Source organism: Mucilaginibacter sabulilitoris, from assembly GCF_034262375.1.
GTDB classification, from domain to species: Bacteria; Bacteroidota; Bacteroidia; order Sphingobacteriales; family Sphingobacteriaceae; genus Mucilaginibacter; species Mucilaginibacter sabulilitoris.
On the sequence record NZ_CP139558.1, the window covers coordinates 6,339,723 to 6,397,393 of the forward strand.

The following is a 57,671-nucleotide window of genomic DNA, read 5'->3' on the forward strand; positions in this document are numbered from 1 at the left end:
GGTATTGATAAAGTTGGGTGCCGGTGAGCAGAAAAGCCCCTACGCCATATACCTCGGTACTGCTTTCGGTAACCGCATCAGGACTGGCGCCTATGCGCTGTACATAACCCAGCATCCCATCGGGGTGAACAGAGGTTGCCAATGCAGCCCATGCTTTTTTTACAACTGGCCAATAAGTTTTACCATCAAGCATGCCATGATTAAGTCCCCATAGTAAGGCATAACAATAAAAGCCGGTACCGCTGGTTTCTTTAACGGGATAGCTCTCCGGATCGAGCAATGAGGCATGCCAGCTGCCATCTGGTTGCTGCAGCGAGGCTATTTTGGAAGCCATGTCCTGGTATAGTTGTTCAAATTTCTTTTTTTTGGGATGATTGGCGGGCATGTTTTCCATCACCCTTACCAGGCCTGCAAGTACCCATCCGTTACCCCTTGCCCAGAATACTTTTTTGCCGTTCTTTTCTTTCTTGTCCAAATAGCTTCCATCCCTGAAATATAAATGCTCTGTAGGGTCATATAAATAATCGGTGGTTTTCCACCAGAGTTTGACAGCCATATCAAGGTATTTGGTATCTCCTGTAGCCGTGCTTAAATAACTCAGCGCGGTTGGCCCCATAAAAAGGGCATCGCACCAGGCCCATTCCCTTGAGGCAATATGATTTTTCCACTCCAATGATTCATCATGCGGCTTGCTCACAATGCTATCAGCCAGTGCGATGAATGGCGTTATCATTTTTTTGTCTTTATACCTATTATACAACAGGGAATAGGTTTGACCAATGCAATAATCATCGGCCATAAAACGGTCGCGGCCAGTGTTCCAGCTCAAATCGTTGCCAATATTGACAAGCGCGGTTAAATATTTTTCATTGTTTTTGACAGCACCCAAGGCATAAATACCGGTATAACAAGCGGCGTTTGTCCAATCAACCTTAGGATGTTTAAAACCATTCGTGTTCCACTCATTCAGTTGCCAATCGGCAACCTTGTGCATAATATCCAATATGTACTTTTTTTTCAATAACGAATCCTGTTTAACTGGTTTAGAAGTTGCCCGGGCCGGATTGACGTTAACACAGGAAATTAAACATAACAAGGCGAACAATTGCAAACAAAACTGCTTTGATTTTACCATAGACATCTTTTTTTATTTAGGTAAGGAGCTTAAAGATAGTATATTTTGTATTAATAGACTTTATAGTCGGGCGATATTATCCTTACCCCGCCTTCGCCCGCAATTATGGCTTTTGATGCCATTCTGTAGAACAAGGAGTGCTCTACAATGCCCGGAATCATTTTTACCTGTATGTTTAACTGCTGCCAATCCGGCACGCTTGAAAACTGCATATCGGCAAGCAGGTTGCCGTTTTCAGAAGTCACGGCGCCGTCTTTCTGGTTGCTCATACGCAGTTTTAAAACGGCATCAGGCCAGGCAGATGTAAGCCTGTCAAGTACTATTTGTAATGCCTGCGGCAAAATCTCCACCACCAGGGGATAGGTTGCATCCAGCGCGGGCGTAAATTTAGCGTCATCGCCCATTAATATAAACTCAGCGGCCATTGATGCCAGTATTTTTTCGGAAGTGTGGATGCCACCACCACTTTTAAGGGCGGTTAACCCGCTGTCAAACTGATCGCATCCGTCAAAATAAATATCGAGGTATTTTACCATCGACGCGGCTTTTACATTTAAGCCATGCTGCAACAGGTAAGCATTTGTTTTAAAAGACGATGACACCAAAATAACAGAGCCGGCAAGGGCTTCATCCTGCCTGATCATATCAACCAGATGAAAAACCGTTGTTCCGGCTCCCAGACCAATTGTTTGGCCTGTTTTAATAAGTTTAAAAGCGACTTTTGCAGCCTCCAGCTTGTAATCGGCCATGAGTGTTTTTTTATTGAGCAAGATAGCTTATATCCCGTCAATAAAAAAAGCATTGATACTTGCTACATCAGAAAGATAGGTGGCCATTGATATAATTTTGCCATCATTTATCTCGCACACAATCGCTACCTGCTCGTCCAGTATCAAATTATCCCTGGTAGCTGTATTATGAAGCGAAAGCGTCACACCATGCAATCCATAGAGGATATCCTTTAATTGAAATTTAACTCCAAAGTGTTTTAATCCCTGGGCGCGGCGTATAATAGCATCGGCCCCTTCGGCAAGGCCCGAAAGAATACTTGTACCAGGCAATTTCCAGACTGCATCCGGCGCTATAATTGCGCGCATGGTATCCCATTCATTATCCCTTAATGCCGTGAGAAATGTGGTAGCGAGGTACAGTTTCTCCTCATCTGTTGGGAGATTGTTATTTTGATTTGATGTTTTCATGATAAGATTTTAGATATTAACGGATCTATATTTAACGGGGCAGACACATTTGCCGATAAGAAATACCTGATCTTTATATACGAGGCATCATTATAAGCAACATGCACCGCCTGCTGCTCATCCTGCCAGGCGATAACCTTTAGCGGCAAATCGAGCGCTGCCACCGGATTTTCGCTCATTACCGGTCCGCCGGCTTTAGGATTGCCAAACAATAAAAACTCTAAAGGGGGTATAACTTGGCCAACCTTTTGCAGCTCCTGCTGCTGGTTTATTCGGGCATATATGGTTACATCATGTTCTTCTAAAGCGGTCTGTATACGATCTATTGTTTCTTTTACAGAATATCGGCTTTGGCGAACGGTAACTCCATTGGGATTAGTCATGGTGATAGTTTTAAATGGTAAAACAGAATAGAAGCACGCTGTAACAGTCTGCTTGATAAACGCCCGCCTATTGTTATCATAGGAGACGTTCGGATTGTTACGCTGCTTCTTACTCATAACGCTGTGTATCAATTTTATAGGTATTTTAAAAAATACAAATACCTGATTATCAAGTGTTCATTAATGTTCCAGCTTCCGAACACTTATAGCATTAATTTATTGGCTCAGCCGCGGGAAAGTCAACCGGAATATTGGTTAAGGCAAATACATAATTGGTGAATACCCTTACTGTAACCAGGCCTATCAGTTCCATTACGGCAGCTTCATCATACCCGGCGGCAAAAAAGTTTTCGAGCGCAGCTTCATCAGCATGTCCCTTATTTACAGTTATTGATTTGGCCAATTGTATTAAAGCCCGCAGCTTAGGATCGGGCACATTGGCTCTTCTTATGGCTAAAGTATCTTCTTTGCTGAAACCGTTTTTGATGGCTGCTAAAGTATGCCCCGCAAGACAGTAAGCACAACCATTTACTTCTGATACCACTAAGGCAATAGCCTCCCGTTCTTTAGGTGAAAATACGCCTTTACTTAAGGTAGCGTCAAAATCCAGGAATCCTTTCAGCGCATTTGCAGAGTAGCCAATAGTGGCATACAGGTTGGGAACTTTACCCAATCGTTTCTGCATTTGGTCAAATATAACTTGCGCGTCGGCGCTCACCTGTTCTTTAACAGGCACTTGTATTGTTTTCATGATTAATTTATATGGTATGGTTTATTATTTTGTTTTTTGACGGTTCAGGTAAATTCTTGCTGTTTCGCTCATAGTAATAATGGCTCCGCCGAGAATAACAAGGTCTTTAATTACCAGTCTTCCTCTGCCAGACAGGTATGGGAAGCCCCATTGGCTGTCTGTTAGGTGCGGCACCCAACTTTCGGGTGTGGTGATCAGGAATGATAGTGTACCAAGGGTAACTATGCCTATAAGTAAACTGGCTATCATGCTGGGCAGCGGCGCTACTCTATATAAGGCTACGAACACGGCAAGTGTCATGAGGAATATTCCCAGCCCTTTTGAAAATCCATAAGTGTTATTGTCTGTATGCCACTGGTGATTGGAATCGATAAGTTCACCCTCTTTATTCATGTGCTTCTTATAATCGTTAGGATGCTGATAAAAGAACGACATGAACGGACTGTTGGCCACAAATGGTACTATGCCATCGGCTTCATAAGTAAAAAATTTAAGTCCCCCTATCCATAGAAAAACTACTACTATAGCAAAGCGGATAACCTTCTTTCCAAATTGGTCGAGATTGGCAATACTGTTTATGATTGAAGCTTTCATTGATGTAATTGTTTTGTTGGTCAAAATTACATCTATCAGCTACCTCTGGACATGGACGAAAAAGGCTATCACTTGGACAAATCTGCCACGATAGATATGCCGGTTTTATCGCGAAAGGTTTGGGGCGAAACTTTGGTTACTTTTTTAAAAAAACGACTGAAATAAAATTCATCTTCAAACTTTAACGCATACGCAATTTCCTTAATGCTTTGCCGGGTTAAATGGAGTTGTTTTTTGGCTTCGAGAATTATCCGCTCCTGTATAAGCTGTGACGGTGTTTTTTTGAAATACCGGCTACAGCGTTTAGTAAAATTATTGGGCGACATGGACAACAACTGCGCATATTCACTGGGTTTATGCAGGGTAAGGTAATGCTGATCCAAAAGCTGCCTGAAACGCTCCATTTGTTCATCCTTCTCTCTTGACTCAGTGTGATTATCAATCAATTTAATCTTTATACTGCTTGATTTGGCCAGGAAAAGTTGCAGATATGAACGGAGTACAATTTCAGAGGGCAAACCCTGTTTAAATTCTTCATCAATATCATTCAGCAGGTTTTCAAATACGCGGATATCTTTATCGGCCAGCGTTATGCAAGGCTGTATGTAAATGTTATTAAAAAGTAACCCATTACAAGCTACTTCGGTTCTGTGATATTCTATACAATAAAAATCGCCATGAAACTGTAGTATCGTTACCGGAGTTGGCTTGCTTTGTTCAATATAGATAACTTGTAAAGGGGTAGAAAACAATATAACCGGCCCTTTAAAATTAAAAGTCCCAAAATCGGCGTGATATATGCCCTCGCCGTCAGGTATAAACAAAATGGTATATTCTGAAAACTGAGCAGGGGTGCTTAACAGATCAGTATCTGTTTTTTTTAATCCGAGCAAATATTCTCTGGCTCTTGTAAATACTTCTTTCATTGGCTATTTATGGCGTTCAAAAATAATTATTATCCTGAACAGCTGGACTACTAAAATATTTCAAAAAAACAAAGCCGGGGGTATTACATCCGCCGGCTTTTTTAACTCCCATATATGTTATTTATCCTGCTTAAACATAGTTAGTTCCAAAAGATGGAAATAGTTTGTTTCTCCCCAGGTTTCCAGTACCTTAAACCTGATGTAGCGTACTTTAGGCACATCTGCCGGGAAGGTGAAAGGTTCACCAGCGGCAGCAAAGTCTGCATCCTCCTGACTGTTTTGCCCTACCGGCAGGCCAGAGGGTTTAACCGAAGTAAAACTGGCCAGTTTTACCCAGTTACTATAATCGCCGTTTGGATTGGGGTTATTACTGCCCCATATTTCAAATCTTTTAGGATTGCCATAATTATACAGGCCCGAGGTACGTTGCCATATCTGCATTTTACTCAAAAACGCCTCCTGTCCCATATCAAATGTAAACCAGATTGGGAAATCCTGCCCCGGTGTATGAAAGCCCGGTTCGTTAGTGCTCTTATCCCACAAATAATAGGTTTGCCAGTCGTAGGCTGATGGAACGTCAGTAGGAAGGTTAAACGCTTTAAACAACGACTTATCCATTTCTATGACATTGTATATAGTAGGAAAATCGGCATAACTACTTACATTAAAAATATCAGCGGCATTTTTAACCGGGATTAGTTGTAACTTATCGTGTTATTAGGAGACGGCCCATATTATCGGGATATGCTTTTATGATAATATGCCGCTTTTAGTTATAAATTCAGATGCTATACGCCCATTGCTGGCTTAATTCTAAATTGAACAAGCAATAAAATCCCCCTTAAAGTCTTTTTTATTTTTTTCGACTTTTGACAATAACAGCCTATTGCATAAGCATATAGGAATAATAAATCACAGCATCAAGGATAAAATTGATATATTTTATCCCTCAGGTTAGTAGTCAAGTTTTTTACATACGTGCTTGGTTTGGTTAATAATTGGTTATATAAATGTAAGTGACCGAAGCTTATTTAAAAATGGATAAACTTTCAAAAAAGATGGACAATTTTATGAATTCACAACCAGCGAGCAGTTTTATCCATCAAGTGAGCTGTTAGCTGATAAGTCATGGTAAAAAATTGCGAATTAACCAGTTAACTTCGCTTAAACCCGATTAATAACTTTAGCAAATGCTGAAACGAGTTGGCATAACAATGCCAATAGATGAACATTTAACCGGATACGAGAAATACAAAATCAAGCTGATTAGTATGCCTGACCAGGCTCTGTGCTGAATTTATAGATGATGGTTTCCTGATAAGTATCTCCCGGCTCCAATACTGTTGTAGGAAAGTTAGCATGATTAGGACTATCCGGGTAATACTGGCATTCGAGGCATAGCCCATCAAAAGGGCCATAAGGTATTGAATGATGCCCGGGATGTTCACTTTGAAGATAATCTGCCGTATAAACTATCACAGCCGGGTAAGAGGTAAATACTTCCAGCTTCCGTCCTGATTTTTTTTCATACAATTCGGCTGCAGGCCTACGAAGAGCTCTGTCGCGGGTATTAAGCAGATAACAACTATTTAAACCACTAACACCACCCTCGTTTATAGTCATTCTGTTTCTGATAGCAGTACTGATAAAAGCCATATCATCAACCGGTTTAATAACACCGGTAGGAACATGTTCGGCATCACTTTCCAATATTTCATCCGCATTTACGGTAAGCAAATGATCAAATATCTTATCATCGCCGCCTGACAAATTGAAATAGGAATGATTAGTAAAATTCGCTACCGTTTTTTTATCTGTCGATGCCTGGTAATTAATGATCAGTTCATTCAAGTCTGTCCATTGATAATGCACAGAGAGATCAAGATTGCCAGGGTAACCACCACTACCATCTTTACTATGAATGCTGAAAACCAAGCCATCGGCGTTGATCTGATAATTGAAAACAAGGGAATTAAAGCCATTATTTCCACCATGATTGGCATTTCGGCCCTCATTGTTTTCAAGGTAGTAAGCAATGTTATCGAGCTCGAACTTAGCTTCGCCTATCCTGTTTGCAAAACGGCCAATTGTTGAACCAATATAACAGCTATCATCCACATAAGCCTGTAACGATGAAAAGCCCAGTACCGCATTGCCTAAAGCATTGTGGGCATCCGGAACCATAACAGAAACAAGTGTTGCCCCATAATTACTTAATTCTACATAAGCCCCATCAGCATTTTCAATTTTAAAAAGATACACGGGTTCGCCGGCATGTTCGCCCCAGAGATACTGCGTTATTTTGATGGCACGTTGGCTCATGTTTATAATAAAATAGTTTTTAATTAATCGATTGCTATTTCACAATCGGATTATTGTAAGGGTTCAATTGTTAAATCAGGAATATCATTAACAATACTTATTCCTGGATCTAATATTCATTGAATATGCAAGACAGACGACTGTCCGGAGATGCAGGATATTTCAAACCCGTCTGCTGATCAAATCAGCAGACCGGGTTGTACTAACAGATTAAACCAATTAATAATCAGTTACGTTTAAAGCTTGCTTTGCCATACTAAGGTGTATTATAGCGCCGACATGTGTTGTATCAAGTGATAATACTTTATTAAACATCTTTTGCGCTTCATCAAACTCATGCAGGCCCAATAAACCTAAACCTTGCAAAAAGCTGGTGTGGATATTGTTTCTTAGGTTCAGATCGTCGTCAAAAATGAGCAGGTTGGGCAGTGATACCGCGAAGTAATCGATTTTCACCTCATCGTTTTCATGCTGTACGCCGTAGTCAATCAATTTGCGGAATATCTTTTCGGCATGTTGCGTATCACCCAGTTTTTTCCAGGCGAGTCCCTGGTAAAAGATCTTATCAGGCTGTTGATCATTATAAAACACTGCCGCCGAAGGTTCATCCAATCCAACAGTTGCCTGTTCAAAATATTTTTTGGCTAATTCCCGTTGACTGGATAATTCATAGGCGCGCGCCAGCCAGTAATCAATATCATTTTCCTGTGTTCCGTACAATTTACCTTCGCCTAAATTATGCGGATAGGTTTTAGCGGCATTTAAATTATCAATAGCATTTTCATACAAACCGTCTTTAATATGTTTTTTGGCCAGCTGCACAAGGCTCAATATATATTGTCCGGAAGCTTTGCCCTCGCCCCCTTCCCACGGATGGAATTGGCGATTGGTGAGCAAATTCAAGGCTTTTTCATAATCGCCTAAAAGGTTGTAAAGCGTTACCCTTTCCAAGTAAACATCGTCACGCTGATTGGCGGTTTCGAGGTTATCTTCAATAAATTTCAAACGTTGCTCCGGAGCTTTATTCAGTCTTTTATAAAGCTGATCAAGCTCCATTAAAACACGGGCATCGGTTTTATCAAGTTCAAAGGCTTTTTCAAAATATTCCAGTGCTTTCTGCTCGTTGTTTTGCTTGTTGAAGTAAGCAATAGCCAGGTTCCTGAAAACTGTTGGGAAGGTTTTATCAAGCGCCGCAGATTTTTCCCACCAGCTTACTGCATCTTGATATTGGCGTTTATCATAAAACAGGTTACCCAAATAATAAGACGCTTTAGCATCTGTTGGGTTAAGTTCGGCAGCCAGTTGCAATATAACAATCTCGTCTAAACGGTTGGGGAAACACAGATATGGATCGGCAGCAGCGGCGTTTGTAAACCATTCGGCAGCCTCGGCCTTTCTTCCGCTGCGGTGACTTAGCCATCCAAGCGTGTAATATACAATTGGATTTGAATCTGCAGGCTTTACTACCAATTGCAACAATTGCGAAGCTTCATCATTTAAACCAGCAGCTGCATAATCTAAAGCATATTCAATAAAGTTCTGGTCATCATTTCTTGAAAGCGTTAAAAGCCTGTTTAAACTTTCCTCAACTTTTTCAGGGTCATTAACTATCCGGTAGGCCAGTACTTTTTCAAACATAGCTCCAAGGTTAAAACCATCTCTTTCCAGCGCAACATTAATTACATGTAATGCTTTATCCATTTGATTAAGCTTTCGGTAAGCGGCTGCTTTAATTACATAAGCCTTACTGTTATTGGCATTCCTGTCAATGGACTGGGTGATATGATCAAGTACCAACATATAGTGACCGCGTGCCATATCAATCTGCGCTACACAGAAAAACCCTGTATCTTTCCAGGCATTGCTCCAAGTTGATTTATAGAAAACCGTATAAGCTTCATCCACGCGAGCAAGATACTTTAGGCATAAGCCCAGGTTATAATAAGGTTCGCTGTCATAAGGGTTGGGGTTACGCTGGATACTGGTTTCTACCGCTTGCCTTAAATAAGGTTCGGCTTTGGCAAACTGCCCCTTACGGATATACCACTTACCTAAAGCGTTGTTGTTGCGGATATCTGTAGGCTCCCGGCGCAATGCTTCTTCATAATAAGGTATCGGGCTATAAGTAGCATGACGATATTGCTCCAAATGCTGAGCGGTTAAAAACAGTTGCTCCACGCTTTCTACATCGGCAGGCTCAAGAGCCGGTTTTGCCGGCAAAGGCATCTCATTCTTTTTGTTTTTGGCAGGCTCGTAACGTAATACTTCCTGGTTATTATTGTTGGTGATTACCAGTAGCAACTCATTCTCGCTCAGATCGGCATTTACCACCAGCTCTTTTATAAATAGATTTTCAGGGAGTATATCGGCGGTTTCATTAAATAAGATTTGGCCTTTATAACTCAGGCCGATATTCAGTCCGGTTTGTACTGAGGTCACTTGTATTTTCACCGTTACCTTACCGCCATCTTTGCCTAACGCCAGTAAAATATCCTTGGTGGCATTTTTCACCATACCTAACTCGCGGTATGGTAAGAAGTATTGGGTAAAGGTTTTTTCTTCGTACGGCATCAGCCAGCTAAAATCGGGCTGGTTATCGGTAAATACGCCGGTCATCAGCTCTATATAAGGGCCGTCCTCATCGGTAAGGTTCCTGTCCCAGGCTTGTCCAAAATCGCTGTGGCCCCAGGTCCACTGTTTTTTGCCGGGCGATACATGATGATTAGCCACATGTAATAAACCGCCCTGGCTATCATGCTCATATCCGCCTACAAAATCATAGTCGGAATTAATGGCCATGTATGATGTAGGTACCGGGATATTTTTATACATGGATATATCGGTACCCGGCGAATAATCAACCTTGTAATAGGTACCTGTAGCAATCGGAAAGTCAGATACATCACGCTTGCCATGATCAAACACTGCATTTACATCAGGCGGAAATACTGACTGGTAATAATCATTAACTTTTACAGCCGGATTTGCCCACCACAAAAAGGTTTGAGGCAGGGCCGAGCGGTTAAACAATTTGGCTTTAATTTCAATATAAGCGGTGTCTGGATGAAGCGTAAAACCGGCCATACCCTTAGTATGGAACATGCGCTCTACCTCGTTAACCCAAACGGTCTTGCTGCCATCGGCATGTTCTTCCAGCGTATAGTCAATAGGATCAAACGTACTTGGGCGATGGTGCTGCGGCCAGTTAAACTCAATACCGCCGGAAATCCACGGACCGGTTAAGCCTACCAAAGCGGGTTTGATAACCTGGTTATAATATATAAAGTGCCTTTGTTTGATCTTGTCGTACGCCATCTGGATACGGCCGCCAAGCTCAGGCAGTATCATCACTTTCAGGTATTTATTCTCCAGGAACAAGCCCGTGTATTCTTTGTCTTCTTTTTCGTCGGCAATTTTTTCAATCACCGGATTTGGATAAACCACACCGCTGCTCCCCTGGTAAACACGCTTTTCAAAAAACATGGGGTTTTTATCGGGTTTACCAACACTGTATGTAGGGATAACTACTTTTTCTTCCCAAACGGATACATTAGATTGATTCATAATATATGAGTTCTTATTCTTATGATTAATGTCTGATTAAATTTTCTTCGAGTTCTTCAAGGGTTTTTCCTTTAGTTTCTTTAACGCGGGCTTTTACAAACAGGAAACCCAGGAAACAAATGCCCGCATACAGATAAAAAGGGCCATAAGTACCTAAACTTTTTGCCAGTATAGGAAAGGTAAAAACCAGTATAAAATAAGCGCCCCAAAGCGACACAATAGCCACTGATGACGCTACACCCCTGATCTTATTAGGAAATATCTCCGAAATAAGCACCCAGGTAACCGGGGCCAGCGAAATGGCATATGTACTAATGGCCAGCAACACAAATATGGATACCAGCCCGGCAGGGAAATGGTTTTGCAAAGCCACCGCCAGTACAATATATAATACCGATAAACCCAGCGAGCCAACCAGCATCAGCGGGCGGCGGCCCAATTTATCAACCTGCCACATGGCCAGCAGGGTAAACACAAGGTTCACCACGCCAATAGAAACGGTTTCGAACAACTGGCGGTCAAGGTTAGCTCCTACCGACTCAAATATGGTAGATGTGTAGTTGAACACTACGTTGATACCGCAAAACTGCTGGAATACCGCCAATGTTATACCGACGATTACCGCCGGGCGAACCGACTTTTCGAACACCATTTTGTATGATTGTTTCGCGGTATTACCTGCAAGTGATTTTTCAATAGCTTTCATGGTGGTATCCACAAACTCTAATGACCCAATTTTATTGAGCACCTGTTGGGCTCTTTCCTCCTGTCCTGATTTCATAAGCCACCTCGGGCTTTCGGGCAGCCAAATCACACCTATCAGGAACACTGCCGATGGTACCGCGCCCAAACCAAACATCCAGCGCCAGGCATCGCTGCCGGCATCTGCCAAAAAATAGTTAACCAGGTTAGTTATCAATATACCTATAACTACGGTAAGCTGGTTAATGGCCACATTACGCCCCCTTACTTCGGCGGGCGATACTTCCGCAATGTACATAGGGCAAAGCATAGAGGCCATCCCCACACCAATACCCGCCGCAAAGCGCAGTACTATAAAGTAGGTTAACGTTTGTGAGAAAGCTATGCCGATGGACGACACTGCGAAGATAAGGGCGGCTACCATAAGTCCAGGCTTGCGACCATACCTATCGGCCAGATTACCTGCTATAAGGCAACCCACAATGCAGCCAAGTGCCAGCGAGCCGGTTAAAAACCCTTCCCAAACAGGATCAAGCGCAAATTGCGTACGTAAAAAGGGTAATGCCCCCGATATTACGGCAAAATCGAACCCGAAGAGATACCCTCCAAGTGCCGAAATAAAAGAGATACCGATGATATACCGGCTGTTAAAGGCTTTTGAACTACTCATTTTTCAGGATATGTTTTATTGGTTTAAGCATAATATCGTTATTTAATCAGGATTATTCATTTACAGGTACCAATTTTATCATTAACGCGTCGACCGGGTTTGCATTTAGTTTAAAGTCGGGCTCATCTTTAGTAAGTTCACCAACAACGGCATCGGTGAGCATATCTTTAAACTGGTATTTTTTATGCAAATCCAGGTGCAGCGTAGCACGGGTAAACTGTTGTTCAAAATGGTGCTGTTTATCAAAGTTAAATAGCGCCAGCAGTGCATTGTTGCCGGTTGCGGTATTGTTACCCGGCAGGTAAAATGACATTTGTTGATCAAATGTTTCTCCATCGGCGGCCTTCAGTGGTATAAACGCTTTGGGGTTACTGAAAAACGCAGCCACTTGTTTGTTATTTAAAAACTCCTGTGCACGGGTTGCCGCTATCGGGTGCCTGAAATCTGAGCCATCGCCCAGTATACTGCCCATCACCATCATGGCGTAAATTCGCACCTTTATCTCCTGCTCATTCAGGTCGGGGTTTTTCTGAAAGCTTTTCATAATACTTACATCCAGGTTAGTGTACGGGAACAGCGTACCCTGAACCCAGCCCATGTGTGATCCGGTTGCCAGTGAAGCCTCTGTACTGCCCCAATGCGGAAAGCCCTGTTGGTCATCGCGCAGGTGAGAATACACATCAGTTGATATAAAACGGGTATGCGCGTATTGATGCGGGAACATGGGCGATATGGCCTGTGTGATAAAAATATCCTTTCCCATAATAGAATCAACCAAGTGACGAAGTGTTTTCATGCCATAATCGTAAGCCTGCATACCCGTACGAATGTTTTTATTATAACGGGTTGTACTTTCCAATGCGCCCCCGGTAAGAAAATCAATCTTCAGAAATTTGGCATTAATGGCCTTTGCCTTTTTCAATTGCTGGATAATATACAAACGGATAGCCGGGTGCGTAGCATCCATAGCATAAGCGCCCCATTTACCATCTTTATACATGATGGGTTTGCCGTCATTATCGTGCAGCAATACATCTTTTAAAGGATAATTTGAGCCGGGTATTTTTTTATTATTGATATCGTCCTTCCAGCTCCACATGGCAAATGGGATAAAGTAAAAGCCCATTTGCTGATTATTTTTAGCAAAGTATTTACCCAGATTGGCCAATACCTCGGTAGAGTAAATACCCTGATCATAAGAGTCGATACTCATTACCGGTTTGGAGTAGCCGCTGAAGTTATTAAGTGTATGCAAAAAGTCGGATGTTTTTTCAACTGCAGGCGGCATCATTACACCCTCGTAACCCAATACGCCCTCTACGCCGAAGCTGTTCCAATAAACCGGGGCGTAACCATTCCATGTTTGTTTACCGTTAATGGCCGAATTAGCATTTCCATACTGAACAAATGCTTCATGCAAATCAGCCATCGCACATAAAAATATGGTTGGTGAACTTACCGACTGCCCAATCATAGTTCCATGAGCCACCAGGTCGTGCGTGCCATCGTTACCGCCATAGGCCGGTTTTAGCTTAGGATCATCGGGTGTGGAGGCGCCGCCAAATACTTTCAGTGAATCTACATAACCTAACTCGGTACCTGTTTGATAGGCCAGCCCTGTTTTCCAGAAATCGTGTTTAACGCTGCCGATCACCAGGCCCGAGTTTTTAAGCATATCGTACACCGCGGTAAATTCATATGTTATACCTGTGCTTTTTGCATCTCCGGTTTTTGGCCAGCTTCTTTCTACCGTAGGCGTCCAGTCGTCGTTATCAAAAGGCACATCCAGTATACGTGGCTCTGTACCGGGAATAAACAACCGACTTTTATACTTTGGCAAAACAGCTATGGGGCTTATATCGCGGGTTTCCAAAGCTGCACTTTGCCCATCTTTATTTTTCGCCGTTAAACTAATAAGCGTATAAGGCAGGCTTTCATAATTGGTAAAACGCTGCTCCAGCACAAACGGATGCTTATTGTCGTTATGAGTGATGATAAACGTTCGGCCTTTGCCTATGTTATCCTGAACTTCCTTGGTAGTATACTTATGTTCTGTAAAATCAGCGGTTGAAACTATGCCCAATTTTACATCATTAATATAGCCTACCGTGTTAGTGATCAGGATGCCGTTGGGGAAGGTATAATTAACCATACCTGTATGCACATTAAGGGATATGGTAACATGCGAAGTAGTTATCTCAGCCTTACTAACTGTTGTGAATATTTTTTGAGCAAAGGCGTATTGGCCAAGCAATACTAAAGCGATAACCGCAAACGGGCGAATTAATATTTTCATCATCATAGTTTATACCGGGATACCCTTATCGGTAAAAAGCTGGCAAACCTGCAGGACCAGGATATATGTGCCTAAATACTGATAAAATGTACAATTGGTTATGATGTAAATGTCACGGATTAAATGAGATTAAAAAATAGTTAATGTTACGATAATGATGGATTTTATTATGACAATGCAAATTGGTTCCTTGCAAGCGATATTTGATATACCTTAATGAATTTATTACTCTCCGGGGCAGATAAACAGATATATACCATATCTATAAAATCTCGAACCAGATTATTAAAATGAAATATTTTATGATGATTTCTGCACTTTTTTATTAATGTTTGTAAATAGCGATAGTTCATTCCCACTATCCATTATATCCCTGCAAAAAATGGCAAAAAATACAACTTTAAGGCGGAGAGAAGGTTTTGACGGGCAGAAACTTATTGTATTGCCAAAAAAGATCATCACCAACTTTCTAAGTAAGGACCCGGTTACCAAACAGATATATATAACCGATATTGGTTATTATCCTAAAGCCCAGCATCACTATGCTGAACGACCAAATGGCATAAACCAAAACATCATTATTTATTGTACCGAGGGATATGGTTGGCTGGAGATCAACAAAAAGAAGGTGGAAGTTTCACCATCGCAATTTATAGCAATACCGGCTAATACGCCCCACAAATACGCGGCAAATATGGATAAGCCGTGGACTATTTACTGGATACATTTTAAAGGTGAAACAGCTACATTTATTATTGACCTGATCCTGAAAAACTCTGAAAATTATAAACCTTATCTATCTTATAATGAAGACCGGATAAAGCTTTTTGAAGATATATGTTATAATCTGGAAAAAGGGTACAGCGGAGATACGCTGCGTTATGTAAACATGATCTTCTCTCATTTTTTATCATCATTGATATATGAGGATAAATTCAATCATCTGGAGGATAATATTGAGAATGACGTTGTTGAAAAAACAATCAATTTTATGCAGGATAACATTAATAAAGTGCTCCGGCTTGATGACCTGTCGGGTTTCGCGAAGCTATCAACCTCACATTTCTCCGCTATTTTCAGAACAAAAACAGGTTACGCTCCTATAGAATATTTTAATCAGCTTAAAGTTCAAAAAGCTTGTCAGTATATTTCGTTTACAACCATGTCTATCAAAAATATAGCTATTAGTTTGGGCATTGAAGACCAATATTATTTTTCGAGGATGTTTACCAAGCTAATGGGGAGTTCGCCTAATGAATACAGGAAAAAGATAAGGGCCGATGGTAAAGGATAAAATACGTTTGGATTTTTACAACAGATTTTAGCTTAAAAAGCGGGCTTAAATTTATTATCCATTGCCATGTTGAATAACCTGCCTATAAACGACCTGATTTTGTTCAACAAACTTTGTGATTTTGCAGGCTGATCCTGGAGTATATCATCAACTTCTGGGTTATCCGGAGGCTCATCTATAGATTGCATTTCTTCCAAAATACTCTCACGTATATCGGGGTCACGGTTCACAATCTCATCAAGCTCGGTAAGTTCATTAAACGTAGCCTTCCCACTTTTCTGACGCTTTATTAATATATCAAACCTGTCCTGGTTAAATGTGCGCCGTTCCAGCTGTTTATGATATTTCATGATAACCTCCTGCTTGTTAGCTATGCAACAAAGCAAATGCCATCATTTTATTTAATTGGTTATCAATAAATTACAAAAGATAAAATACCATATCTGTTCAGTTTCGATACATACAAATGTTCGTTTTCGGCCGGTGTTTCAGGAAAACAAACATGTGCATATATAGCTATGTAGTAAGTATGCAAATTTGTTATTAATTTTAAACCGCGGGTTTGTTCCCCACTACACACCCCTGCCAAATGAAAGAAACAGAAAAAAAACTGGTCTTTGATACTTTATTGAAACAATACCTCCATTTTGGGCTGCCAACAGATGAGATTGATGAAAAAACTGATTTCACCATCCATAACTTAAAGGATATCCATCTTGAACTCCCTTTCAAATCGCCGGTATTCAGGCCCAATTTCTTCTCCTTTGTTTTTGTGAAAGACGGCCGCGGCAGATATACTACAGACGACCTGAATTTTGATACCGTACCGGGCACTATCTACTTTACCAATCCGGGCCATTATAAATCGCATGAGTGGTTTGATGTACAGGAAGTGTATCTGATTACGCTAAGCGAATCCTTTTTGAAAGAAAATGTACATCCGAATATTTTTGACGAATTCCCCTTTCTGCTCGCCGAAACGGTGCACCCGCGGGTTTTAACGCCCGAGGCGTTCGCCGAATTTGAACAACTATACCTGCAAATAAATAAGGAGTATATTTCACGCTCGCCCTACCGTAACCGTTTAATAGGTAATTTATTTGTAGTGCTTTTATTAAAAATAAAGGAGTATTTCTGGAAAGACTATAACCCCATATATGAAGGTAACCGGAGCTCACAAATTGTTAAAATATTTAAGAGAACGCTGGAGCAGCATTACCGAGATCTGAGGGCCGGCAAAGTACACCAGGTTTTTAGGTTGCAGGACTATGCCGATGGCCAAAACCTGCACCCTAACTATTTAAGCAATGTAATTAAAACTAAAACAGGCAAATCTATCAGCACCTGGATAGCTGAAAAAACCATTGCCGAAGCCAAGTCAATGCTGCAAAACTCTTCTGTCTCTATTAAAGAAATAGCCTTTCTGCTGGGTTTTTCAGAAGCCAATCACTTCAGCAATTACTTTAAAAAATACACCGATACCTCCCCTGTTTTATACCGGAAGCAGCATGGTACCATCACATCTTAGATATTTGTATGTAATGCTTTAATATCTGTACTTTTTGGGTTGCGTTAAACCTGACCTTTGTTATATCAAAACAAACAAAGAAAAAAAGATCATGAAAACGCTATCAGAAAAAGTAATCTTAGTAACCGGCGCCTCAAAAGGTATAGGTGCAGCAGTAGCTCATAAATTAGCCAGCGAAGGCGCTAAAGTAATTGTGAACTATGCAGGTGGTACAGACGCCGCAGAACAAACAGTAAACGATATTAAACAAAATGGTGGTGATGCCATTGCCATACAAGCCGATGTAAGTAAATCAGACGAAGTAAAAGCCATGTTTGACGCGGCTATTGCCCACTATGGCCGAATTGATGTACTGGTAAATAATGCCGGTATCATGATCACCAAATTATTAAAGGATACTACCGACGAGGATTTTACCCGCCAGTTTGACATCAACGTTCGCGGCACTTTCAATACATTACGTGAGGCCGCTACCAAACTGGCCTATAATGGCTCGGTTATTAACTTCTCTACCTCTAACAACCGCATCATGCTGCCTACTTATTCTACTTATGCGGCAACAAAATCAGCAGTTGAGCAATTAACCCGTGTATTTGCCAAAGAAGTTGGTGCGAGGGGTATCAATGTAAACTCGGTATCTCCCGGCCCTACCAATACCGAATTGTTCACCAAAGGCAAACCTCAGGAAGTGATCGATCGCCTGGCATCATTATCAGCCTTTAACCGCATTGGCGAACCCGGAGATATTGCCAAGGTGGTAGCATTCCTGGCTAGCGACGATGCCAAATGGATCAACGCGCAAAACATAGGTATCAATGGCGCAATGGCTTAATTGCCAGAGCCGGGAAAAAAGATTCAAGAAACAAGAAAAACAATCAATTCATTTTATCACAACATTTTAAATCTTAGAAACCATGAACTCATTAAAAAATAAAGTAGCCTTAATTACAGGATCAGCAAGAGGCTTAGGCAAAGCAATAGCAGAACGTTATGCAGCGCTTGGTGCCGATATAGTTATCAATTATTCACGCGACAAGGCATCTGCCGATGAAGTAGTGAGCAATATTAAAGCCATGGGTGTACATGTAATTGCCATACAGGCAGATGTAAGCAAGGTAGCCGATATTGAAAAGCTGTTTACAGAAGCAAAAAAAGAGTTTGGCAAAATAGATATAGTGGTAGCCAACGCCGGTATTGAAATGGTAGAAACACCTGTTGTTGACTTTACCGAAGAACAGTTTGACCGCTTGTTCTCCATCAACACCAAAGGCACCTATTTCACTATGCAGCAAGCGGCCAAGCAGATAGAAGACAATGGCCGTATCATTTACATCGCTTCTTCAACAACCTCATTCCCTGTAACTGGAATGGCTGTTTACGGCGGTAGCAAAACCACGCCACGTTATCTGGTTGATATTCTTTCTAAAGAGATCGGATATCGCGGTGTAACCGTAAACTCTATCATACCTTTTGCTGTTGATCACTCAGGTATTTTTGCCGAAGAGGGCTCATACCCACGTTTAAGAAAACAATTATTAGACAGCTGTCCGATGGGCAGGCTGGCCGAGGTGGAGGATGTAGCCAATGTGGCCGAGTTTTTCGCCAGCGACCTTTCATCATTTGTAAACGGGCAACACCTGCTGGTAAATGGCGGTGCAACAAATTAATAAACAACTTTAATTAAACTGCTACCAGGCTAATGCTCATTAGCCTGGTAGCAGTTTGTAATATCGAAAGCCATGTTAGTTAAAATCATCAATTCCCTGCTCATTTTGTATGTAGTATTTATGGGCTTTAAACAAGGCTGGGCTATGGTTACCAGTGCTCCTCAAATGCTTGATATGTTTGGGAAATGGCACTTCAGCAATAAGGGTTTATTTTTATTTGCAGCTATTACCATGCTTAGCGCATTGCTTATTTTGTTTCCTCAAACCTTTGTTATTGGTAATATACTTATGGCCGCAACCATTTTAATTATCATTTGCCTTCAGCTATCAGAAAAAAATTTAAAAGGCGCGGCTATTGAAGTCCCATTTCTTTTAATGAACCTGTTAATTATATACCTGGGTTATTCCCTGCAAAACCCAACAAAATGAAAACATTAAATCATTACCTTGTTTATGCCTCACTTATAACATTGGCAACGCACAGCCAGGCGGTGAGCGCCCCTATACAAATCACAAAAACTACAAACATCATGAATACCGAAACATTGACAAACCCGGTGGTAAAAAAAGCCATTGATGCTTTACAGGCCGGTGATAAGAAAGCATGGTTTGCTTTATTTACCGAAAATGCTGAGCTTTTTGACGATGACCATAAAATGGAATTTAAAAGCTTTTTTGAAAAAGCGCTGGGACACGAACGGTTTACCGGCATTGATAAAGTAGAGAACAATGGTTTATCGGTTTATGGTAGATTTCACAGCGATCAATGGGGAAATTTTAAAACCTATTTTAAATTTCAGCTTAATGCCGAAGGTAAAATCACTCGCCTGGATATTGGGCAAGCCAGTTATTGATATGGTAAAAACCAAAAAGCCTTGTATAGTGTACAAGGGCTTTTTTGGTTTTTACGTTGCCCGGTTGTTTATAATGGATTAATCTCCCTTACTTCAACATTACCGCCAAATGCTAAAATAGGGCATCCCTTTGCCAGCTCAGTAGCTTCCTCTAATGAGTTGGCTTTAACAAGGGTATATCCACCTATCAATTCTTTAATTTCGGAGTATGGTCCATCGGTAATCACATCGTTGGGCCTCACAACCTTACCCTCCGCTTTCAGACGGTTTCCCCGATCTCCCAGTTTGTTTTGAGCAGCTATGCTACCTACCCAATCCATCCATTTTTGAGTAGCGGCCTGTAACTCCTCAGGTGTAGGTACTGGCAATGCGGAATAATCGTTTCTGAATACAAATAAGAAGTCTTTCATTTTCTGTTAATTTAAGTGTTTAAAACCAAATGACGATCATTAAACATTAAACTGGACAATTGGCTTGAAATATTTTTACAGACGGTTAAAACCCTGTATTAAACCCATAATTTTACCAATATATCATCAACCAAAAATATGAATCAAATAATTATTAGAGAAGCAGAATTACGTGATTTAGACACTCTGCACCAGTTTAAACAAGCTTTAGTTGATGCCGAGCGCCCGTTTGACGGTACTTTAAAAGCCGGGCCGCTTTACTATTATGATATAGCCGAATTAATTAAGGTAGATAATGTTGGGATATTTGTTGCGGAAACCGGTGCCGAAATAATAGGCTGTGGTTATGCCCGCATTGATGACTCGAAACATTACTTAAAGCATAAACAGCATGTACATCTTGGTTTTATGTATGTGGTGCCACATCACCGGGGTAAAGGCATAAATAAATTGATTATTGAAAAACTCAAACAATGGGCTCACCAGCATGATATTGCTGAGATAAGGCTGGAAGTTTATGCTGCCAATACTGCGGCGCTTAAAGCTTATGAGAAGGTAGGCTTCGCAGGGCACATGCTCACCATGCGCATGAGCCTTAATGATGAGGGTAAGGATTAACCGTTATCCTTCCTTAATTTTCTCACGATGTTCTATTCCCCATTTTATCATGGCCATAATCATTGGGCCAAAGGTTTTGCAATAGTCGGTTGATTCATACTCTACCAAAACCGGCGGCCCCGGAGATACCGTACGGGTGATGAGCTTATTCATTTCCATTTCCTTTAGTTCTCTTGATAGCATACGGGTAGTTATCCCGGGTATGCTGCGTTCAATTTCCCTGAAACGTTTATTGCCATTGCATATAGCGTTAATGATAGGTAGCTTCCACTTACCGCCAATTACATAAATAGTGTCCTGCAAGGCCCGAACTTCGCGGGCCTGGTTCCGTTTGCCATCACTTCCGAAGAGAATGCTCATGTCTTCTGCCGTGGGAAATTCCGCACTTGATGATGTTGTCGCTGCCATATTGTTACTGGTATACTCTGTGATACTGGTTACAAAATTATATCATTCACAGGATATATTTGCATCGACAAATAAAAAATAAGAACATGAATAATTTTAAGAATAAAATAGCAGTAATTACCGGTGGCAATAGTGGCATTGGTTATGCAACCGCCCGGCATTTAAAAGAAAATGGCGCCACCGTAATCATCACCGGTCGCAGAAAAGAAGCCATAGAAAAGGCAGTCGCCGATTTGGGTGTAACCGGCTTTGTCGCCGATCAGTCAGACCTAAAGGCAACAGAAAAACTGGCGGCATGGGTAAAGGAAAATTATGGCGAGGTAGATATCCTTTTTGTAAACGCAGGGATTACTACACAGTCAACCATCGAAACAGCGTCAGAACAGCATTTTGATGATATTATGAATATTAATTTCAAAGGCGCTTATTTTACGCTAAGCAAATTTATCCCAATTTTAAGGGATGCCGCATCGGTTGTTTTTCTTTCATCCATTGTCGCAACCATAAACCATCCTGGTTCTTCGGTATATTCGGCCAGTAAAGCGGCGTTAAATTCGGTTATGAAAACGGCAGCACTTGAGTTGGCACCACGCAAGATAAGGGTAAACGCAATAAGCCCCGGCCCTACCGAAACAGAAATAATGAGCAAGGCCGGTATTGATGAAGCTACCTGGAATACCATAAAAGGAAATCTTATTAATAAAATTCCCCTAAACCGCATGGGCACCCCCGCCGACGTAGCCAGTATGGTAGCTTACCTTAGCGATGATGCGGCACAATTTATTACCGGATCAGAAATTATCATGGATGGTGGTATGGTCATAGTCTAAGTAACATTTTACGATATTAAAAAGCGGGGTGGTCATACGATCGTCCCGCTTTTTATTTACTGGTATATTTCCACGATTTACTTGCTCCCGAAAAATAAGTTTAAATTGTGTGTAACGATTTTCAAAAGCAGATACTTATTGTGTATAAAGAGAAGTAAAAAGTGAATAATAAAGAAACCCGTTTTCTGGAATTAATTGAACAAAACAAAGGTATTCTCTTTAAAATATGCCGCGTTTACCAGGATGACCCTGCCGACCGGGATGACCTGATGCAGGAAATGATACTCCAGTTATGGCGGGTTTTTGATTCGTTCAGGGGCGAAAGTAAGATAACTTCCTGGATGTACAAGGTAGCGCTAAATACGGCCATCACTTTTTTTAAAAAACAAAAACGGCGGCCCGATAATGAGCCGTTACCCGAAAACTTTGAGCAATTACAGGACCACAGCGCTGAAAACAATACAGAGCAGCAATTGGCCCTGTTTTACAAAGCATTAAAACAACTCAATAAAGTTGAAAAGGCGCTTATATTTCTATACATGGAAAATCAATCGTCTGAAGAAATTGCTGCAAGCCTGGGGATAACTGCCATAAATGTACGGGTAAGGTTAAACCGCGTAAAAAATAAATTGAAAGAACTAATTAAAAATACAGATCATGAATATTGATGAATTAAAGGATGCCTGGAATAACGACGATCAGCATAAAAATGATCAGCATCTGCCAGCGACTAATATAACTTCGGGAAAAACATCATCGGCTACCGGAAAGCTCCGCCGAAACATGAGAAATGAGTTTATAGCAACACTAATTTCTTACGCTGTAATATTAGGAGCCTTGTTTGGATGGCATCACCCGGGTTATTTGTTCAACATGACTTATATATTACTCCTGATACTTATCGTGTTAAACGTTTATTATTTTTTCAAATTTTATCTTTTCTATAAGTCTATGAATGGCTATGATCTAAACCTCAAAAACAGCGTTCGTAAAGTAGCCTATGAACTGGAGTTGAATATAGAAATATACAAAGCCTATAACTTTTGTATTGCACCGATAGCCGTACTTGTAGCCATAGGGTTACTGTGCGGCAATCAAACTGCGGCATCTATTCAGCAACATTTGGCCGGCGGTATTATTTCAACAAAGCTATTGCTGATCATGTTTGCCAACATCCTTATTTCATTTATAGTAGTGTATGCTTGTATTAGCTGGCATGTGCGGTCACAATACGGCAAATATTTAGCCGAGCTTAAAATGATCATGAACGATCTGGAGAATGATGACTAAAGCTTTAATTTTATATGATAATAAAGTAATAAACATCTATACTTACACCTTATGCAAATACATCAGCAAACACTTCAACTTAAGGAAAGAAAACGTGGTTTTCATCTCATTACCTCCGAAGTGGTACAGGCTCTGCCCCAGATAGCACATATCAAAACCGGGATAATGCAGGTTTTTATACAGCATACTTCGGCATCGCTAACTATTAATGAAAATGCCGATCCTACCGTTAGACGCGACTTTGAGATGTATTTTAGCAAGGTTGTACCCGAAAACGACCCCGACTATTTGCATGATGATGAAGGGCCCGATGATATGCCTGCCCATTTAAAAGCAGCTATGCTGGGCAGCTCGGTAATGATCCCCATTCGTAGTGGCCGGTTGGCACTTGGTACATGGCAGGGCATTTATTTATGTGAACACCGCAATTACGGCGGTTCCAGAAATTTGATAATCACGGCCTGGGGCGATTGATCTGAACCTGAAATTAATCTGCGCCCCTAACTCGTATTTTTATTTACTATTGCCTCAACTCTGCAGGTTTTATTTCGTATAACGATATAAGATTATACCTCTGATTTTTTCAACAAACAATCAGTTAATATAAATATCGGTTAATGAAAAAACGCTTTGTCTTTTTTATAATATTGCTATTCGCCGCTTCCGTGGGTTACAGTCAGTTAAAGGTTGTCAATAAAATTAAAAAAGATCTTCCCCGTATTACCGATAGCATTAAATATGTTGATGCCCTGAACCGTTTAGGGATGCTAATGTATGAAAACAATATCGACAGTGCTTTTTATTACGCTGTCAGGGCCAGAGCTATTGCCGAAAGATTAAACTACCGCCAAGGCAATGCCGACGCGTTAAATGTGCTTGGAATAGTTTATGACCTGAAGGGCAACCTGCAGCTATCGCTCAGGTATTATAATGACGCTTACAACCATTATCTGCAAATTCATGATTCATCAAATGTGGTTCAGGCGCTTATGAATATAGGGCTTGTTTTTAACGAAAATAAGGAAGACGACAAGGCCATTGAATTTTTAAACAAAGCCGAGCATTTGGGCAGAAAGCTTAAAAGAGATTCGATCCTGTCACTGGTACTCTGTAATTACTTGTTGATGTATCCAGGTGAAATACCAAAAGATTCTGTAAGCATTTACCTTGATGAGGCCAGGCAGATAGCCACAAAGTATAAAGACAAACGGGTTTTATTGGTTACCGAACAGATACAGGGACAGTTTTACCTAAAAAATAATGAGCGCGAAAAAGGCATTGCCCTGTTGCAAAAAACCGCCATGGAAGGTATAGCGATGGACCTTAATTACCTTAGCCTTGATATTATTCAAAGCCTGGGCGATTTGTATATCGGCAATGATACTGCTAAAGCTGTAGGGTATTATAAACAAGGCCTTTATATTGCCGAGTCAAGGGGATATCATATTTATCAAAAAATATTTGGCAAAAAACTGTATGAAATTAATATAAGCCTGAGCAACCTTCCGGAGGTACAACGTTACAGCGAAAAATTATTAAAACTTTATGACGATGAAGAAGTGTTTACCAACACATCGGGGATTGATTATATTGATTACGCTTTAAAAGATCAGCAACTGGAAGCTATTACCATCAGGAGCCAGAACCGGCAAATGCTGGTTATTATATTAGGGGTACTTTTGGTGTTAAGTGCTATTACTGTATTGTTTATTTATCGCTTGTACCGCCTTAAACAAAAACATGCGGTAACACTTGAGGCACTTAACAGATCGGTATTGCTCCGTAATGAAAAGCTGGAAATTGACCATGAATTTAATAACCGCCTGGTATCTATCCTGGCGCACGATTTCAGACAGCCAATAGGTACCTTAAAAACGCTTGCAACTGTTTTAAAAGACGCCGACTCGTTCACCCGCGAAGAACTCATGGAACTGGTTGACACCATGGAACACTCTTCCAATATTTCGTTAGAGATATTTGAAAACATATTACACTGGATAAAACAACAACTCTCAGGTTTTATTTACCAGCCTGCGCCCCTATTACTTAAGGACCTTATAGATGAAGCCCTGCAGCCCTTTAACCTCATGGCCGAAGAATGTAATTTAAAATTCGTCAATAATGTAGATGCCAACGCTATTATTTATGCCGATAAGGAACTGGTGCAGTTTATCCATCGCAACTTTATACATAATGCCATTAAATTTTCGCCTCGGCACTCAAATATCTCTATTTCAGCCATTGTGCATCCTGGCGAAATTATCGTTTGCGTACTGGATGAAGGGCAGGGCATATCACCCGAAAAAATGGGGTCGATATTTAATTTTAAGGCTAAAATGAGTTACAGTAATGAAAAAGAGAAGGGCGCCGGCGTTGCACTGATGATATGTAAAGATTTTATAGAAAAAATGAGTGGCCGTATTTGGGTTGAAAATGCCAGCGAAAGAGGGGCAGCTTTTTGTTACGCGCTACCCGATCTGAAATAAACCGACTGAGTAAAATTTACATTACGTACTGATAAGCACATCTTTACAGCGAATATTTTTTTGTAATTTTCAATCAAATATTTCCTCTCCACATTATTATGTACCAATTATCTAAACAAAATGAAACCTTATTTATTTTTGCTAATTATTTTGCTGTTTGCTGGTTTTACCCATGCACAGCAATTACCCGCCCGCTGGGACGAACTTGTTGCTTCGGATTTTCAGCAGGCACTTGAAAAATCATCAAAAACCTGTATACTGCCTATCGGGATATTAGAGAAACATGGCCCTCATTCACCTCTGGGAACCGATCTTATCCATGTTCGCGAATGGGCTGCACATGCTGTTAAATCCGAATATGCAGTCGTGTTCCCCGATTATTTTTACGGACAAATAAACGAAGCCAGACACCAGCCCGGCACTTTTGCTTTACCAAGCAAGGTTATATGGGAGCTACTGGAAGCCACATGCGATGAAATAGCCCGCAATGGGTTTGATAAAATTGTGATCCTGAACGGACATGGCGGTAATCCCGAATTCATAAGGTTCTTTATGCAATCGTTGCTTAACAAACGGCATAATTATGCGGTATATTTTTATGCTCCCCAAAACGATAAAGCATTTACAGACCAATATCTTAAAATGCATAAATCCGATCCCAAAAACGACCAGCATGCCGGCGAGGGTGAAACTTCAACCCTGATGTATTACAGGCCAGACCTGATGAGAATGGATAGAGCTGCCGATCAGTCTGGCGACAATCAGCACCGTTTAAATTTGCCAAACGTGTATACCCCAATTTGGTGGTATGCCGCTTATCCAAACCATTACGCAGGCGAAGGTGCTAAGGCCACAACCGAATTAGGAAAATTCACCGCCGAACATGAAATTGAAAGTTTTGTAAATGCTTTAAAAGCCATTAAAGCCGATACATCAACCCTTAAGCTCCAAAATGAGTTTTATGACAAGGTTGACAACCTGAATAAATAATGCGAATTAAGAGTTAAGAAGCAAGAATCAAGATAACTAAGAAAATCTATTTCCATATCAGAAACCAATTTGCTTTTCCTTTTTATCCTGGTTCTTGATTCTAAATGTCTTGACTCTTGCTATTTGAATATCACTTTAGTAGCTCCGTAGCCAAATTTTTCTTTACGGGCATCCATAAATGTTTGCACTTTTGGATGCTTACCCAATGCCTTATGCAGCTCATTGCGCAAAGTACCGTTGCCCGCACCATGAATAAATACCATATCGGGCAATTGATGAACTATAGCGGCGTCAAGCATTTTATGAAAGTGGGCCAGCTGTATGTTCAGTATTTCGCTGCTTTGTAAAAACTGATAATCGTCCCGTAACTTTTCAATATGGAGGTCAACCTCTTTGGCAGGCTTATCCAGCACTATTTTCTCTTCAGGCGATTTAAAGAAGCTTTCCTTCAATTTCTGGGCATCAATCACCATTTCGGGTTCATCCAAACGTATCATCCAGCCTGGCTCATTAAGTAATGGCACCGCTTTTTTTGTTGCTGAAAAATCTTTAGCCTTAAATTTCTCGTTTAAAACCAACGGCGCAGGTGGTTCTACATTTTGTTTGGTACTGTAAATAACATTAAAAATAAACTTAGGCCACAATTGCAAATCGGCAAGTTGTGCCGAATATATTTTAACAGCCGATTTTGGAGCTATCATCCCGGCAAACTCGCCTTTAAATACCTGCTGCTGTTCGGTAGTTAACGTAGCCAGCAATTGGAACGATGTATTGTTAACCAAATAAAAATGAACTACTGAATTGGCTTTTGCATCAGCAACCACACCAGTATAAATGCCTTTCCTTTCAAATTCACCTTGTATAGCGGGCTCTTCGGTAGCGTTAGGTGTGCCTTTTGTACCGGCAGGTTCATAACCATGCACAGTGGTTACCTTACTGGCCAGTACTGGTATTTCAAATTCGTCTTCACCGGTAACGCCTATCATCTGGTCGTCAATAATACGGGTTACAAAACCCTCCATTTTTTCGTCAACAAACCGTACAAAGTCGCCTAATTTATATTTCATAGTTGTGTATATCGATGTACAAAGTTAGCTTATATCCTCATATCAGAATATAAATAAAACCTGGGCTTTTTAATATTACATTTGATTAAACATTTCCGCCTCAATAGAGTTCTATCCTCATATTTAACAATATTCTTATCCGTGTATCATGAGCAATACTCCTTCCCAGCCATTGGATCATCAATCACTTAAACAGGTATTCCTACACAACCTAAACCGCGTATATTTTGGTAAATGCTATCTTAATAGCAAGTTGGGCAACTTAATACAGTTTGCATCATTTAAAGCTTTACAATATGCCATACAGGAATTTTGGGACGACATAAAGAAACAGATAACAAGAATGGAAGAAATATATAAGCTTATTCATGAAACCCCATCAGACAAAAACTGCAACCCCATCAAATCAATAGTAAGGGATGAATTTTGCCTGGATGAAGATCAGTTACATGTTTTAAAGGATATGGATCTGATCATGTACCTGCAACTTCTCGAACATATTAACATCACTTCGTGCCGCATGCTCATTATGGTTGCCAGGCAACTCAATTACACCGACGAGCTGCAACTGCTTACCGAATGCTTTGATGAATCAATTGATAATGATGAGCTTTTTATGCTCTTATCTAAAGAATATTTAACTGAAGATTAGCTATTCCCTATAAAAAAAGAAAGCCATCCGCATAGCGCGAATGGCTTAAATATTAGTTATTTAATACCCCTATTAAAATAACTTGAACAAAGTAAAAAAATATATCGCACACAAGCAAAACATTTGAACTTAAATTAGTTATTGTTACAAATTTGTTACGAAATCATAAATATTCACGTCATTTCAAAGAATATGAAGCATATCAGCAGATGTTAAATTAATGATAATCGCTTATTAATTGTCAATGCATTTATATTAATTTGCAATTTGCATTAACTAAAAACATGATCAGAAAATTTATTTTAAGTGCTTTCGCCTGCGCAATGCTGGCACAAGTACAAGCTCAGGATTTGTATATGCCCCGTGATATACAACAGGCCTATAACAAAGGCACCCGCTCTGCCGATGGTAAACCGGGCAAAAATTACTGGCAAAACTACGGCCGGTATAACATCACCATAACCGCCCTGCCTCCTAACCGTAATATCAAGGGTACAGAACAGATCACTTACATTAATAATAGCCCCGATACTATAAAAGGGCTTAACATGAAACTGATACTCAACATTCATAAACCGGGCGCTGCAAGATGGGCCAACGCCCAGCCCGACTATTTAACGCCGGGCATACAAATTGATACCTTTTTAATTAATGGCCAGCCAAAAAAAGTAAACAGCGCCATGGCCACAACCAACCAAATGGTAAGCTTGCCAAAACCGCTAATGCCACATGATTCAGTTAAGCTTGATATTGCCTGGCATTACCAGATCTCGCTGGAAAGCGGCCGCGAAGGTATGATCGATTCAACTACTTATTACCTGGCCTATTTTTATCCCCGGGTTTCTGTTTATGACGATTATAATGGCTGGGACAGGCTTCCGTTTATAGATGCCCAGGAGTTTTATAACGATTTTAATGATTATACCTTGCAGGTAAAAGCACCTAAAAATTATATTGTTTGGGCAACGGGTACCTTACAAAACCCCAATCAGGTGTTACAACCGGAATATGCCAAACGATTACAGGCTTCTATGACCAGCGACTCAACCATTCACGTGGCTACCGCTGCCGATTTGGCTAAAAAAGGTATAACCGCGCAAAATGATGTAAACACCTGGATCTGGAAAGCAAACGATATCAGCGATATGGCAGTTGGTATCAGCGATCATTACGTTTGGGATGCGGCCAGCACCATTGTTGATGACGCTACTCACCGCAGGGCCAGCATGCAGGCTGCTTTTTTAGACAACGCCGAAGATTTTCATCATGCCGTACAAAACGGCCGTAACTCGTTAAGCTGGCTTTCACACAACTGGCCAGGCGTGCCTTATCCATTCCCTAAAATGACCTCGTTTCAGGGTTTTGCCGATATGGAGTACCCTATGATGGTAAATGACAGCCATAATGATGATGTGTATTTTTCGCAATTTGTGCAGGACCATGAAATAGCGCATACCTACTTCCCTTTTTATATGGGCATTAATGAAAGCCGTTACGCCTTTATGGACGAAGGCTGGGCAACAACCTTTGAACGCCTGATTGGCACTGCCGAAGTCGGCGCGCAAAAGGCCGATTCTCTTTATAAAGATTTCAGGATTGACAGATGGATCAATGATATATCAACAACTGAAGACCTGCCGGTTATTACACCATCAAGCGAATTAAAAGGCGGCTATGGAAACAATTCTTATGGCAAACCCTCACTAAGTTATTTTGCTTTAAAAGATATGCTGGGCGATGCTTTGTTTAAAAAAGCCCTTCATGGCTATATGGACCGCTGGCATGGAAAACATCCTATCCCTTGGGATTATTTTAATTCTATGAGTAATATAACCGGTCGCAATCTTAACTGGTTCTTTAACAATTGGTTCTTTACCAATTATTATATCGATCTGGATATAAAGAATGTTAGTAAGGTTAATGGCGGCTATACTGTCGTTATAAAAAACATCGGAGGCTTCGCCATTCCTTTTGATGTAAAAGTAACCTATGCCGATGGCACAAGCGAAACCATACACCAAACGCCGGCTGTTTGGGAAAAAAATCAGAAACAAATAACCGTGAGTCTTAAAACCGACAAAACCATAAAGTCTGTGGTGTTAGACGGCGGCATATTTATGGATGCCCATGTTAACAACAACAAATTTGTTGTTAAATAATAAACAAATGTATAAAAACAACAAAAGCCCGGCAGTTGTGCTTGTTGCACAACTGGCTTTTAGAATGATAAAAAACGATAATTGACTATAGTTGATTATCGTTTTTTATATATTCAATAACTTGATATACAGATGATTAGTTTGTATATTTAAGCCATGCAAGGCAAAAAAGATTACCAAGAGAAGCTATTCATCCGGTTTCAGCTTTCCGACCACATCCCCGCCGATAATTTATATAGGTTATTAAAAGATACCCTTGATCTGAGATTTCTATATCAGGATACCGCCAAATATTATGGCACGGAGGGTCAAAAAAGCATAGACCCTGTTGTGTTTATGAAACTGATGCTGGTTGGCTATCTGGAGAACATTAATAGTGACAGGCGCATCATCAGTTCATCCCGCATGCGGATGGATGTACTTTACTTCTTAGGATATGATCTGGACGAAGAGTTGCCCTGGCATTCCACATTAAGCAGGACACGTAAACTTTACGGGCAGCAGGAGTTTGTAGCCATATTTAAACAAGTGCTTAAATTGTGTATCGATAAAGGGTTAGTATCAGGTAAAAGGCAGGCTGTTGATAGCGTATTGGTCAAGGCCAATGCATCTATAGAGAGCGTAATTGAGAAACAAATACTGGATGATGTACAAGTTTACAGCGAAGAATTAGAATCTAATAATGAACAGGAACCCGACCAAGACAACCTGCCGCCTAAGCCACCCGTCAAAAGACGCGCTCCAACAAACAGTACCCATTATAGCCCATCCGATCCAGATGCCCGTTTTGCAGTAAAACCCAGGAAGCCTTACGATCTGTATTACCGCAGCCAGGTCAGCGTGGACACAGCCAGCCACTGCATTACCTATATTCAAGCATTTCACGCCGACAAGGGTGATAGCCGTTGCTTTCCGGAAGTGTTGGGCCATGTTATAGCAAATATGGAAGAACATCATATTCAGGTAGAAGAAGTACTTGCTGATACGGGTTATAGTAGTACGGAAGCCTTACAATCTTTGCAAGACAATCACATTACCGGATATATCCCCAACATCAGTGGATACCGGACAAGCCGCGAGGGCTTTACTTATGATCATAAAAACGACAGGTACACTTGTTCACAAGGCATAAATCTTACTTTTCGTCGGATGCGTTATGCAGGCAATAAGGTTCATAAGATCTATCAGACAAGCAAAAAGGATTGTAAGGATTGTCCTTTTAAAACTACCTGTGCAAACCCCGTTGGTATTAAATCCTTAGAAGATGCTGCAAGTAAACATCTTTATGACCAGATGCTCGAACGGTTAAGCAATGGGATAGATAAACACATGAGAAACTTACGTAGTGGCACAGTAGAACCTGTTTTAGGGACACTCGTTAACTTCACTGCAATGAAAAAAGTGTATACCAAAAGCATTGCCTCAGCAGATAAATGTATGATTATGGCAGCGACTGCGTATAATCTGAAAAAACTGCTTAAGAAAATGCTTAAAACAAATAAACCAAACCCATCACCTAAAGGCATTGGTCGGATTTTATACCTCGCAGGGGATGTCTTTATGGCAATCATCTGCTTTTTCAAAACAAACTTATTTGAAAAGCAAAAAGAGCAAATAACCTTTCAGTCATTTGCTCTTTTAAATAATTAGTAGCCTTTAGTTGTGCAACAAGCACAGTTGCCGGGCTTTTGTTGTTTTTATAGTACTAAATATTATGCGTTTTGTACAGAATTGTTCCAATCATTGGCTGCACCTTTTGCTTTTGATTTTGCTTCATTTACAGCATCTTCACCCAGGTCTTTCGCTTTAGAAGCAGCATCACCTACTTTTGATTTTGCTGCATCAACAGCATCTTCGCCACGTTCGTATAAGTCGCTAACTGTACCGCTAAATCTGGCTTTTGCCTTGTCTATTGCACTGCTGCTATAGTCTTTTATGTTGCTGGCTGTTGATTGCGCTTTGTTTTTGGCAGTATCAACCAGATCGTTAATATAGTCGGCAATATCTTCTCTTAGCTCGCCACCTTTTTCAGGAGCCAATAATAAGCCTAAGGCGGCGCCTGCCGCCGCACCAACTAAAAGTGCTGCTATAATTTTTGCTTGATCTTTCATTTTGAGTTTTTTATGTAGATGATTTAACCTGCATTAATACAAACAACAACGATGCCAATTTTGCCCTAACCACAATTTATAAGGCATAAAAAAAGGCATTCACTAAAGTGAATGCCTGGTACGTTTAATGATTATATTATAATTAAATAACCTTTACATTTACCGCATTTAAACCTTTTCTTCCGTTTTCTACTTCAAACTCTACTTTATCATTTTCACGGATTTCATCGATCAGGCCTGTTGAATGAACAAAGATGTCCTGGCCACCACCGGTTGGTGTAATAAATCCAAAACCTTTTGTTTCATTGAAAAATTTTACTGTTCCTTCTTTTTGCATTATTTTATTTATTAAAGTGCGCAAGGTACAATATTATTTTACAAACCCAACCCTATACAATCATTTTGCAACCACAAACAACATTAACAATCTCATTTTCAACACACAAACAAAAGCACAAAAATTCAACTCCGGGGATAAAATTCACCCTCCGGTAAAGCGCATCCGGCTTTGTCGGTTTTAGTTTTTTAAAAAAATGTATGTTTGCCCCCAAAATTAACTATACATGAAAGCTTTTATTTTCGACCTTAACGGAACCATGATTAATGATATGACCTACCATACCAAAGCATGGCAAACCCTTTTAAATGACCAATTAGGCGGCAATTTTACCTGGGACGAAGTAAAACAGCAGATGTATGGCAAAAACCCAGAGGTACTGGTACGAATGTTTGGCCCTAACCGTTTCACCATGGAAGAGATGGAAAACCTATCTTACGCCAAAGAAGAAAAATACCAGCAGGAATTTTTACCGCACCTGGCGCTATTACCCGGTTTACTTGATTTTTTAGAAACAGCTCATCAAAAAGGTATCCCGATGGCCATCGGTTCGGCGGCTATTCCCTTCAATATTGATTTTGTGCTCGATAATCTGAACATCAGGCACTATTTTAAAGCAATTGTGAGTGCCGATAATGTAGTACTAAGCAAACCTCATCCAGAAACTTTTTTAAAAGCCGCAGAGCAGCTCAATGTTACGCCTACAGATTGTTTAGTATTTGAAGATGTGCCCAAAGGCGCCGAAGCAGCAGCCAATGCGGGTATGAATGCAGTAGTGATTACCACTACTCACGAACCACATGAGTTTGAGAAACTACCTAATGTAATCCACTTTGCCGCCGATTTTACGGATGGGTACTTTAAGGGTTTGCTATACTAAAAATTGTATTACCTAATTGTCATCCCGAGGAACGAAGGACCTATTCTCCAATATGCAAACTCAAGAATAGATTCTTCACTCCGTTCAGAATGACAGGACATTTTTTATAATTCGTTATTCAGAATATACACTCCCCACCCTGTCGCGCAGGTTATAACCAGAGACCATTACCTCTCCATAAGCGCCAGCTGTACGTACTGCGATCAGGTCGCCGCGGAATGATTGGGGCAGGTCTACATCCTTCTGAAAACAGTCAGTGCTTTCACATATAGGCCCCACAACGTCATATTTTGTATCGGCTTCCGAAGTTTGACTTAGGTTCTCAATCTGGTGATAAGCCTGGTAAAGCATAGGGCGAATTAGCTCGGTCATACCGGCATCCAGTATCAAAAAATTCTTTTTCTGACCGTTCTTAACATACAACACCCGCGATACCAAAGAAGCACTCTGCGCCACCAATGCGCGACCAAGCTCAAAATGTACCTCTTGCCCTGGCTTAACGTTCAGGAAACTTTTAAACACCTGAAAATAGCCTTCAAAATCGGCAATATTACCGTCCGGATTATGATAATCAACACCTAAACCGCCGCCGGTATTTAAAACCTTAACCGGGAAGCCATGATCTTCAAACCAGTCTTGCATTTCGTTTATACGGGTACACAGGCTTTTATACACTTCCAGATCGGTAATTTGAGAGCCTATATGAAAATGGATGCCTAAAAACTGCAGATTATTGCACTGACGCAATGCAGTGGCCACATCTGGCAGTTGCCATATGTTTATCCCAAATTTATTTTCATCAAGACCGGTGGTAATAAAATGATGAGTATGCGCATCAACATTAGGGTTAATCCGGATAGCAACGTTGGCTTTTTTACCTTTAGCTGCGGCCAGTCCATCAATAATGTTAAGCTCCTGAACAGATTCAACATTGAAGCAAAAAATATCAGCATCAAGTGCAAAATTTATTTCACGGTCTGATTTACCCACTCCGGCAAACACAACTTTACCTTTATCAAAACCATGTTCAATAGCGGCTTTTACTTCGTTACCGCTCACGCAATCGGCCCCAAAACCAAAAGATTGTATCATATCCAACACCTTGGGGTTAAAGTTCGCCTTCATGGCATAATGTACATGAAAACCATGCTTTGCCGATGCATCACGACAGGCATCAAGCGTTGCCCGCAGTACTTCCATATCGTAATAATAGAACGGGGTATCTAACTCCTGGAATTTATTTATATTAGTTTTACTAAACATAGTAATAATGGGTAATCTGTTTGTTGTTGTATGGGTATCTGCCTCTTTAATCCTCGGTCTTTTATCAAGCTATAAATTATATCACGACAGAAAGCTCACCATAAAACTCTTGCTTTTAAATATTTGTATCTCTTTTGCCTGTGCCGCTATTGGCGCTTGTTTTTTATTGCGTTAGAGGACCTTGTTATTAAAATAACCTGTTATGCAGGCTCCTCAAGGTTTCTATTTTATCCTCATTTTTCACCAGTAACGACAGGTTATGGTCACTGCCACCGTATGATATCATCCTTAATGGTATGTGTTTTACAGCTTCCAATACACGCGAGGCATAACCGTGTTTTTCGGCGCCAAAGTCACCTACTACGCAAATAATGGTATGGTTAACGTCCAGGTCAACCGAGCCAAAGGCGGTAAGTTCACTGGTGATCTCGCCCAGATAAGTGGTATCATCAATAGTTAATGATACCGCAACTTCTGAAGTGGTGATCATATCTATTGATGTTTTGTACCGTTCAAAAACCTCAAATACCTTGCGTAAAAAACCGTGTGCCAGCAACATTCGGCTTGATTGTATCTTGATGGCTGTAATACCATCTTTAGCCGCTATTGATTTAATTTTATCTTTTTCGCTTGTATTGGTGATCAGTGTACCCTGGGCCTGCGGATCCATTGTGTTAAGCAGGCGTACCGGGATCTTATATTTTTGTGCCGGGAACACGCTTTGCGGGTGCAGGATCTTTGCACCAAAGTAAGCCAGCTCGGCAGCCTCATCAAATGACAATTGGGCAATTGGCTGTGTCCCTTTTACAATGCGCGGATCGTTATTGTGCATACCATCAATGTCGGTCCATATCTGCACCTCTTCGCTGTGGATACCGGCACCTATTAACGATGCGGTATAATCGCTGCCACCACGGCGCAGGTTATCAATTTCGCCAAAAGCATTACGGCAAATAAAGCCCTGGGTAATAAATAAATTAACATCAGGGTGTTTATCCAGTAAGGGAGTAATTTTTTCGGTGATATGATCAACAATAGGCTCATTATCCTCGTCAATCTTCATAAAATCAAGCGCCGGAAGCAGCACAGATGGCACACCTATCTCTTTCAGGTACACATGATATAAAGTAGTCGATAACAATTCGCCCTGTGCCAGAATAATCTTATCTTCAATAGAAGTGAATAGATCGTTAGCCAAATTGCTGAGTACCGAAAAATGATAGTCGATAACTTCCTTGCCTTGTTTTAAAAATTCATCGGTTTTAAACAGCTCTTTTATAAACAGCTCGTACTTATCCTTCAGTATACTTATAAAACTGATAGCCTTCTTCTTATCACCGTTAAGATAGGCTTGTCCAATTTCAACCAGGCTATTGGTGGTGCCTGATACTGCCGAAAGTACAACGATTTGTCTTTCGGTGGGATTAATAATGTCGAGCAGGTTTTTCATACGGGCGGGACTACCCACTGATGTTCCGCCAAATTTTAAAACTTTCATTTTTAGTTACTGTTTACCGTAAAAAAACTGATATGCATGTATCAGTATTTGAGGCGCTAAAAATAAGATTTTAAAACACTTGTAACCGCAAACGGGCGAAAATTAAATTTGGCATCGCATACACCCTATATGCATAACCAAAAGCTGCCTATAGATTATGAATATAAGACAGCATTATGCCAGCCGAAAAATTGCGTGCTTTTGTATCAATTGTTTCGCCGGTTAAAACATTACTCTCATGCGGGTCGGTAAAACTAACATATTGATGATAATTGTTGGTTGTGCCATAAGCTAACAGCAGGCCCGCACGAAAATTAAACCGGCGCTTTTTAATATTAGCGCCAAGCTGGCAATGATAAATGTTATAATAGGCCGTATTACCCAGGTACCCCTCATCGTCTTTATATAAACCATTGTTGGCGTAATTAAAATCGGTATGTACAGCTACAAAGCCGGTTACATCAGGTTTAAGCAGGTAACTGGCGCCGATACCAAAATTAAATACCCGCCCCCTAACATCCTTAAGTTTGAGCGATACTGACGGTGATGCAAAAATATCCTGATCAACATCGCCCTTTAAAAAATTCTCATTCCGGGGGGTAATCAGGTTATATTCGTTTACCTTATTAAAGTATTCCGCGGCAAAATACAACTGACCTTTTTTATAATCATAAGCATAGCCAAAGCCTATGCTGAAGGGCATTTTATAAACAGCTTTCAGTTTTTGCTGCCTGGCATTGGCCAGGAAATTAATCGTATCGCCAACATCGCCGCCTAAGCCAATTTTCAGGTTATTAACTTCATTATCGCTCAATATATTGGCAGTACCCATCACATGCAATAGTGGCGATGATATGGTAAGCCCGAAATGACTTTTACCCTCGTCATACGCCAAACCACCTTTAAACCTTACGCCAATATGAAAATACGAGGCCAGGTATGATTCCTGCACATCGGCTATTGGCGGCAAATCTGTAGTGGTTGGGGTATTAAACAAGGCCCTTGCGCTAAAATCAGAGTTGAGCGTTTGCTTGCGCAGCTGCCCTTCCACCGTTATACCAACGGCAAGATGATCAGATGCCTTAAATCCTCCGCTAATGATGCCCGATGTTTCGTTAATACTATTGAGCTTTTTGTACTGCCCCAGAAAATACTCGTCGCCGGGGCTGTAAGAATCATCAAGCACGTTAAAACGCGAATCGCGCTGTTGCGTGGTCTGGTAGCTCATTACCGGGTCATGAGTAAGCGCGTATCCAACCGTAAACGGGTGTTTACCTTTTAAAGCTATTGTTGCCGATACCATTTGTGGAATAATGCTGGCCGATGTTGATTTAAGATCAAATCCGTTGCCAACTCCATTTTTTACCTTGATACTTCCATACTGGTAAATTGAACCGCTGATAGATGCCGAACTTTTAGTGTTGTACGCCAGCAGTGCCGGGTTCAGAAACATCACCCCGCTATCGCGGTTAAATGCTATTACCGCTCCCGGTGTTAAAAAGCCTCCCGGATTATAACTTGACGACCAATAGTTGGCGTCCTGTGCGCTCACCTCTTGTAGGAATAATATAGTGCAAAAAAAAATGATAAGAGTTTTTAACATAGGCTGGTTTTTTCACATAAAAATATCATAAATTCACCTTAAAGAAAAAATATTTACAGTTAATTTTTTATAAATCAAGTGTTTACAATCACAAATACTCATCTAAACCCGCTTTTATGAAATTATTAACAGCTACTTTAATACTTTTCGGCATATTAACTTTTGATCAGTCAACACAAGCGCAAAACCTAAGCTTTAGCCAGCCTGTTAATTTTTTACCCGATGCCCGTACTGACAAGGCTATAGATATTACCAATTTTAAAGGTGGTTACTTTGTTACCTGGAAAGATGCCGGCGCTACAGGCGGCATTCATGTTTGCTACCTGGGCAGGCAGCATGGCACCAAATTTACCCAAAACGAAGCTTCAGCGGGCTATGAAAAAAGTGCCTTTGCACCGGTGTTAAGGGTGGTTGATAACCGCATATACGCCTTATGGCTGGGTACCGACGGCACATTGAAATACATTATTAACAACAGCGATACTACTTTTAACACCCAAACTATAAATACGGTAAGCTTTGAAAACTCACCTAAATTAAAATTGGGGGTTACGGCAACTGTTATTAATGGCCGCATGATGATCGCATCGCATGCTGATAACAAAAATGAAATGGTAGTGGCTATAATTGACGCCGACGATAACGGACTGCTTAAGCCAGCCATTTTGCAAACCATACCCAACAAAAAAAGTGATGATTACCCGTTTATCGCTACCCTCTATGATAATAATACCACACGTGTATGTTATAAAGATTATAACGACCAGGGCATCTATTATACCGATTATAACCCGGAGACTAAAACATGGACAGATCAGGTGCCGGTTTCCGGAGCAAAAACAAAGGTATCGCCTGCCATTTACCATGTGTTTAGTACAACCCGCCGCTTTTACATGTGGAAGGGAAATAAAAAGGATAACAGTATTTACTACGCTACCGACAACGGACAAAGTAAACCTGTAGACCAACATACCTTACCCGGTTACTTTAAAACCACTGTACCGGTATCTATTTGTAATGTGGATGCCCAAAAGTTTATCATGGCTTTTATAGGCGAAGATCAAAAGTTTTATATCAGCTATTTTACCAATTATAACCCCGCCCGCTGGATAGAGGACACACTTTTTCCGGCCAAAGGGAACCTCACCCTCAAGGATATCGTGATTCCAGGTTCACATGATGCGGGCATGTCGGCATTAAACGGTACCGGCGGTACGCAAGCCGGCTCTATTAACCCTTGCAACACACTCACTCAAACTCAAAATATTGGCAAACAGCTTAATGCCGGTATCCGCATGTTTGATTTACGGGTAGGCTCCTTTAAAAACAGCATTTACACCAAGCATAGTTCGTCAGACTGTATGGCCGATGCCGTTGGTGGCGGTTATGGCGAGCGTTTTAAAGATATACTTGACTCAGTTAAAACGTTTCTTAACCGCAATAAAAAGGAGTTCATTATATTAACATTCAGCCATTTTTGCCCAACAGAGGCCTCCGCCCATAAAGTAGCTGACTCCATAACAAGAGCGCTTGGCCGGGAACAAATCTATAATAATCAGACAAGAGACATTAGCCAAATTAAACTGAATGATCTGGCTGGCAAAGTGATTGTAACCTTTGAGGGTTATGCCAGTGCCGATAAGCTTATTGATTCCAACTCTATGGCAAATAAGGCCAAAACATTTCTCAATTTTCGCAGGGCTTACGCGGCCACCAACCAAATCAACAGACTGCTCGCCGCCGAAGAAACGTTTTTTAATGTGATGAAAGACGGTGTAAATAAAAACGACCTGATACGGCTTGACTGGCAGCTTACCCAAAGCAGCGATGAAGCTGCCCTGATATGTAATGATTTTCAAAACGATAAGGTAAGCCCCGTAATTAATGGCATTATGCTGCTCACCAACGCTATCAAAAAAAACCAGAGCATCACTGACCTGGCTGCATCCGGCAACAAATACCTGCCTGCAAAAGTGAACGAGTGGATTAGCAACGGCACCATCAACAAAAACAACAAACCCAATATTTTATATGTTGACGCGGCCGGCGCCTGGATAACCGACTACTGCATTGAACTGAACGGAACGCCGCTTTATAACTGATATAAAGCCTGTTCTTGAGATATTTTATCTAAATTACCTTATCCTAATAAAAAGCCTTATGACTGAATGCAAGTCGATCCGCGTTTATAGCCATACAAAAAAATGCCCGCTGTTTTTTTGCATTTTATTTATCAGCATTTCGGCGCTGGCGCAGCAAAAAAATGCAGACACAGTGCAAAACCAACCTGACCGCAGTGTTAACCCTCTTGTTGACCGCCTGAAAAAGATAGGGCCCGAAGAAACCAGGAAAAGCATTATTATTTTCAATAGTGAGAAAAAAGCCATTAAGCAGGATGCCTTAATTGAGGCCATAAAAAAAGAAACATTAAAAGCTAATGCTTATATAAATACCGGCATTGATACCGTGGGCCTAAATGATGAGTTTGGAAAAATTAAAAAATGGGAGGTAATAGTTGGCGATGGCGTTTTTACAAACAAAGGTACAGCGCAAACCTTCAGAAACCTGACCACCACATCAAAAATTTTATTGGAGTTGTTAAACAGAACCAACGCCCGCAAAACCTTAATAGATAATTATGAAAAAGGCCTGGTTAATTTTAGGTATAGGATAGATTCGCTTTCTTCTGATCCGTTACTGTTCGATTTCCCGGTCGACTCTTTACTGGCGGTTCAGTACAGCGAAAAGCTTGTTGAGGTCGCCCGCGAAATACGCCCTGCGGACAAGGCCTTGGAGTATGCGGTAAACAATATACGCAAACTGCAAAAAGAGGTAAACTCAACAGCCAATAAATTAAGCGCCAGCCTTGACGAAATTGCGAACTATCAAAAGGAATTATCATCCAGAACATTTGAAAGGGAATTTCCAAATCTGGGCGATATGGCTGGTTTTTTTAGGCCGTTTAGCGAGATAGTACATTTTTCAAATATTAAAGCCAGGCTTAACCTCCTGTTTTACGCGCAGAACAATTCGGGTAAAGTTTTCCTGCTCCTCATGCTCATTACCGCATCAGCTATGTTCCTGAGATCGTTAAAGCAAATAGCCATTCATGAAAATGATGCGTTTAATGAGTTGCCTGGTCAATTGGTATTGCGCTACCCTGTATTATCGGCTGTAATTATTGTGCTAAGCCTTGGTCAGTTTATTTTCATTGAGCCTCCGTTTATCTTCAATTGTTTATTCTGGATCATATCAAGCATTTGTCTCACCTTTATTTTCAGAGGATTTATTACAAAGCACTGGATGATTGTATGGCTTACATTTTTTGGCCTGTTTATAGTGAGTTGTATAGATAACCTTATTTTGCAGGCTTCACGTACAGAAAGATGGGGTATGCTCATACTTGCTTTAATTGGCGTGGCTGCGGGCTTATTTATGCTGATAAAAGGGAAAAAGCAGGAGCTTAAAGAAAAGCTTATCCTTTATTTTATCGGCCTGGCCTTTTTGCTGGAACTGGCATCGGTTTTTGCCAATATTTACGGCCGGTACAACCTTTCAAAATCGTTGCTTGTTGGTGGCTATTTAAATGTTATCATCGGTATTTTATTCCTTTGGACAGTGCGGCTCATCAATCAGGGACTGTGTATTGCTTCGAGGGTGTATACCAAGCAGGACAAAAAATTGTTCTACATTAATTTTGACCTCGTAGGCGAAAAGGCTCCCGCACTGCTATATTTCCTATTGATCATAGGTTGGTTTATTTTGTTTGGCCGTAATTTTTATGTATTCACGTTAATATCTGCACCATTAAATGATTTCTTTTTCAGGGAACGAAATATTGGCGATTACGCCTTTACAATTAATAATTTATTGTCATTCTTTGTGATCATTGCCGTAGCCACAATCACCTCCAGAATTGTATCCTATTTCGCGTCAGACAGAGGTACCGATCAACCCGCGGCCGGTAAGGTACGACGGGCGGGTGTAGGTAGCTGGCTGTTGCTAATTCGTGTGGGCATCATGAGCATTGGCTTGTTCCTGGCGCTGGCAGCGTCGGGTTTCCCGATGGAGCGTATTACCATTGTTATGGGCGCTTTAGGTTTGGGTATTGGTCTTGGCCTACAGGCATTGGTAAACAACCTGGTGAGCGGACTTATCATAGCGTTTGAAAAGCCGGTAAACGTGGGCGATATTGTGGAAATAAGCGGTCAGGGCGGTACCATGAAATCAATAGGTTTCAGGAGCAGTATCATATCTAAATGGGACGGTCCGGATATGGTTATACCCAATGGTGATTTACTGAATGCCCACCTTGTAAACTGGACGCTGGCGGGTAGTAAACGACAAATGGAGATAGCATTAAGCGTTGTTCACGGAACCGACCTTCAAAAACCTCAGCAAATTATACTTGACCTGCTTGCAGCTAACGAGCGTATTCATCAACACCCAAAACCTGCGGTACTGTTTCAAAATTTCAATAACGGGGCTATAGATATTAAGGTTAGCTTTTGGGTGCGTGATTACAAAGACGGTGCTTCAGTAAAAAGTGAAATTATTATGGCCATTGACGCCGAATTTAAAAAAGAAGGGATTGTTATACCACTACCGCAGCAGGATCTCCATATTCATGCCGAAAAGGATCTTACAGCTCTCGCCAAAGCAAAAAAAACAGATAAATCATGATCAATTTTCTTCCCTCATTTTATGGAGATTCACTTAACCTTACAGTCCCCACTTTTAATTCATAAAAACTGATCCTACTGGCACTACATCGGCATGTGAAAACGAGCGAAGAAATCCCGACTTATAATAATTAAGTTTTTCTTTACGGTTTTGTGCTTTAAGACTCTGATATAAACCCAGCAATGACCATCCGTTGCCTGGATTATGCACCAGGTCTTCCTTGTATACTTGCTCTGCTAAAGTAATATCACCATTTTTTAAAAGGTAAGCACCCAAAAATTGCCGGGCAGGAATGGGCCATTCGGCAGGCTCGGCATAAATCATATGATCCTCAACTTTTATCGCCTTTTTTAAGCACGCGATACCGTCATCATATTTATTCCGATCTAATAAAATTGCACCATCCAATATATTTTCTGCTATGGTGGCGCCCTCCAAAGAGGTATTAAAGGGAATTCGCCTGATCTTTAAAACCGGGTCGTTAATTTTATTACGCAATAATTCGAGCTGCCTGTTGGCAGAATCCCGTTTCCCGGTGTAAAGGAAGGCTAATCCTTTTGCAAAACTATTCAGTACCTGCGCATAAGTCCAACCGGGATCCGGCGCGTTATTATCCTTCAATATTTCATGCCATTTACCGAGGCGTACCATTGTAAGTACGGGCATCATGTACAAGTATTGGCTATAATTATCTTCCGAAGCAGGCGAAACGCTATTCCTGCAGCGTAAAGCGGCATCCATACCCTTTTCATACATTCCCCCACTTAAGGCGCAATAAGTTTCTACAGCAAACAGGTGAGGTATTGATTTGGCAAGAGGAACATTTTTCGCAATTGAATAATATATGAGGACGCTTTTATCAGCCTTGGTATTGGCATCAACACCTTGAAAATATAATCCGTTTCTTTGATAAACATGGCTCGCCATATGAACCATGTGCCCTACGCCGGGGAAATTCCTTTTTAAAGCTTCGGCATTTGCCAAAGCCACTTCCGGGTTACGGGATGCCTCTGTTAAGTGAATATAATAATGCAAAGCGCCAGGATGATCAGGATTTGCTTTCAAAACACCTTTGCACAGGTCAACCAGTTCCGGGGTCCATTCTTTAGGCAATTCTTCAGTAGTCCAAAAATCCCAGGCATGCATCAGCATCATGGCATCTATGTAAAGTATTTTAATATCCGGGTCGTTGGGGTATGTTGATATCAGCTGCTTCATTCCGTTCGCGTACCCCATATTATCATTTGTTGTTTGTTCATTTGTCGAAGGATAACGGAGGTTCATTACCCTGATGAGCCCTTTTTCTTTTTCAGTTGCATGATTTGCAGTCGCGTTCAATTGTTTTAAAACGGCGGGCAAACCTTTTGGTACAACGTACAGGTTAGCAGCATTATAGTAAGGGCCCATGCTTAATGCCTGCCCCCAGTAGGTCATAGGTGAAGAAGGGTCAAATCTTGCCGCTTCTTTAAACGAGGCAAACGCCTCTTTCAAATGATAACTATAATACATGGTTAAGCCCTGGTCAAAATAAAATTGGGCGCTATCATTACGTGTTGAAATATGGTAACTATAATGGCCCCAGCCAGGTAACTTTACTATGAATTTTCCGTTTGCTGTGGTAATCCCGTCATCAACAGCCGAAAACGAGCCGCAAATAACCGATCTCGTTCTTCTAATCTCATTTTTGCCCGGTAATTTTTTGATTTGAAATGCAAACAAATATGTTCCGAGCAAAACAACAGAAAGCGCCAAAAACAACGATACCTTTTTCATTTTCAGTTTTTTAACAGAAGTTATTGATAAACAGGCTACCGGTAATACTATAATTGGAGAAAAGGAAAAGAATAAGCTAATATAACATGCTGCGGCTAAAAAGCCAAAGCATATTTAAGATGATTTAGTGATTTGAAAGTTGATATGGCAATGTTAAAGGAGTGGCAGACTATCGCTTCAATTTGAAACCCCTAAACAAGACCTTTGAAAAAAAGAACAACATTTTGTAAGCTATTTTATGATGATACGACTAATGATGCAAAACGCAATAATTAATCATCAAAATAAACTGCAAAATGAAACTTTTAAAACTGGCCAAATGGCTCGATGAAAAAAATGTGGCCTTCATCGTATCAAGCATCGGTATCGCCATTATCCTGCTATGGATCGGAACAACCAAATTTACACCTACCGAAAGTAATGGCATTGCCGGTCTGGTAAAAAACAGTCCGCTCATGAGCTGGATGTATCATATTTTCAGTATCAACACAACATCGGCCATTATTGGCGTACTGGAGATTTTGGCCGCGCTGGCTATTCTGGCAGGTAATTTCTCGCCAAGGGTAGGTATTTGGGGGAGCATGCTGTGTGTGGTCATATTCTTTGTAACAAGCACATTCTTCCTCACCACGCCAGATACTGTTACCATGTTTGACGGTGTTTATGCTCCATCCGGAACTGGCTCATTTCTGATAAAGGATATAAGCATTTTGGGGGCGTCGTTATTCCTGTTGAGCCATTTCGCAAAAAAAACGCTCGAGAGCGGCAATTAAACTGATCTTTCTTGCAATTCGTGCGGATGAATTATCTGCACGAATTACAAGATGTATTGGCAGATTGGCTTACACACTTAACGGCCTTGGTGATGGCTGGGGCGATATTTATTGGATGAAATTTGATAAGGGATGGTAGGCATCAGCCTCTTGATTTTTAGGCAAACTTATCTTAGCTTTAAGTATTGTTTATTGAAGATCAAGGATAAACACATGAAACCAATCATCACCCGTATATGGCATGGTACAACAAGAGCTGAACATGCCGATATTTACTTAGACTATCTCGAGAAAAGCGGTATCCCCGATTACAAAAACATCGACGGTAATTTATCGGCAGAGGTTTGGCGGCAGATAACGGGTGACATTTGCCACTTCTGGACCGTTACCAAATGGGACTCCTATAACAGCATTAAAAAGTTTGCCGGGAAAAACTATGAAAAAGCCCGTTACTACCCTGATGACAAAGACTATTTACTTGACTTTGAGGAACAGGTAGAGCATTACGAAACTTTTGAATATTAGGGTTATTCTGAACCGGAATTAAACGGATTTTAGAGATTGTCTTGATTTATAACTATTATAACTCAATAATTTGTTGTTGAAGATCAGCAGGAATACTTAACCAGTTTGTATTTGATGTTACAGTTAACTTACGTCCATATTCATCTTTAATAATACCGATTATATGCTTATACCAGTGCAAATATGACTATTCTCTTGGTTTAGGCGAAAACAGATACCCTTCTTTATCATTCCAATGTACTTCGGTCGCACTACGCCAAATAAGAACAAAACATTCTGTTTCGGGCTTTATAAATAACTGTCCTGCCTTATTAATTCCTATAGTCGAAATATTATCCGTTATCATTCTTTAGCCACCCCTACTGTTCATCATCTGTCGTCTCCTTCAATTCATCCTCCTTCTTGGCTTTGCCCATCTTTATTTTGGGGTTTTCCTGGGTGCCGGTAATGGTCATCGGGATACCGAATATGCCAAATGGTGGCAATCCCAGCCTGAATTGCAGGTTAAGTTTACCATCAAGGCCTACCTGGCCCTCAAACCTTGGCCTGAAGCCTGCCATGCGCATTTTGGTGCGCTCAATGGTCATGATGTTGTTGGCAATGGAGCTTTTAATGTCAACTTTGGTAACATCGCCTTTGGCCAGGCTATCATGCCCGGTTTGTTTGCCTACTGCGCTAAACAGTTTAAAGCCATATAGTTTTACCTTTTTTACAGATAACACTCCCCCGCCTTTTATGGATGGGTATATAGGTTTCATGTCGCCGTTGAGTTTGCCATTCAATTTATAATCTAATGATACCACACCCTGTACATGCGCGGCCGATGATGCCATATCATGAAACATCTTCACTTCTTTATAAGCCCTTTGTATATCAAATTCCTTGGCGTTGATATGATAATCAAAATACGCTTTTTGAGGGGTGGTGCTGCCGTAAGTAGCATCCATTACTACAGGAGCGCCAATTAGGGTAAAGCCAGTTTGCTTAAGCAGTATCTGCCCGTTGTTGATGGTCATTTGCCCTTTGGCATCGGTGATATGCAGACCCATGTATTTTACCTTTTTTATATCGGCGGTAAAATTAAGATCGAGGTTGGACGGAACCAATATAACACCGTTTGATTTGGAAGGCTTTGCCGAGGCTGGTGTGCCCGCAAAGGCCATAAAATCATCAGCAATAATTAAACCGCTGCTCAGATTAAATTCACCCTTTAACGGCGAATTTGGTTTAACCGCGTAATTAATCACGTTTGACAGCGCTCCATTCAATACAATAACCGATTTACCATAATCGGCAGTAAACTGATCGAATTTCATCTTGTCCTGATTAAAGCTGAACGCCCCCGTTTTAATCATGAACGGCTTAGGGAACAACTCCGACCGAAGGGCAATATCTTTTACCTTCATGGTACCCGAGTTGGCCAGCCGGTCATAACGGCCTGCTGTAGCATCGCTTTGTTTACCCTTCAACGAAAAATTAGTACTGATAAAACCCTTTACATCATAGCCCTGAAGCGCGAATACCTTGTAAATTTTGCCAATATCCAAACGGCCGCGAGAGGCTATGCGGTAATCCAGATCGTCAAAATTGCGTAGGTCGGCTTTTAACAGGAAGGGTTGTCCTTCAAACTTAAACGAAACGGGTTTAATATTAACTTTCAATCCCTTTAAATTTCCGGTATTATTACGGATATCTGCGCTGACCTGTATATCCTGCAGCGGGTGCGGATAATACTTGGTTTGGATGTACCCGTTTTTCAGTTCGAGTTGCGCGTTGGTAACCGGGAATATCCTGCGGGCCGGAATGTAGCGACCTTTGGTTTGCACATTGGCCGTCAAATCGCCGCGGATATCCATGGCAGTATCGGCCGGCATAAACTGTTTAATATCGGCCATGTGAAATTTGGCCTTAATACCCGCGTCTATTAAAGTCCCGGCGGTATTGCTCAGCTTAAAATACCCTTTTAAATAATTATTAAGGGCAACCATGTTCAGGTTGCTTACCTGCATGGAGGCATGGGCTATATCATGATCGGGGCAATTGGCGTTCATATCAAAGCTAATATTTTTAACGGCCTCGGGCAGACTTGCATATTTAAAATAGCCATTTCTAAACGACGAATGAAGCGTAAACTTGGGTATACTGGTAATTACTGTATCTGTTTTAGGCCTTAAGCCACCGGTCCTTTTAATGCCTTTGGCATATTTACCTTCGGCCACCATGTGCAGTGAGTAGCGACCTTTCAGGTCAACCGCTTTTACACCAAAGGCACGGTTCCATTGTTCCAGGTTGATCTCCGTATTGATCTTTGCGAAGATGTCCGGTTCCTTAATCCCGTGTACTTTTATTACTGAGCCAAAATAATCCTTACCAATATTAAAATAAATAGAATCGATATTGAGCTTCAGGCTATCGGGGTTAAGGCCGGGCAGGTGGGCATCCATATTGATAAACAGATTTTTTACCGGCGCCGGGGTATTTTTATTGGCTACAAAACCGTCGCGCACCTTCATACTGAAATTAAGGTCGGGCATGATATTTTTTGCGGCGATGTATTTACCGGTAAGCGCTACCTGTATATTACCTGCCCCGTTTATTTCGGTATCATCAACGTATTTGGCATACTCAGCAGGCAGGGCTGTAAAAATATCGCTCAGGTCGTTTTGGTCAGATGTGATACGGAAATCCATATCATACCCGTCTTTCAGGAACTCAAAGCGCCCCTTAAACTTAACCGGCAGCTGGTTAATAAGCAGATCATTTTTTTGAAAGGCAAAAGCAAGTGATTTGGTGTTAATGCTGGTAACCAGATCGGCGTTTACCTTTTTACGGTGCACGTAAGCTTTATTGCCATAATAAAAATCAACCGACGAAGATTCTACATGGCTGTACAGGTCAAAAATATCTTTGCTCAGGTCCCCGCTGCCCTTATAATTAAAACCCTGTCCTGTGACCAACATGGGCAGCGACCTGTCGTTATAAACCAGGCGGCTGTTTTCAATCAATATTTGTTCAATACCCAGCGAAGCGCTGCTGGTATCGGCGGCATTGGCGGGCTTTGCTCCTGCCGATCTGTATACATTGTAATTGGCCTTACCGCTGCTATCAACCTGTATGTTGATCACCGACTGGCTCAGGTAGATCTTATTGATCTTGATCTTGCTTTTAAAAACCGATGAGAGGTCAATAGCCAATGAAATTTCTTTAGCGGCAACCAGTGTGTCCTTTTGAAAGGGGGCGCTGCCATCAAGCTCAAAATCATTTAAAGTAAGGGTGAGCGACGGGAACCTTTTAAAGAAGGAAAGCCGGGTGCTTGTAAAATTAAGCTTGCCATTTATACTGCCCGCGGCCCATTGTTTTATTTTATTGGTTACCGTTTGGGGGAAAAGATACGGTAGCAAAAACATCAGCAACAATAAGCTTACAAATGTCATGGCACTTATTTTAAGCGTTTTAAATACAATTTTTTTTATCGGCATCGGCATACAAATAAACTGTGGGCAGGCGCCATGAAGATAAGGATAAAAGCTAATTATAACAGATGAAATTATTATTACGCTTTGTTAAAGGATTAGCTGACCCTATGCTAAAACGCTAACGTGTTCCATGATTTGGTATTTTCTAAAATAAGGAAGAAGTTTTAAATATGACTGAACATTTTCTTTAGCCGCCATAAAAATTTTTAGTGTACTGTAGCATTTACCCCGGCTGATTACGTAAGGTTGAATATAAGTTTATTACAATTATCAAGTTTATGAAATACGTTCAACAAAATTTAAAAAGGCGGGCAGGCATAGTGGGAATGATGTGTTTGCTGGCGGGGCTGCTTACATCCTGTTTAAAGAACCATGACAGTGATTATGTAGAACCACCCGCCGCATTGATATCGGTAATCAATGCTTCGCCGGATGCACAACCGGTTAATTTTTTTCTGGATCAAAATCAGGCCAACACCTTTCCGATAAGCTATGGTCACGGGCTTGATTATATCCGGGCCTTCCCGGGAAAACGTACCGCTTCTTTTTCAACGTCGGGCCTGTCGCAAAAGCTTAAATCAGATACCATTAGCCTGGTCGACAAAAAGTTTTACACCATTTATTTAACCAACGTGGTAAGCAAACCCGATATCGTGCTACTGGCCGATTCGATAGTTAAACCCGATGCCGGAAAAACCTCGCTACGTTTGGTGAATGTTAGCCCTGATGCCGGCGCGGTTGATCTTGCCATAAAAGGCGGCGATGTAATTGCAAGTAATACAGCTTATAAAAAAGCTTCGCTTTTTAAACAGTTTGACGGCAACACTTATACGCTGGAAATACGCAAAGCAGGCACTAATACCGTTTTGGTAACCTTAACCGATGTTAAATTGATTGGAAATACCATTAATACTGTATGGCTGCAGGGTCTGAGCGCAGCTACAGATGATAAAAAGCTTAGCGCAAATGTGCAAAACAACGTTTATTATTATTAACTGTTTGGTATTTCAAATTTGTAAAAAAGGCCTTCTGATTAGTTATCAGGAGGCCTTTTTGCAATCTAAATACCGTTTGTAACAGTAGCTAAGATTCAATGTTCAGACTCAAAAGAATAGTCCCGTCCGCTGACTTATAAACCAGGACGCTGGCTAAAACAAGGTCGCTTATATCATGCCCCCAAATCCTATATTTACCATTGGTTTGGTTTCTGTTGTATACAGTTTTTCGTTCATTAACTGGTATTGTTTTTATGGTTGCGGAAGCCTCCTCGTCCTGGTAAAGCTTGTGATAATGATCACTTATTGCCCTAACCAACTGTTCCCTGGTAAAACCGGTTGCAGAAGCCAGCGTAAAACGATATTCGTTAGTTAATGGATAATCAATTATTACGGTTATTTTTTTTGGTATAACAATTTGATCTTTGTCTATCAAATTGGAGATATCCGGTTGTTCCATCTCAACGTGCGGAACAAAACCGTCTTCATAATCGGCAAGATTGTTTGTTTTAACCCGGAAATCTATTTCACCAAGTAACGTTCCTAAATTATCTGTATTCTTATCTACGGCTTGCTGTTCAAGCCTTGTAAGTATTTTATCATAACTATCAGATATCGTATCCGTTACCGGCTGCCCTTTAGATGACATACTGCTTTGCTGAGCAGTACAGGTTAGTGAAAACGAGATGAGCAGACAAAAAACTGCTTTAAAAAATTTCATAGATTCAGGTTAAACAGATTTAAGATGATTGTTTTTCTGAAGTAAATATAGACTTAACCGATAAGATATATCACCTTGTTTTACTCCAAAATTTACTTACTTTGATATTAATTAATCATGCCGGCAAATGGAGCCTAAAGAAATATTAAGAGAGCACATCGCAAAAACGATATCCCTCACCGACGAACAGTTTGACTATTTCTTTTCACATTTTAAATATCAGTCTTTTAAAAAAGGGCAAACTATTATTTCTGAAGGCGACATGGTGGATTGTGAGTATTTTGTGCTTTCGGGATGTTTAAAATCATTCTTTATCAATGATGATATTAAAATGTTTATCCTTCAGTTTGCCATGCCAACCTGGTGGACATCGGATTTTAACGCCCTGTACAGCCATACAAAAGCTACCATCAACCTTGACTGTATTACCGATGCCGAAGTGCTTTGCATATCGAATAATGACCGTGAAAAAATCTGCAAAGAAATACACCTGGTCGAATACTTTTTTCGATGGAGAACCAACAAGGGCTATGTAGCTTCTCAAAAAAGGCTTCTATCGCTAATGAACAATGATGCCAAAGCCCGCTATGAAGAACTGATGCAACAGTACCCGGCTTTATATAACATTGTCCCTAAACACCTGATTGCTGCTTACTTAGGCGTTTCAAGAGAAACCCTGAGCCGGCTATATCACGTCTGAAATGTGATGTACATCACATAATAACTACCTCATTTACTATGTGATGTACATCACGTAATACCCTCTTGTTTCCTGCCGTACTTTGTGTTATAAATAATTGCAAAACAATTTAAAACATAAAGAAAATGGAAACTAAAAACTTTGAGATCGTAAGCGCCAAAAGCAATATTGACTGGGTTGGACGTAAAGTAACCGGCGCGCATAATGGTACCATCGCAGTTAAAGAGGGTACATTAACACTTGCAAATGGTAAACTTACCGGTGGTAAATTTACTGTTGATACAACCAGCATTGAAATTCTGGATGTTACCGATCCTGCTACCAATATGCAGTTTGCCGGCCACCTCGCTTCAGATGATTTCTTCTCATCAGAAAAATTCCCCGAAGCAACTTTTGAGATCACTTCCGTAACACCAAAAACGGACAATGATTATCACATCCAGGGAAACCTTACTATTAAAGCTATTACCCATCCTGTAAGCTTTGATGCAGCATTAACTGCTAATAACAATACCATCAGCGCATTGGGTAAAATAGTGGTTGACCGTACCAAATACAATATGAAATTCCGTTCAGGAAATTTCTTTAAAGACCTGGGCGATACCCTGATCTACAATGATTTTGATTTGAATGTAAATATCACTGCAGTTGCTTAATCAGCAACTGCATAAAAATTAAAGCCATGCCATACATAAAAATTGAGCTAACCCGCGAAGGAGTTACCCGCGAGCAAAAGCAAAGACTTATAAAAGGGGTTACCGACCTGATGTCCGACACCTTGAATAAAGACCCTCATTTAACACATGTAGTAATACAGGAAATTGATCTGGACGACTGGGGTTATGCAGGCGAACAGGTTTCAGTACTAAGAGAAAAAGGCATCACTGCCGATAAAAAATAAAACAATGAAAAAGCAAACAGTAATAATAACCGGAGCATCATCCGGTATAGGTTTAGGCGTCGCTAAATATTTCTTAGAAAGAGGCGACAATGTAGTTATCAATTCATCAACTGATGCAAAACTGCAGAAAGCTTATGAAGAACTGGGCGCAGGTAATAACCTGGCTATGGTTGCAGGCAACGTAAGCGACAAAAACACAGGCATCAAGCTTGTTGAAAAAGCGATTGAAAAATTCGGTTCGGTTGATGTGCTCGTAAATAATGCAGGTATATTTGAAACCAAACCATTCCTGGAAGTTGATGAAGCTTTCCTTGACCGCTTTTTAAATACCAACCTTAAAGGCACTTATTTCACCACACAGGCCGCTATCCCTCAAATGCTAAAACAGCATGACGGTGTGATAATTAATATAGGTACACCATTAGTAGATCATGCTATTGGTGGTTGGGATATTACGGCGGCAATGTCAAGCAAGGGTGCTATACACTCCCTCACTTTACAGCTTGCCGCCGAATTTGGCAAACAAAACATAAGGGTAAATACAGTTGCTCCAGGTACTATACGTACTCCTATGCACGCCAGCGGCGGTGAGGATAACACTGACAAAACCGCAGGGGTACATTTAGTTAACAGGGTAGGCGAAGTTGAAGATGTAGCCCACATGGTTTACACCGTTGCCAAAAGTAATTTTATTAGCGGTGCTATTATTAACGTTGACGGCGGCTTTGGTGCCGGTCATAACGCTAATTAATTTAACCGGAAGCGTGAAACGTTTTTTTGCTGATCATGTTGTTTATATCGCTTGCTGCTTGCTTTATGCACAGCAGGCAGGCAATAAATAAGCACTCTAAAAAATACAATATCATGGAAAATTCAGAAGCAGATTCATTAGCAATCTCACAAACATTGGATAATTATTTTAAGAGCATTTACGAAGGTGATGTAGACCTGTTAAGCTCTACCTTTAATGCTGGCACACTGTTGTTTGGCGATGTAAAGGGACAGCCTTATGCCAAAACATTAGATGTATATCTTGACGGTGTTAAAAATCGCCAAAGTCCTAAAGATTCAGGTAAACCCTTTAAAGGAGAGATCATTACTATCAACGTGATCAACTCTATCGCGATAGCTAAGGTTCGCGTTAAAATGTATGACTTTAACTATCATGAATTTTTGTCGTTCCATAAAATAAACAACCGCTGGGTAATTGTCAATAAAATGATAAGCGACGTTACCGAATAATCAATTAATACTTAAAGCTATGTGGTACAATACAAAAGCAGCACAAATACTCGGCATACAATATCCAATATTGCAGGGACCATTCGGAGGTAACCTTTCAACTGTTGAATTGGTTGCTACCGTATCAAACGCTGGCGGATTAGGCGGTTATGGCGCCTATACTTTAAGTCCGCAGGAGATTATTGATGTAGATAAGCAGCTAAAGGCAGCAACCGATAAACCCTACAATATTAACCTATGGGTATCTGATCATGATGGTGCTGACAATGGCATTACCGACGAGCAATTTGACCAGACAAGTACTTTATTTAAACCTTACTTTGACGAACTGAATATCCCGCTGCCACCAAAACCTGCCTCATTTAAATCAAGGTTTGAAAACCAGGTAGAAGCCCTGCTGCACCTGAAACCCGCAGTATTTAGCTTTATGTTTGGCGTGCCATCTGCCGATATATTAGAACAATGCCGTAAGCTTGGTATTGCAACTATAGGTGCTGCAACCACATTAGATGAAGCTATAGTACTCGAAGCTGCAGGAGTTGATATGATCATTGCCTCGGGCTTTGAAGCGGGTGGCCACCGGCCATCGTTCCTGGCATCGGCAGAGTCGTTAGTTACCGGCACTTTTGTGCTGCTGCAGCAAATTAAAGACAGAATAAAAACCCCGATTATTGCCGCCGGCGGTATAGCTAATGGCAAAGGTGTTGCTGCGGCCCTCACATTGGGGGCAGATGCGGCGCAAATAGGCACGGCATTTTTAGCCACCGACGAATCAAACGCCTTACCTATACACAGGCAAATGCTGTTTTCTGACGCGGCAAAATACACCACCCTATCGCGTGCCTTTACCGGAAGACTTGGCCGGGGCATAACCAGCCGCATAGCGAAAGATCTGCTGCATAAAGAAACCCGGATTTTACCTTTTCCGTTACAATCCTCATTTATGTCATCGCTTCGCAAGGCTGCAATTGAACAGGGAAAATGGGATATGATTTTGTTTTGGGGAGGGCAAATTGCACCAGTACTTAAACATACCAAAGCCAAAGAATTAATGCAATCCATAATCAAAGAAACAACGGATTATTTCAATAACCTAAAAGATTAAAGAGGGTAATCCTTAACCAGCGTTACTAATCATTATATCGACTGCGAAAAACGCTCAGTTCCCCGGCCCGGAAAGCTTATGGTTTTTTACAGGAGCATAAAACATTAATACAATGAACTCATCAAAAACAGGTAATTAATTGCTATTGGTAATTGTAGATACTGCGGATCATATTATTACACATATACAGGCATTCCACGCTGATAAAGGAGATGGTCAGTGCTTTACCGAGGTACTGAAACATACAGCAAATAACCTTAGTGATAACGGCTTAAAGATGGAAGAGGTTATTGCAGATGCAGGGTACAGCAGTGAGCCTGCTCTTTTAGCTTTGATAAGGCATCAGGTAGAGGGCTTTATCCCTAACAAGAAAGGGTTCATAAATGACCGTGCAGGTTTTACTTACGAGGCTGAAAATGACCGTTACAAATGCCCTGAAGGAAAATACCTTACTTTCCGGCATTTCAGAATAAGGGGAGAAAGTACGCATAAACTGTATAAGACCAATGTAAAGGACTGCAAAGATTGCCCTTTCAAACAGACCTGTACGAACCCATCCATCGGCATTAAAGTGATCAGGGATTCGAGCGTTAAACAACTCTACGCACAAATGGCACATCGTGTACAAAGTACTAAGGGGCAAAAAATGAGAAAAATAAGGGCAGGCACAGTGGAGCCTGTAATTGGTACGCTGGTCAACTTTACTGCTATGAAGAAAGTGAATACAAAAGGTATTGCTTTGGCCAATAAATGTATGATTATGGCGGCTGTGGCGTATAATCTCAAAAAATTGCTGAAAGCAAGACCCGCACCAGGCAAAAACAGCCCCAACGATACATTAACTACCCCTTTTGAGATATTACATCGGCAAATAGCTATCCTGTTTGCTCAGATGATCTGCTTGATGATGGCATTATTCAAAGCATATAGAAAAGGGCAAACAACCTATTGGTCATTTGCCCTTTATCTTTAGCCATTTTAATCATCTTGTGCAACAGGCACAAATGACCAGGCTTTTTGTTGTTTTCCTCTTTGGCAGTCGAATATTTACAATCTGAAGTTAAGTCCTATAAACGGGTACCAGCCATCGCTTGAGTGACCGGCCATAATCTGCAATACCGTTAAGCTGGCAGGTGCAAAAAAGATACCGCCGCCAGTACCGGTATGCCATTTGTCGGAGTGTTCGTCTTTTATCCAAACACGGCCGGCATCATAAAAGCCCATCAGTCCAAATTGGCCTGGTAGTATATAACTGGCTATGTCGGCCAGTTTAATCCGCGCCTGCAGGTTGTTATATACCATGTGCTGACCCGCGAAACGGTTTTGCAGGTAGCCAAGCAAATTACCCTGGCCACCTAAAAACATAGACTGATAAAAAGCCGCATTGCCGATGCTCGCACCACCGCCTACACGATCTGACAGTACGATGGATCCATTTGAGGTTAGCTTTTGGTAATAGGTAAACTCAGATCTGATTTGCCCGTATGCTCTTGAATAATTGTTTAAGCCACCATAACCTTGCAGCCTGATTAACAGGTAGTAGCCGCTTTTTGGCAATATGTTGTTGTCTTTATGGTTGCTTTCAAAATTAACCAGGGCGCCTAAGTGAAGCTTATCTTTATTGGTGGTTAAGCTATCGTAACTGTTTATGAGCGATGGTTGACTGATGAGGCGTCCGGCATTACTGGCAGGATCAAGATGATAATACTGGAATGATGGACCGGCACTTATGGTAGTTCCTCGGCCTAACTTCCAGCGCAGGGCTGGGTCAACCTGGTAAATATCATAACGGGTGCGGTAAAACCGGCGGTAATCATTGATGCTCTTGTCAAGCACCGATTCGTTACCGCGGCCAAAAAAGTTCACTGTATTATCAGGAGCCTGCGCATAGGCCTGCAACGTGATATCGGCCTTGCCAATGGCGTCTATCCATTCACCGTTGTATTTAACACGGAAAGCATCTGTAGCGAAAGAATGGGTGATCATTACCTGCTGTACGGTAGAATAAGGCAGTTTACGAAAACCATCATGGCCGGTGTATTTAAAGCCTAAGCCCAATAAAAAGCCATCATCCTTATTGAGGGCTGCTGTAGCCAGCGGCATCCATACATTATACAAATTGGTAGGTAAAAACCTCACATTAGCCGTATCGCTCGAAAAATGCTTGCTTACCCGGTTCTCATTGCCCGTAAACTTAGTATTATCTACCGGTCCGTAAACCTTTACTTTGGTAGCGGCTTGCTTTATATCAAAGGTTTTATTGCCGGTGCTATCAACCACTCTTAATTTA

General features: G+C 41.0%; 55 protein-coding genes (2 of these 55 cut by a window edge). 29 read left to right on the top strand and 26 right to left on the bottom strand.

Annotated elements, in window-relative coordinates; all coding sequences use genetic code 11:
* From SNE25_RS26735 to SNE25_RS26790, 12 genes are all read right to left on the bottom strand, one after another.
* A protein-coding gene (locus SNE25_RS26735; protein WP_321562082.1) for a glycoside hydrolase family 88/105 protein crosses the window boundary here: on the bottom strand, positions 1–1,021 show its 5' portion. The gene continues 32 nt to the left of window position 1, outside the view; the window shows 1,021 of its 1,053 coding nt (coding positions 1–1,021); the start codon lies at positions 1,019–1,021; its stop codon lies beyond the left edge, outside the window.
* 164 nt (positions 1,022–1,185) lie between these two features.
* The gene (gene rpiA, locus SNE25_RS26740) at positions 1,186–1,884 is read right to left on the bottom strand and encodes a ribose 5-phosphate isomerase A (RefSeq protein ID WP_321562083.1); all 699 of its coding nucleotides are present in this window, start codon (positions 1,882–1,884) and stop codon (positions 1,186–1,188) included.
* A gap of 27 nt (positions 1,885–1,911) precedes the next feature.
* Positions 1,912–2,334: a nuclear transport factor 2 family protein gene (locus SNE25_RS26745; RefSeq protein WP_321562084.1), complete on the bottom strand. Its 423-nt coding sequence runs from the start codon at positions 2,332–2,334 to the stop codon at positions 1,912–1,914.
* Complete coding sequence (locus SNE25_RS26750; protein ID WP_321562085.1) at positions 2,331–2,717, bottom strand: DUF302 domain-containing protein; 387 nt, start codon at positions 2,715–2,717, stop codon at positions 2,331–2,333. Before SNE25_RS26750 ends, SNE25_RS26745 begins: the two co-directional genes overlap by 4 nt.
* Positions 2,718–2,928: 211 nt before the next feature.
* Positions 2,929–3,468, bottom strand: a complete 540-nt coding sequence (locus tag SNE25_RS26755) for a carboxymuconolactone decarboxylase family protein (RefSeq protein ID WP_321562086.1) — start codon at positions 3,466–3,468, stop codon at positions 2,929–2,931.
* A gap of 24 nt (positions 3,469–3,492) precedes the next feature.
* A complete protein-coding gene (locus SNE25_RS26760) occupies positions 3,493–4,062 on the bottom strand; it encodes a DUF417 family protein (RefSeq protein ID WP_321562087.1) in 570 nt (189 codons plus the stop codon).
* Between the two features lie 68 nt (positions 4,063–4,130).
* Positions 4,131–4,988: a helix-turn-helix domain-containing protein gene (locus SNE25_RS26765; RefSeq protein ID WP_321562088.1), complete on the bottom strand. Its 858-nt coding sequence runs from the start codon at positions 4,986–4,988 to the stop codon at positions 4,131–4,133.
* Between the two features lie 117 nt (positions 4,989–5,105).
* The gene (locus SNE25_RS26770; RefSeq protein ID WP_321562089.1) at positions 5,106–5,606 is read right to left on the bottom strand and encodes a DUF5000 domain-containing lipoprotein; all 501 of its coding nucleotides are present in this window, start codon (positions 5,604–5,606) and stop codon (positions 5,106–5,108) included.
* Between the two features lie 648 nt (positions 5,607–6,254).
* Positions 6,255–7,310, bottom strand: a complete 1,056-nt coding sequence (locus tag SNE25_RS26775) for an aldose epimerase family protein (protein WP_321562090.1) — start codon at positions 7,308–7,310, stop codon at positions 6,255–6,257.
* Positions 7,311–7,529: 219 nt separating this feature from the next.
* A complete protein-coding gene (locus SNE25_RS26780; protein ID WP_321562091.1) occupies positions 7,530–10,874 on the bottom strand; it encodes a tetratricopeptide repeat protein in 3,345 nt (1,114 codons plus the stop codon).
* Positions 10,875–10,899: 25 nt separating this feature from the next.
* Positions 10,900–12,246 carry a sugar porter family MFS transporter gene (locus SNE25_RS26785; RefSeq protein WP_321562092.1) on the bottom strand — a complete coding sequence of 449 codons (1,347 nt, stop codon included), beginning with the start codon at positions 12,244–12,246 and terminating at the stop codon, positions 10,900–10,902.
* A 52-nt stretch (positions 12,247–12,298) separates the two neighbouring features.
* Positions 12,299–14,548 carry an alpha-amylase family protein gene (locus tag SNE25_RS26790; protein WP_321562093.1) on the bottom strand — a complete coding sequence of 750 codons (2,250 nt, stop codon included), beginning with the start codon at positions 14,546–14,548 and terminating at the stop codon, positions 12,299–12,301.
* 376 nt (positions 14,549–14,924) lie between these two features.
* Here SNE25_RS26790 and SNE25_RS26795 point away from each other — a divergent pair, with 376 nt between their 5' ends.
* On the top strand, positions 14,925–15,836 hold the full coding sequence (locus SNE25_RS26795) for an AraC family transcriptional regulator (protein ID WP_321562094.1): 912 nt from the start codon (positions 14,925–14,927) through the stop codon (positions 15,834–15,836).
* A gap of 32 nt (positions 15,837–15,868) precedes the next feature.
* Here SNE25_RS26795 and SNE25_RS26800 read toward each other — a convergent pair whose 3' ends face one another.
* The gene (locus tag SNE25_RS26800; RefSeq protein ID WP_321562095.1) at positions 15,869–16,186 is read right to left on the bottom strand and encodes a hypothetical protein; all 318 of its coding nucleotides are present in this window, start codon (positions 16,184–16,186) and stop codon (positions 15,869–15,871) included.
* Positions 16,187–16,425: 239 nt separating this feature from the next.
* On the opposite strand from SNE25_RS26800, the gene SNE25_RS26805 reads away from it, so the two are divergent.
* The 5 genes from SNE25_RS26805 (at position 16,426) to SNE25_RS26825 (ending at position 19,885) form a co-directional block, all read left to right on the top strand.
* Positions 16,426–17,364 (top strand): helix-turn-helix domain-containing protein, encoded by a 939-nt coding sequence (locus SNE25_RS26805; RefSeq protein WP_321562096.1) that lies wholly within the window; start codon positions 16,426–16,428, stop codon positions 17,362–17,364.
* Positions 17,365–17,455: 91 nt separating this feature from the next.
* A complete protein-coding gene (locus tag SNE25_RS26810) occupies positions 17,456–18,196 on the top strand; it encodes an SDR family oxidoreductase (RefSeq protein ID WP_321562097.1) in 741 nt (246 codons plus the stop codon).
* A gap of 82 nt (positions 18,197–18,278) precedes the next feature.
* Complete coding sequence (locus SNE25_RS26815) at positions 18,279–19,031, top strand: SDR family oxidoreductase (RefSeq protein ID WP_321562098.1); 753 nt, start codon at positions 18,279–18,281, stop codon at positions 19,029–19,031.
* Between the two features lie 72 nt (positions 19,032–19,103).
* Positions 19,104–19,460 carry a hypothetical protein gene (locus tag SNE25_RS26820; RefSeq protein ID WP_321562099.1) on the top strand — a complete coding sequence of 119 codons (357 nt, stop codon included), beginning with the start codon at positions 19,104–19,106 and terminating at the stop codon, positions 19,458–19,460.
* Positions 19,457–19,885, top strand: coding sequence for a hypothetical protein (locus SNE25_RS26825; RefSeq protein WP_321562100.1), 429 nt, complete (start codon positions 19,457–19,459; stop codon positions 19,883–19,885). Before SNE25_RS26820 ends, SNE25_RS26825 begins: the two co-directional genes overlap by 4 nt.
* A 68-nt stretch (positions 19,886–19,953) precedes the next feature.
* On the opposite strand, the gene SNE25_RS26830 is transcribed toward SNE25_RS26825, so the two are convergent.
* Positions 19,954–20,295, bottom strand: a complete 342-nt coding sequence (locus SNE25_RS26830) for a YciI family protein (protein ID WP_321562101.1) — start codon at positions 20,293–20,295, stop codon at positions 19,954–19,956.
* 138 nt (positions 20,296–20,433) lie between these two features.
* Between SNE25_RS26830 and SNE25_RS26835 the strand changes: the two genes are divergently transcribed.
* A complete protein-coding gene (locus SNE25_RS26835; protein WP_321562102.1) occupies positions 20,434–20,913 on the top strand; it encodes a GNAT family N-acetyltransferase in 480 nt (159 codons plus the stop codon).
* Between the two features lie 3 nt (positions 20,914–20,916).
* On the opposite strand, the gene SNE25_RS26840 is transcribed toward SNE25_RS26835, so the two are convergent.
* Positions 20,917–21,321, bottom strand: coding sequence for a winged helix-turn-helix transcriptional regulator (locus SNE25_RS26840; RefSeq protein WP_321562103.1), 405 nt, complete (start codon positions 21,319–21,321; stop codon positions 20,917–20,919).
* 86 nt (positions 21,322–21,407) lie between these two features.
* Here SNE25_RS26840 and SNE25_RS26845 point away from each other — a divergent pair, with 86 nt between their 5' ends.
* The 6 genes from SNE25_RS26845 (at position 21,408) to SNE25_RS26870 (ending at position 26,917) form a co-directional block, all read left to right on the top strand.
* A complete protein-coding gene (locus SNE25_RS26845) occupies positions 21,408–22,151 on the top strand; it encodes an SDR family oxidoreductase (RefSeq protein ID WP_321562104.1) in 744 nt (247 codons plus the stop codon).
* Positions 22,152–22,312: 161 nt separating this feature from the next.
* Positions 22,313–22,819, top strand: a complete 507-nt coding sequence (locus tag SNE25_RS26850) for an RNA polymerase sigma factor (protein ID WP_321562105.1) — start codon at positions 22,313–22,315, stop codon at positions 22,817–22,819.
* Positions 22,809–23,441 (top strand): hypothetical protein, encoded by a 633-nt coding sequence (locus SNE25_RS26855; protein WP_321562106.1) that lies wholly within the window; start codon positions 22,809–22,811, stop codon positions 23,439–23,441. The genes SNE25_RS26850 and SNE25_RS26855 overlap by 11 nt, the downstream gene beginning before the upstream one ends.
* A 51-nt stretch (positions 23,442–23,492) precedes the next feature.
* Complete coding sequence (locus SNE25_RS26860) at positions 23,493–23,915, top strand: secondary thiamine-phosphate synthase enzyme YjbQ (RefSeq protein WP_321562107.1); 423 nt, start codon at positions 23,493–23,495, stop codon at positions 23,913–23,915.
* Positions 23,916–24,058: 143 nt separating this feature from the next.
* On the top strand, positions 24,059–25,927 hold the full coding sequence (locus SNE25_RS26865; protein WP_321562108.1) for a tetratricopeptide repeat-containing sensor histidine kinase: 1,869 nt from the start codon (positions 24,059–24,061) through the stop codon (positions 25,925–25,927).
* 120 nt (positions 25,928–26,047) lie between these two features.
* The gene (locus tag SNE25_RS26870) at positions 26,048–26,917 is read left to right on the top strand and encodes a creatininase family protein (protein ID WP_321562109.1); all 870 of its coding nucleotides are present in this window, start codon (positions 26,048–26,050) and stop codon (positions 26,915–26,917) included.
* A 119-nt stretch (positions 26,918–27,036) separates the two neighbouring features.
* Here the strand turns inward: SNE25_RS26870 and SNE25_RS26875 are convergent, their stop codons facing one another.
* Entirely contained in the window at positions 27,037–27,984 is a 948-nt protein-coding gene (locus tag SNE25_RS26875) for a Smr/MutS family protein (RefSeq protein ID WP_321562110.1), read from the bottom strand.
* A gap of 148 nt (positions 27,985–28,132) precedes the next feature.
* Here SNE25_RS26875 and SNE25_RS26880 point away from each other — a divergent pair, with 148 nt between their 5' ends.
* The 3 genes from SNE25_RS26880 (at position 28,133) to SNE25_RS26890 (ending at position 32,445) form a co-directional block, all read left to right on the top strand.
* Complete coding sequence (locus SNE25_RS26880) at positions 28,133–28,636, top strand: DUF892 family protein (protein WP_321562111.1); 504 nt, start codon at positions 28,133–28,135, stop codon at positions 28,634–28,636.
* A 284-nt stretch (positions 28,637–28,920) separates the two neighbouring features.
* Entirely contained in the window at positions 28,921–30,795 is a 1,875-nt protein-coding gene (locus tag SNE25_RS26885; RefSeq protein WP_321562112.1) for a M1 family metallopeptidase, read from the top strand.
* A 156-nt stretch (positions 30,796–30,951) separates the two neighbouring features.
* A complete protein-coding gene (locus SNE25_RS26890; protein ID WP_321562113.1) occupies positions 30,952–32,445 on the top strand; it encodes an IS1182 family transposase in 1,494 nt (497 codons plus the stop codon).
* A 62-nt stretch (positions 32,446–32,507) separates the two neighbouring features.
* Here SNE25_RS26890 and SNE25_RS26895 read toward each other — a convergent pair whose 3' ends face one another.
* Together SNE25_RS26895 and SNE25_RS26900 are read right to left on the bottom strand one after the other, a co-directional pair.
* A complete protein-coding gene (locus SNE25_RS26895) occupies positions 32,508–32,906 on the bottom strand; it encodes a YtxH domain-containing protein (protein WP_321562114.1) in 399 nt (132 codons plus the stop codon).
* Positions 32,907–33,048: 142 nt separating this feature from the next.
* Positions 33,049–33,243, bottom strand: a complete 195-nt coding sequence (locus SNE25_RS26900) for a cold-shock protein (RefSeq protein WP_166089472.1) — start codon at positions 33,241–33,243, stop codon at positions 33,049–33,051.
* Positions 33,244–33,469: 226 nt separating this feature from the next.
* On the opposite strand from SNE25_RS26900, the gene SNE25_RS26905 reads away from it, so the two are divergent.
* Entirely contained in the window at positions 33,470–34,123 is a 654-nt protein-coding gene (locus tag SNE25_RS26905) for an HAD family hydrolase (RefSeq protein ID WP_321562115.1), read from the top strand.
* Positions 34,124–34,237: 114 nt separating this feature from the next.
* Here the strand turns inward: SNE25_RS26905 and lysA are convergent, their stop codons facing one another.
* From lysA to SNE25_RS26920, 3 genes are all read right to left on the bottom strand, one after another.
* Positions 34,238–35,386, bottom strand: coding sequence for a diaminopimelate decarboxylase (gene lysA, locus SNE25_RS26910; RefSeq protein ID WP_321562116.1), 1,149 nt, complete (start codon positions 35,384–35,386; stop codon positions 34,238–34,240).
* Between the two features lie 187 nt (positions 35,387–35,573).
* Complete coding sequence (locus SNE25_RS26915) at positions 35,574–36,884, bottom strand: aspartate kinase (RefSeq protein ID WP_321562117.1); 1,311 nt, start codon at positions 36,882–36,884, stop codon at positions 35,574–35,576.
* Between the two features lie 148 nt (positions 36,885–37,032).
* On the bottom strand, positions 37,033–38,487 hold the full coding sequence (locus tag SNE25_RS26920; protein ID WP_321562118.1) for a hypothetical protein: 1,455 nt from the start codon (positions 38,485–38,487) through the stop codon (positions 37,033–37,035).
* Positions 38,488–38,603: 116 nt separating this feature from the next.
* Here SNE25_RS26920 and SNE25_RS26925 point away from each other — a divergent pair, with 116 nt between their 5' ends.
* Both SNE25_RS26925 and SNE25_RS26930 read left to right on the top strand, forming a co-directional pair.
* A complete protein-coding gene (locus SNE25_RS26925) occupies positions 38,604–40,589 on the top strand; it encodes a phosphatidylinositol-specific phospholipase C domain-containing protein (RefSeq protein ID WP_321562119.1) in 1,986 nt (661 codons plus the stop codon).
* A 58-nt stretch (positions 40,590–40,647) separates the two neighbouring features.
* Positions 40,648–43,170, top strand: a complete 2,523-nt coding sequence (locus SNE25_RS26930; protein ID WP_321562120.1) for a mechanosensitive ion channel domain-containing protein — start codon at positions 40,648–40,650, stop codon at positions 43,168–43,170.
* Positions 43,171–43,224: 54 nt separating this feature from the next.
* Here SNE25_RS26930 and SNE25_RS26935 read toward each other — a convergent pair whose 3' ends face one another.
* Positions 43,225–44,943 (bottom strand): tetratricopeptide repeat protein, encoded by a 1,719-nt coding sequence (locus tag SNE25_RS26935; RefSeq protein WP_321562121.1) that lies wholly within the window; start codon positions 44,941–44,943, stop codon positions 43,225–43,227.
* A gap of 296 nt (positions 44,944–45,239) precedes the next feature.
* Between SNE25_RS26935 and SNE25_RS26940 the strand changes: the two genes are divergently transcribed.
* Entirely contained in the window at positions 45,240–45,716 is a 477-nt protein-coding gene (locus tag SNE25_RS26940) for a DUF417 family protein (RefSeq protein ID WP_321562122.1), read from the top strand.
* A 213-nt stretch (positions 45,717–45,929) separates the two neighbouring features.
* Positions 45,930–46,241 carry a hypothetical protein gene (locus SNE25_RS26945; protein ID WP_321562123.1) on the top strand — a complete coding sequence of 104 codons (312 nt, stop codon included), beginning with the start codon at positions 45,930–45,932 and terminating at the stop codon, positions 46,239–46,241.
* Between the two features lie 187 nt (positions 46,242–46,428).
* Here the strand turns inward: SNE25_RS26945 and SNE25_RS31960 are convergent, their stop codons facing one another.
* Together SNE25_RS31960 and SNE25_RS26950 are read right to left on the bottom strand one after the other, a co-directional pair.
* Positions 46,429–46,587, bottom strand: coding sequence for a hypothetical protein (locus SNE25_RS31960; protein ID WP_407666956.1), 159 nt, complete (start codon positions 46,585–46,587; stop codon positions 46,429–46,431).
* A gap of 13 nt (positions 46,588–46,600) precedes the next feature.
* Positions 46,601–49,726, bottom strand: coding sequence for an AsmA family protein (locus SNE25_RS26950; RefSeq protein ID WP_321562124.1), 3,126 nt, complete (start codon positions 49,724–49,726; stop codon positions 46,601–46,603).
* Positions 49,727–49,995: 269 nt separating this feature from the next.
* Here SNE25_RS26950 and SNE25_RS26955 point away from each other — a divergent pair, with 269 nt between their 5' ends.
* Positions 49,996–50,712, top strand: a complete 717-nt coding sequence (locus SNE25_RS26955) for a DUF4397 domain-containing protein (RefSeq protein WP_321562125.1) — start codon at positions 49,996–49,998, stop codon at positions 50,710–50,712.
* Between the two features lie 88 nt (positions 50,713–50,800).
* Here the strand turns inward: SNE25_RS26955 and SNE25_RS26960 are convergent, their stop codons facing one another.
* Positions 50,801–51,433: a hypothetical protein gene (locus SNE25_RS26960; protein WP_321562126.1), complete on the bottom strand. Its 633-nt coding sequence runs from the start codon at positions 51,431–51,433 to the stop codon at positions 50,801–50,803.
* Positions 51,434–51,560: 127 nt separating this feature from the next.
* On the opposite strand from SNE25_RS26960, the gene SNE25_RS26965 reads away from it, so the two are divergent.
* From SNE25_RS26965 to SNE25_RS26995, 7 genes are all read left to right on the top strand, one after another.
* Positions 51,561–52,133: a Crp/Fnr family transcriptional regulator gene (locus SNE25_RS26965; RefSeq protein WP_321562127.1), complete on the top strand. Its 573-nt coding sequence runs from the start codon at positions 51,561–51,563 to the stop codon at positions 52,131–52,133.
* A 125-nt stretch (positions 52,134–52,258) separates the two neighbouring features.
* On the top strand, positions 52,259–52,789 hold the full coding sequence (locus SNE25_RS26970; RefSeq protein ID WP_321562128.1) for a YceI family protein: 531 nt from the start codon (positions 52,259–52,261) through the stop codon (positions 52,787–52,789).
* Positions 52,790–52,815: 26 nt separating this feature from the next.
* Positions 52,816–53,034 carry a tautomerase family protein gene (locus SNE25_RS26975; protein ID WP_321562129.1) on the top strand — a complete coding sequence of 73 codons (219 nt, stop codon included), beginning with the start codon at positions 52,816–52,818 and terminating at the stop codon, positions 53,032–53,034.
* A 4-nt stretch (positions 53,035–53,038) separates the two neighbouring features.
* Complete coding sequence (locus SNE25_RS26980; protein WP_321562130.1) at positions 53,039–53,785, top strand: SDR family NAD(P)-dependent oxidoreductase; 747 nt, start codon at positions 53,039–53,041, stop codon at positions 53,783–53,785.
* Positions 53,786–53,898: 113 nt separating this feature from the next.
* Positions 53,899–54,276, top strand: a complete 378-nt coding sequence (locus SNE25_RS26985) for a nuclear transport factor 2 family protein (protein ID WP_321562131.1) — start codon at positions 53,899–53,901, stop codon at positions 54,274–54,276.
* Between the two features lie 19 nt (positions 54,277–54,295).
* The gene (locus SNE25_RS26990) at positions 54,296–55,381 is read left to right on the top strand and encodes an NAD(P)H-dependent flavin oxidoreductase (RefSeq protein ID WP_321562132.1); all 1,086 of its coding nucleotides are present in this window, start codon (positions 54,296–54,298) and stop codon (positions 55,379–55,381) included.
* Between the two features lie 139 nt (positions 55,382–55,520).
* Positions 55,521–56,354 (top strand): transposase, encoded by an 834-nt coding sequence (locus tag SNE25_RS26995; RefSeq protein WP_321562133.1) that lies wholly within the window; start codon positions 55,521–55,523, stop codon positions 56,352–56,354.
* Between the two features lie 74 nt (positions 56,355–56,428).
* Here the strand turns inward: SNE25_RS26995 and SNE25_RS27000 are convergent, their stop codons facing one another.
* Positions 56,429–57,671, bottom strand: the 3' portion of a protein-coding gene (locus SNE25_RS27000; protein ID WP_321562134.1) for a BamA/TamA family outer membrane protein. 1,340 nt of this gene lie beyond the right edge of the window; only the last 1,243 of its 2,583 coding nucleotides appear in the window; its start codon lies beyond the right edge, outside the window — the gene reads right to left on this strand; it ends in the stop codon at positions 56,429–56,431.

Excerpts from the sequence above, each read along its gene's own strand:
- SNE25_RS26895 (WP_321562114.1), bottom strand. The coding sequence starts at position 32,906 with ATGAAAGATCAAGCAAAAATTATAGCAGCACTTTTAGTTGGTGCGGCG.
- lysA (WP_321562116.1), bottom strand. The coding sequence starts at position 35,386 with ATGTTTAGTAAAACTAATATAAATAAATTCCAGGAGTTAGATACCCCG.
- SNE25_RS26760 (WP_321562087.1), bottom strand. The coding sequence starts at position 4,062 with ATGAAAGCTTCAATCATAAACAGTATTGCCAATCTCGACCAATTTGGA.
- SNE25_RS26980 (WP_321562130.1), top strand. The coding sequence starts at position 53,039 with ATGAAAAAGCAAACAGTAATAATAACCGGAGCATCATCCGGTATAGGT.
- SNE25_RS26765 (WP_321562088.1), bottom strand. The coding sequence starts at position 4,988 with ATGAAAGAAGTATTTACAAGAGCCAGAGAATATTTGCTCGGATTAAAA.
- SNE25_RS26795 (WP_321562094.1), top strand. The coding sequence starts at position 14,925 with ATGGCAAAAAATACAACTTTAAGGCGGAGAGAAGGTTTTGACGGGCAG.
- SNE25_RS26905 (WP_321562115.1), top strand. The coding sequence starts at position 33,470 with ATGAAAGCTTTTATTTTCGACCTTAACGGAACCATGATTAATGATATG.
- SNE25_RS26820 (WP_321562099.1), top strand. The coding sequence starts at position 19,104 with ATGTTAGTTAAAATCATCAATTCCCTGCTCATTTTGTATGTAGTATTT.
- SNE25_RS26865 (WP_321562108.1), top strand. The coding sequence starts at position 24,059 with ATGAAAAAACGCTTTGTCTTTTTTATAATATTGCTATTCGCCGCTTCC.
- SNE25_RS26930 (WP_321562120.1), top strand. The coding sequence starts at position 40,648 with ATGACTGAATGCAAGTCGATCCGCGTTTATAGCCATACAAAAAAATGC.
- SNE25_RS26880 (WP_321562111.1), top strand. The coding sequence starts at position 28,133 with ATGAGCAATACTCCTTCCCAGCCATTGGATCATCAATCACTTAAACAG.
- SNE25_RS26775 (WP_321562090.1), bottom strand. The coding sequence starts at position 7,310 with ATGAGCCAACGTGCCATCAAAATAACGCAGTATCTCTGGGGCGAACAT.
- SNE25_RS26810 (WP_321562097.1), top strand. The coding sequence starts at position 17,456 with ATGAAAACGCTATCAGAAAAAGTAATCTTAGTAACCGGCGCCTCAAAA.
- SNE25_RS26955 (WP_321562125.1), top strand. The coding sequence starts at position 49,996 with ATGAAATACGTTCAACAAAATTTAAAAAGGCGGGCAGGCATAGTGGGA.
- SNE25_RS26915 (WP_321562117.1), bottom strand. The coding sequence starts at position 36,884 with ATGAAAGTTTTAAAATTTGGCGGAACATCAGTGGGTAGTCCCGCCCGT.
- rpiA (WP_321562083.1), bottom strand. The coding sequence starts at position 1,884 with ATGGCCGATTACAAGCTGGAGGCTGCAAAAGTCGCTTTTAAACTTATT.
- SNE25_RS26960 (WP_321562126.1), bottom strand. The coding sequence starts at position 51,433 with ATGAAATTTTTTAAAGCAGTTTTTTGTCTGCTCATCTCGTTTTCACTA.
- SNE25_RS26945 (WP_321562123.1), top strand. The coding sequence starts at position 45,930 with ATGAAACCAATCATCACCCGTATATGGCATGGTACAACAAGAGCTGAA.
- SNE25_RS26860 (WP_321562107.1), top strand. The coding sequence starts at position 23,493 with ATGCAAATACATCAGCAAACACTTCAACTTAAGGAAAGAAAACGTGGT.
- SNE25_RS26855 (WP_321562106.1), top strand. The coding sequence starts at position 22,809 with ATGAATATTGATGAATTAAAGGATGCCTGGAATAACGACGATCAGCAT.
- SNE25_RS26805 (WP_321562096.1), top strand. The coding sequence starts at position 16,426 with ATGAAAGAAACAGAAAAAAAACTGGTCTTTGATACTTTATTGAAACAA.
- SNE25_RS26745 (WP_321562084.1), bottom strand. The coding sequence starts at position 2,334 with ATGAAAACATCAAATCAAAATAACAATCTCCCAACAGATGAGGAGAAA.
- SNE25_RS26920 (WP_321562118.1), bottom strand. The coding sequence starts at position 38,487 with ATGTTAAAAACTCTTATCATTTTTTTTTGCACTATATTATTCCTACAA.
- SNE25_RS26780 (WP_321562091.1), bottom strand. The coding sequence starts at position 10,874 with ATGAATCAATCTAATGTATCCGTTTGGGAAGAAAAAGTAGTTATCCCT.
- SNE25_RS26750 (WP_321562085.1), bottom strand. The coding sequence starts at position 2,717 with ATGACTAATCCCAATGGAGTTACCGTTCGCCAAAGCCGATATTCTGTA.
- SNE25_RS26885 (WP_321562112.1), top strand. The coding sequence starts at position 28,921 with ATGATCAGAAAATTTATTTTAAGTGCTTTCGCCTGCGCAATGCTGGCA.
- SNE25_RS26790 (WP_321562093.1), bottom strand. The coding sequence starts at position 14,548 with ATGATGATGAAAATATTAATTCGCCCGTTTGCGGTTATCGCTTTAGTA.
- SNE25_RS26875 (WP_321562110.1), bottom strand. The coding sequence starts at position 27,984 with ATGAAATATAAATTAGGCGACTTTGTACGGTTTGTTGACGAAAAAATG.
- SNE25_RS26940 (WP_321562122.1), top strand. The coding sequence starts at position 45,240 with ATGAAACTTTTAAAACTGGCCAAATGGCTCGATGAAAAAAATGTGGCC.
- SNE25_RS26985 (WP_321562131.1), top strand. The coding sequence starts at position 53,899 with ATGGAAAATTCAGAAGCAGATTCATTAGCAATCTCACAAACATTGGAT.
- SNE25_RS26965 (WP_321562127.1), top strand. The coding sequence starts at position 51,561 with ATGGAGCCTAAAGAAATATTAAGAGAGCACATCGCAAAAACGATATCC.
- SNE25_RS26815 (WP_321562098.1), top strand. The coding sequence starts at position 18,279 with ATGAACTCATTAAAAAATAAAGTAGCCTTAATTACAGGATCAGCAAGA.
- SNE25_RS26840 (WP_321562103.1), bottom strand. The coding sequence starts at position 21,321 with ATGGCAGCGACAACATCATCAAGTGCGGAATTTCCCACGGCAGAAGAC.
- SNE25_RS26935 (WP_321562121.1), bottom strand. The coding sequence starts at position 44,943 with ATGAAAAAGGTATCGTTGTTTTTGGCGCTTTCTGTTGTTTTGCTCGGA.
- SNE25_RS26990 (WP_321562132.1), top strand. The coding sequence starts at position 54,296 with ATGTGGTACAATACAAAAGCAGCACAAATACTCGGCATACAATATCCA.
- SNE25_RS31960 (WP_407666956.1), bottom strand. The coding sequence starts at position 46,587 with ATGATAACGGATAATATTTCGACTATAGGAATTAATAAGGCAGGACAG.
- SNE25_RS26785 (WP_321562092.1), bottom strand. The coding sequence starts at position 12,246 with ATGAGTAGTTCAAAAGCCTTTAACAGCCGGTATATCATCGGTATCTCT.
- SNE25_RS26825 (WP_321562100.1), top strand. The coding sequence starts at position 19,457 with ATGAAAACATTAAATCATTACCTTGTTTATGCCTCACTTATAACATTG.
- SNE25_RS26800 (WP_321562095.1), bottom strand. The coding sequence starts at position 16,186 with ATGAAATATCATAAACAGCTGGAACGGCGCACATTTAACCAGGACAGG.
- SNE25_RS26900 (WP_166089472.1), bottom strand. The coding sequence starts at position 33,243 with ATGCAAAAAGAAGGAACAGTAAAATTTTTCAATGAAACAAAAGGTTTT.
- SNE25_RS26830 (WP_321562101.1), bottom strand. The coding sequence starts at position 20,295 with ATGAAAGACTTCTTATTTGTATTCAGAAACGATTATTCCGCATTGCCA.
- SNE25_RS26770 (WP_321562089.1), bottom strand. The coding sequence starts at position 5,606 with ATGGATAAGTCGTTGTTTAAAGCGTTTAACCTTCCTACTGACGTTCCA.
- SNE25_RS26835 (WP_321562102.1), top strand. The coding sequence starts at position 20,434 with ATGAATCAAATAATTATTAGAGAAGCAGAATTACGTGATTTAGACACT.
- SNE25_RS26975 (WP_321562129.1), top strand. The coding sequence starts at position 52,816 with ATGCCATACATAAAAATTGAGCTAACCCGCGAAGGAGTTACCCGCGAG.
- SNE25_RS26845 (WP_321562104.1), top strand. The coding sequence starts at position 21,408 with ATGAATAATTTTAAGAATAAAATAGCAGTAATTACCGGTGGCAATAGT.
- SNE25_RS26755 (WP_321562086.1), bottom strand. The coding sequence starts at position 3,468 with ATGAAAACAATACAAGTGCCTGTTAAAGAACAGGTGAGCGCCGACGCG.
- SNE25_RS26950 (WP_321562124.1), bottom strand. The coding sequence starts at position 49,726 with ATGCCGATGCCGATAAAAAAAATTGTATTTAAAACGCTTAAAATAAGT.
- SNE25_RS26970 (WP_321562128.1), top strand. The coding sequence starts at position 52,259 with ATGGAAACTAAAAACTTTGAGATCGTAAGCGCCAAAAGCAATATTGAC.
- SNE25_RS26925 (WP_321562119.1), top strand. The coding sequence starts at position 38,604 with ATGAAATTATTAACAGCTACTTTAATACTTTTCGGCATATTAACTTTT.
- SNE25_RS26890 (WP_321562113.1), top strand. The coding sequence starts at position 30,952 with ATGCAAGGCAAAAAAGATTACCAAGAGAAGCTATTCATCCGGTTTCAG.
- SNE25_RS26870 (WP_321562109.1), top strand. The coding sequence starts at position 26,048 with ATGAAACCTTATTTATTTTTGCTAATTATTTTGCTGTTTGCTGGTTTT.